The organism is Pseudarthrobacter sp. C4D7 (assembly GCF_013359725.1).
Taxonomy (GTDB): domain Bacteria; phylum Actinomycetota; class Actinomycetes; order Actinomycetales; family Micrococcaceae; genus Arthrobacter.
This window is the reverse complement of record NZ_JABFMW010000005.1, coordinates 1-57671: the sequence shown is the minus strand read 5'-3', so window position 1 is coordinate 57671 and position 57671 is coordinate 1. Positions and strand designations below refer to the sequence as shown.

Genomic DNA, 57671 nt, shown 5'->3' with positions numbered 1-57671 from the left:
CCGCCGGCCACCTCAGGGAGGAAGGGCTGGTAGGTCATGTAGGGCAGGGGATCAACGACGGTGACGATGCCACCGGCATTCGCGATCTTCTTCTGCAGTTTGAGTGCTACGTAGAGGCCGACGTACCCGCCGCCGACGACGAGTACCCTGGGACGGTCCTGGAGCTGTGGGGTGGTTGCCATTCTTCAAGGGTACAGGAGTTTGTGAAAATCTTCACTAGCCGTCGGCGGGCCCCGTAACCTTGGAACCGGGGCGCTCCTTGACGCTTTCCATGACCCCCGTGTCGGGTTCCTCCACCGCCGGCGAAGGGTTGCGGGCCGCGCGGCGGAGCTGGATGGCAGCAGCGGCAATAATCGCCACGAACAGGGCAGCAAAACCGATCACGACGGCGGCGCCGATGGCACTGTCGCGCTGGGACGGCGCCTTGGCGGCCGGCACGGTGGCTTCGGGCAGGGTGGGTGCCGCGCTGGGCGCCGGGGCTGCGGTGGGAAGCGGCGTTGCCGGGGCGGCATTGCCGCGCCGGTGGACGCGGATCCACTCGGCGATGGTGCCCAGCGGATTGACTTTTGTCTCAGGAACGTCGGCCTTCAGCGCAGCCTCGGCGTTGAGGATGCCGTAGCCGTACAGCGGGTCCTTGCCCGGTGCACCGGCATCCTTGGCCGTGGAGACGATTCTGTTGATGACCTGTTCGGCGCTCATGTCCGGCCACTTGGACCGGATCAGGGCAGCAACGCCGGCCACGATGGGCGTGGACCCGGAGGTTCCCGCCCATTCCGCATAGCCGCCGCCGGGAAGGCCGCCCAGGAGGTTTTCGGCGGGTGCGGCCACGCCGATGCTGATGCCCTGCGACGACGCGTCCACGCTGGCCACATTCCTGCGGTCCAGGCCGGCAACGGTGAGGACGCCCGGGATGGTGGCGGGTGCGCCCACCTGGGTGTTGCCGCCCACCCGGTTTCCGGCGGCGGCCACGATGACCACGTCTTTTTGTTCGGCATACAGGAAGGCGGCGTCCCAGCTTTGCGGCCACTGCGGCGTGGTGCTGCCGAGCGAGATGTTGATGACCTTGGCGCCGTTGTCCACGGCCCAGCGGACTGCTTCCGGGATCTGGTCCTGGTCGCTCTTGCCGGAGGGGTTTGCGGAGCCCAGCCAGGTGGAAACTGAGAGGAGCTGCGCTTCCGGGGCCACGCCCATGATGCCGTCCGGCGGAACTGTCGGCGCTGGGCTGGGGCTGGGGCTGGCAGCGGCGGGCTGGTGTCCGCGCCCTGCGAGCATGGTGGCGACCAGGGTGCCGTGTTCAGGCTTGGACCCGACGCTCTTCAGGCCGTCCGGCTGGCCTGAGCCTGAGGCGTCGTAGCCACCGACGACGGCGCCCTTGAGGTCCGGGTGTTGCGCATCGATGCCGCTGTCGATGATGGCCACCTTCACGCCGGCGCCCTTGGACACTTCCCAGGCCTTGGTGATGCCCGAGTCTGCCAGCCAGTATTCCTTGTCACGCCACTCGTCGGCACGGGCGGCGGGGGCGGTGAACAGCCCGGCGCACAGGCAGCAGGCGGCCAGCAGGACGGCCATGAGGGCGGCCGCGGTCCGGGATGCGAACGGGGTTGGAGCTGGGGTGGAATGCATGGACTACCCGATGCTCAGGGCGATGCCATCGAGGATGTCGTGCTCGCTGGCGGTGGCCGCGGTGATCCTGCCGCCGGTCAACTCCCCCATCCGCTCCAGGATGCGCCGCCACACCAGTCCCCCGGCGCCGATGACGTCGACCCGTCCGGGGTGCATGTACGGCAGGGCTGCCCGGCCGGCGCGGGTCATGTTCAGCAGGTCGGTGGCGGCGTCGCGGATGTCCGCGATGGGCAGTTCCGCCCCGTGGATGGCGCTGGGTGAGTATTCCGGCAGGTGGAGTGCGTGCGCGGTGATGGTGGTGACGGACCCGGCAACGCCGACGACGGCGGTGGCGTGTTCCAGGGGCACATCGCGGCCGGCAGTGGCCATGGCTGCGTCCACGTCGGCTTCTGCGGCGGCGATTTGTTCGGCAGTGGGCGGATCGTTGCGCAGGTGCCGTTCGGTCAGCCTGACGCAGCCGATATTCACGGACCTGGCAGCGGTGACGCCCGCTGCGGTGCCGAGGACGAACTCGGTGCTTCCCCCGCCGAGGTCCACCACGAGAACCTGCTGGCCGTCCAGGACGGGCAGGACGCTGCTGGCTCCGGCAAAGGACAGTGCAGCTTCCTCGTCCCCGGAGATGACCTCAGGTTCCACGCCCAGCAGTTCCCTGACGCCGTCCACGAAGACGTCCCGGTTGCGGGCATCGCGGCTGGCGGAGGTGGCGACGAAGCGGATCCGCTCTGCGCCGTGCTCCTTGATCAGGCGGGCGTAGTCGGCTGTTGCGGCGAGCGTGCGCTCCAAGGCCTCCGGAGCCAGCTCGCCGGTGGCGTCCACTCCATGGCCCAGCCGGACCACGCGCATCTCGCGGTGGACGTCGGTGAGCGTTGTGCCGCCGTTGCTGCGGTCGATGGCGGCGATCAGGAGCCGGATGGAGTTGGTGCCGCAGTCGATGGCGGCCACGCGGGTCACTCGGGCACTCCCGTGGTTCCGGCGGATTTCCGGACCGGGGCGGGCCGGCCCACGATGTCCGGGAGCCCCTGGGGCCCGTGGCGGCTCAGGTCGCGGGACGGTGCCTCACCGGCGGTGTCCCAGGCGCCGTCGCAGTAGCACTTGTCAGCAGTCCACCATTCGCTGATCATGCCGATCGCCTGGTCGCCCAGGGGGTTGACGCCGCTGCCCGCTGCCAGGGAGTGGCCCACCAGGACGTGCAGGCATTTGACGCGGGTGGGCATCCCGCCGGCGGAGACGCCGTCGATCTCCGGCACCGGGCCGATGCCTGACCGCTGCCCGATGGCTTCGCGGGCGGCCAGGTACTCTTCGTGGGCTGCCCGGTAGGCGGCGGCGAGTCCGTCGTCGCCGGCCAGCTGGTCGTTCATGGCGTTCATGACGCCGGCCGCTTCAAGCCTGGAAACCGCGGACGTGATCACCGGGTGCGTCAGGTAGAAGGTGGTGGGGAACGGGGTGCCGTTGCTGAGCCGGGGCGCGGTGGCGGCCACCAGCGGGTTGCCGCAGACGCAGCGCGCCGGAATCTCCACGACGTCGCGGACGGGGCGTCCCAGCTGCCTGCTCAGTACTTCAAGGTCGTGTGCTGTTGGTTGGCGGGATTCGTCCCGGGCGGCTGCCGTGTTGTGTTCCACTGTCGCGGGCCGTCCTTCCTGTGCGGTTCAGTCTGTGGCCGCGCGCCTGATGGACTCCCACAGGGAATCCACCCACGGCAGATCGGCGGGGTCTTGTGCTGCTGTGCCGGCGGGGCTACTGCTTTCTCCGGCCGGCTCATCGCTGCCAAAAACCCAGTAGCCGGTTTCGCCCGGCATAACCATGTTAATGCGGTCGCGGGCCTGCTGCTTGACGTAGTTGGGGTCCTGCCAGCGGGAAACCTGCTGCCGGAGGGCGTCGCCTTCGGCCTGGCGTGCGGCGATATCAGCGTTGAGGGCGTCGATCTCGGCCTTCTTGTCGAAGAAAATCTTGACCGTGGGCGCCAGCATGATGGTAATGGCGATCATCACCACGGCCAGTGCCAGCATGCGGCCGGAGAACGCCTTCGCGGGCACAGGGTGCTGGTCCACGTCGTGGCCGTGGGCCCCGTCCCCATCCGCCTGGCTGCTGCCCTTGTGTCCGGCGCGTGGCCCGGCCCCGTGGGCCTCCCCCGGCTTCCCGGAGCCCTTGCCCGGGGTTGCCCGGCCGTTGTCCTTTGATGGTGCGGAGGCTGCCGACCCCCCGCCCTTGGCCGGGCGGAAATCTGCCCGGATCACGTCTGCACCGGTGGAGGAGGCGTCGTGGTCCGCCGTCTTCGCCGGACGGGCGGGGGCAACCTTGGGGACTTTGGGGCGGCGGGTAGCCATGACACTCCTGAAACGCAGCCTGCCTGGGCCGCCACTATCTGTGCTGGACATTGACTGCTGCCGGAAACAACAGCGGTGGCTATGGTCTTTCAACCATAGCCACCGCGGATGGGTTTAGGCGGTTACTAGCCCTTGAAACGCGGGAACGCGCTGCGTCCGGCGTAGCGTGCGGCGTCGTCCAGTTCCTCTTCGATGCGCAGCAGCTGGTTGTACTTCGCTACGCGCTCGGAGCGGGCCGGGGCGCCGGTCTTGATCTGGCCGGCGTTGGTGGCCACCGCGATGTCGGCGATGGTGGTGTCCTCAGTTTCGCCGGAGCGGTGCGAGGTGATGGTGGTGTAGCCGGCGCGCTGGGCCAGGCTGACGGCGTCCAGGGTCTCGGTCAGTGAACCGATCTGGTTGACCTTGACCAGCAGGGAGTTGGCGGTCCGGGTGTCGATGCCGCGCTGCAGGATGGAGGGGTTGGTGACGAAGAGGTCGTCACCCACCAGCTGGACCTTGTCGCCGATGGCGTCGGTAAGGGTCTTCCAGCCGTCCCAGTCGTTCTCGTCCAGCGGGTCCTCGATGGAAACCAGCGGGTAATCCGCAACGAGCTCGGCGTAGTAGGCGCTCATGTCGCTGGCGGACAGTGCCTTGCCCTCGAACTGGTAGGCGCCGTCCTTGTAGAACTCGGAGGAGGCAACGTCCAGGGCCAGGGCGATGTCCTTGCCCGGGGTGTAGCCGGCGTTCTTGATGGCTTCCTGGATCAGGTCCAAGGCTGCGCGGTTGGACGGCAGGTTGGGCGCGAAGCCGCCTTCGTCGCCGAGGCCGGTGGACAGGCCCTTCTGCTGCAGCACGGACTTGAGGTTGTGGTAGACCTCAACGCCCCAGCGCAGGCCCTCGGAGAAGGTCTCGGCGCCGATGGGGGCGATCATGAATTCCTGGATGTCGACGTCGGAGTCGGCGTGGGAGCCACCGTTGAGGATGTTCATCAGCGGCACGGGGAGGACGTGGGCGTTGGGGCCGCCCAGGTACTTGTACAGCGGCAGGTCGGCGGACGCTGCCGCGGCGTTGGCGACGGCCAGGGAGACACCCAGGATGGCGTTGGCGCCGAGCTTGCCCTTGTTGGGGGTCCCGTCCAGGTCCAGCATGGCCTGGTCGATGCTGCGCTGGTCGGTGGCGTCGAAGCCGGTCAGGGCGGGGGCGATCTGGTCGATCACGGCGTCGACGGCCTTCTGCACGCCCTTGCCGAGGTAACGGCCCTTGTCGCCGTCACGCAGCTCGACTGCTTCGTGCTCGCCGGTGGAGGCACCGGAGGGAACGGCCGCGCGGCCGATCTGGCCGTCCGAAAGCAGGACTTCAACTTCGACGGTGGGGTTGCCGCGGGAATCGAGGATCTCGCGGGCGTGGATGGCATCGATAAGCGCCATGAATTTGCTCCTTATGGGCGATTAACGGGGGGAATCAGGCAGAAAACTCGACGTACTCGTCAGGGTCCAGCCTAGTCGAGAGTGCTCGCGGTTACTCAAACCGGTCATGGCCTGGACGTCATGATGGCGTGTGGCCACTTTGGTCCCTCTGGCCACGCTGGTAGCGGCGGACGGCACTGCGCAGGGCACGCTCTGCGTCCATGCCGTTGTCCCGGGCAGAACGGACGACGGCGAGAAGCTGGTTTCCGAGCTCCTCCTCGTTGTCGGGGACGGGAATCCCCGCGGGCAGCCCCAGGCCGGCGCGGGCGGCGCGGTCCAATGACTTTTGCGCCCTGGCCAGTGCCGGGAGTGCCTGCGGAATTCCTTCGAAGGGATCCTGCCGTTCAGGCTTTTCGGCACGTTTGACGGCGTCCCACTTCTGCTCGATCTCCGCCACGGTGGCCGGGAAGCTGTCCTGCAGGGAGCCATCGGGCCGGAAAACATGGGGGTTCCGGCGGACCATCTTGGCACCCAGGCCGCGCGCCACGTCGTCGAACGCGAAGGCACCGCGCTCCTCCGCGAGGCGGGCATGGAGCACCACCTGGAGCAGCACGTCGCCCAGCTCGCCCTGCAGTTCGGCCTCGGGGTGGCCGTCCTCGATGGTTTCGGCCGCTTCGTAGGCCTCCTCCAGGAGGTATTCCACCAGGGAGGCGTGCGTCAAGGCACCCATCCAGGGGCAGTGTTCGCGCAGCTGGGCGATGCGGCCCAGCAGTTCCTCGGTGGCGGAACTGCCGGGCCGGGATTCGGGATCAGCCAAGGTTGGCGTAGGCGTCGTTGATGTACTCCACCAGCGCTTCCTTTTCCTCCAGGGGCAGGAAGGATGCCTCGGCAGCGTTGAGAGTGAGCTCCAGCAGGTCGTCGAGGTCGTAGTCGAAGGTTTCCACCAGCAGGTTGAATTCGTCCGTCAGGGTGACGCCGCTCATCAGGCGGTTGTCGGTGTTGATGGTGACGTTGAAGCCCAGCTGGTAGAGCATGTCCAGGGGGTGGCTTTCGATGCCTTCACCGAACTCCGCGATGGCGCCGGTCTGCAGGTTGGAGGATGGGCAGATTTCCAGGGCGATGCCGCGGTCGCGGATCCAGCTGGAGAGGTCGCCCAGGGTGACCAGGCCTACGGTGTCACCGGCTTCCTCGTCGTCGTCGAATTCCACCATGATGTCCTCGGCGATGCGGACGCCGTGCCCCAGCCGCAGCGCGCGGCCGTCCACCAGTGCAGACTGGATGCTCTCCAGCCCGGCAGCCTCACCGGCGTGCACGGTGGCCGGGAAATTGTGCTGGGCGAGGTAGGTGAAGGCGTCCCGGAAGCGGCTGGGCAGGAACCCGTCCTCAGCGCCGGCAATGTCGAAGCCCACGGCCCCCTGGTTGCGGTGGCGGACCGCCAGTTCGGCGATCTCCTGGCCGCGGTCGGCGTGGCGCATGGCGGTGATCAGCTGGCCTACCTGGATCTCGCGTCCGGTCTCGGAGACGGCTTCGACGCCGGCTTCCAGGCCGTCCTGGACAGCCTCCACGGCCTCGTCGAGGCTGAGGCCCTTCTGGAGGTGCTGCTCGGGCGCCCAGCGCACTTCGCCGTACACCACGCCGTCGTCCGCGAGGTCTTCGACAAATTCCTTGGCGACGCGGAACAGTCCGTCGTAGGTCTGCATGACGGCCACGGTGTGGTCGAACGTCTCCAGGTAGCGGACCAGGGATCCGGAGTCGGCCGAATCGCGGAACCACTGGCCCAGGGCCACGGGGTCCGTGGAGGGAAGCGTGTGGCCAACGGCCTCGGCCAGTTCGATGATGGTGGCCGGACGGAGTCCTCCGTCCAGGTGGTCGTGAAGGGAAACCTTGGGCAGGTCCTTCAGGTCAAAATCGATGGCAGGGGCAGCGTCAAGAATGGGCTCAGTCACGTTCCCACCTTAGGGTGGGCGGCAGTTCAAAGCCAGCCGCCCGGAACCGGCCCGCATAGGCCGCCGTCCAGCTCCGGGGAGCTACTTGCCGGCGGGACCGGCTTCTGCTGACCGGGACACGAGGGCCTGGGTGCCCGGCCTGTCCTCCTGACCGGAACCGGAGGACTCACCGGCCCACTCATCGGGCTGGTTGGCGTCCTGCCGGCCCAGCCGCTTGTGCCACCAGCGGAGCAGGTGGTCGATGAGGATGCCCAGGACAATGGCGAAGACGACGGCGATGCCCGCGCTCAGCAGCGGGTTGTGGTGCAGCCAGGGGAACGAACTGGCCAGCAAGCCGATGCCAAGGGAGTAGCCCACCCAGGTCAGGCAGGCAAAGGCGTCGAAGACGAAGAAGCGGCGGTGCGAGAATCCGGTGCTTCCGGCCACGTAGTTGACGGCCACCCGGCCCCAGGGAATGTAGCGGGCAGTGAAGATCAGGACCGCTCCGCGTTTCTCCAGCTCATAGCGGGCCCAGGCGAAGACTTTCCGGACCTTGGGCCGGCGCATCCAGCCCCACCGGTCCAGGCCGATCCTGCGGCCGAGCATGTACGCCATGTTGTCACCGGCTATGGCGCCGACCAGTGCCGTGAGGCCGAGGATCCAGAGGTTGGGTTCGCCGCTGTGCCGTGAGAAGGCGGCGAGCGCCACGATGAGGGTCTCGCTGGGGACCACCATGGCGAAACCGTCCACGAAGAAGAACACCAGCAGCACGGGATAGATCCACCACTGGCCCGCTGCATGGAGCACGGCCTCATTAATAAACTCCACGCGGTGTTGCTCCTGTAGAAAAATGACACAGCCAAAGTGCCGCAGCCAAAGCGGAAATCGTTCCTAAGTGTCCCACGCCCCGGGCCCTGTCCGCTACGCCCCAATGCCCGGAATTACCCGTTAAACGCGCAGGTCAGGCCCCGGGTTCCCGGATCCGTTCCACCACGTTGGGTTTACCCCGGAATTTGTTGATCACCAGGTCAACCACGATGCCCAATGCCACGGCGCAGACAATGGCAATGGCCGCGCCCAGCAGATGGTTGTTTTCAAACCACTGGCCGAAGAAGAGCCCGATCGCCACCGAGTAGCCGGCCCACAGGCTGGCCGAAAGGATGGTGAGGCCCACGAAGCGCAGGTGCGGGTAGTGCGTGACGCCGGCGGTCAGGTTCACGGCCACCCGGCCGATGGGGACGAACCGGGCTACGAGGATCAGCGATGCCGGGCGTTTGTGAAGCTCCCGGCCCGCCCAGCGGAAGGCGGCCTGCATGCGGGGGCCGCGCATCCACGCCCAGCGACTTGTGCCCACCCGGCGGCCCAGCAGGTAGGCGATGTTGTCTCCCAGGAAGGCCCCCGCTGCCGCCACCAGCACCAGGAGGATCGGGTTGGGAACATCAGCGGTGGCGGCCACGGCGGCGAGGCCCACCACCACGGACTCGCTGGGGACGGGCGGGAAGAAGCCATCGATGATGCAGCAGGCCAGCACCAGGACCAGCACCCACGGCTGGCCGGCTGCGGTGAGGATGAAGTCATTGATGGCTTGCATGGGTCCTACGCTATGCGGTCGATGATGAGCTGCTGGGCAGGCCGCGAACCTTCCGGAGCGATAACGACGGCGTGTTCCAGGGCTTCCCGGGCGCGGGCGAACCGCTCCGGGGTGTCGGTGAGCAGTGTCATCAGGGGTTCCCCGGCGCGCACGGTGGCTCCGGGCTTGGCGTGCATGCACACTCCCGCGCCGGCCTGCACCGCGTCTTCCTTGCGCGCGCGGCCGGCACCCAGCCGCCACGCGGCCACGCCGACGGCGAGTGCGTCCAGTTCCACCAGCACACCGTCGGCGGGGGCGTAAACAACGTCGGATTCCCTGGCCACGGGGAGCACCGCGCGGGGGTCGCCACCCTGGGCGGTGATCATGCGGTTCCATACGTCCATGGCACGGCCGTCCTTGAGGGCGGCGGCCGGGTCGGCGTCCTGCACGCCTGCGCAGGCGAGCATCTCTTCGGCGAGCCGGACGGTCAACTCCACGACGTCCTCCGGGCCGCCGCCGGCCAGGACCTCCACGGACTCCTCCACCTCGATCGCGTTGCCGGCGGTCAAACCCAGGGGGGTGTTCATGTTGGTCAGCAGCGCAACCGTGTTGACCCCTGCATCCTTGCCGAGCGCCACCATGGTCTCCGCCAGTTCGCGCGCTGTGGCTTCGTCCTTCATGAAGGCACCGCTGCCCACCTTGACGTCCAGCACCAGTGAGCCGGTGCCCTCAGCGATCTTCTTGCTCATGATGGACGAGGCGATCAGCGGAATGGCCTCCACCGTTCCCGTGACGTCGCGCAGGGCGTAGAGCTTCTTGTCCGCCGGGGCCAGGCCTGCACCGGCGGCACAGATCACCGCACCCACATCCTGGAGCTGGGCAAGGATCTCGTCGTTGGCCAGGTTGGCCCGCCAGCCGGGAATGGACTCGAGCTTGTCCAGGGTGCCCCCGGTGTGGCCCAGGCCGCGGCCGGACAACTGCGGGACAGCCACGCCGAAAACCGCCACCAGCGGGGCCAGCGGGAGGGTGATCTTGTCCCCCACCCCACCGGTGGAATGCTTGTCCGTGGTGTACTTCAGGCCGCCGTCAGGGCGCCGCAGGCTGGAGAAGTCCATCCGCTCTCCGGAGGCGATCATGGCTGCCGTCCAGCGGGCGATCTCGGCCCGGTCCATACCGTTGAGCAGGATGGCCATGTTCAGGGCCGCCATCTGTTCATCCGCGATGGCGCCCCGGGTGTAGGCGTCGATGGTCCAGTCGATCTGTTCGGGGCTCAGCGTCCCTTTGTCGCGCTTGGTGCGGATGATGTCTACGGCGTCGAACGCCTCTGCTTTATTGCCGGTCAACGGGTCTCCTCCAGGTGTTCGGGACCGAAGGCATCGGGCAGCACCTGGTCCATGGTCTTGATTCCGCGGCTGGTCATGAGCTGCATGCCGGGGGCGCTGAATTCGTACAGTAGCTGTCGGCAGCGGCCGCAGGGCATGAGGACGGTGCCTTCACCGTCCACGCAGTAGAACGCCCGCAGCAGTCCCCCGCCGGTCATCTGCAGTTCCCCCACCAGGACGCACTCGGCGCAGAGGGTCAGGCCGTAGGAGGCATTTTCCACGTTGCAGCCGCTGACAATCCGGCCGTCCCCGGTCAGGGCCGCGGCTCCCACCGGGAACTTCGAGTACGGGGCGTAGGCATTCTTCATGGCGGCCGCTGCAGCCTCTTCAAGGGCTGCCCAGTCAACAGGCTGCGCGCCGCTGTCATGCCGGCTTCCCGCCAGGGAACCGCCACGGTGCACGTCAGCCTTCTCCGCTTTATCCACGTCAAGCTCCTCCATGCCGGTCATCCCTTGACGTACGGGATGCCGCTGGCTGCCGGCCCCCTGGACTTGCCCACCAGCCCGGCGACGGCGAGGACGGTCACCAGGTATGGCAGCATGGCCATGAACTGGCTGGGCACCGGCGTTCCGATGATGGTCACGATGCTTTGCAGGTTGTCCGCGAAGCCGAACAGGAGCGCCGCGAAGAACGCACCCACCGGGTTCCAGCGGCCAAAGATCAGCGCAGCCAGCGCGATGAAGCCGCGGCCGCCGGAGATTTCCTTGGTGAAGCTGTCAATGGCCACCAGGGTGAAGAACGAACCGCCGATGCCGGCGACGGCGCCGCCCAGGGTGACGTTCCAGAACCGGGTGGCGTTGACGTTGATGCCCAGGGTGTCTGCCGCCTGCGGGTGCTCCCCCACGGCGCGGACGCGCAGTCCCCACCGGGTCTTGAAAAGGCCCACCCACACCACTGCGACGGCCACGTACATGAGATAGCCAACCAGGGACTGCCGGAACAGGATGGGCCCGATGATCGGGATGCTGGAGAGGACGGGGATATCGATGACGTCCAGGCCGGGCGGAGAGTTGAATTGCGCCTTGTTGGCCTGCATCACGGTGCTGAACAGGAAGCCTGTCACGCCGGACACCAGGACGTTGAGGACGACGCCGACGATGATCTGGTTGACCAGGTACTTGATGCTGAACAGTGCGAGCACCATGGATACCACTGCACCGGCTATGGCGGCCGCGAGCAGTCCAATGAAGGCGTTCTTCGTCATGCTGGCAACGATGGCTGCGGTGAACGCCCCGCCGAGCAGCTGCCCTTCGATGGCGATGTTGACGACGCCCACCCGCTCGCACAGGACGCCGGACAGCGAGCCGAACACGAGCGGAACCGCGAGGGTCACGGACCCGGCGATGAGGCCGGCCAGTGAGATGGCGGGTGTGCGGGCTCCGCCCACCACCCAGATGAGGAAGGCCGCCACGAAGATCACAATGAAGGTGACCGGCAGCCAGCCGGGAGCCGGCTGGCCCTTGGTCTTGAGGAACACCGCGTATCCGGCGAGCGCCACCAGCAGCACCGACAGGACGATGCCGCCGGCGAAGGCATTGATTTCCAAGGCCGGGAGCTGGAAGAAGTCGCCCCCGGTGGAGATGCCGAAGCTGGCGGTCTGCCTGGGTGCCAGGAAGCCGAAGAACACCAGCGACACCAGGGCGAACACGGCCAGCAGCACGGGGGTCTTCCAGCTGACCGGCTTCGCCGCGAGCACTGTGGCAGGTGCGGCTGCCCCGGCGCCCCCGGGCTTCGGGCTGCCCGGCCTGGGCGAGGAAACTGTTGTGCTCATGCGGCACCTCCGGTAGTGGCTGCCTGCCCGGACTTGGCTGCGCGTGCGGGCTTCCTGCGCCGCGGGTTGAGGCCGAAGACGGCCCGGACCAGTGGCGGTGCGGCGATGAAAAGGACAATCAGGGACTGCACCACCAGGACGATGTCGATGGGGGTGCCGGTCTGGATCTGCATCTGGACCGCCCCGGCGCGGAAGGCGCCAAAGAGCAGGCCGGCCGCGAAGGTGCCCCACGGCGTCGAACGCCCCAGGAGCGCCACCGTGATGGCGTCAAAGCCGTACGTGGCGGCGACGCCGTCGGTCAGCACCTTTTCGGTTCCGGCCACCTGGGCCACGCCGGACATGCCGGCAAGGCCACCGGCGATGGCCATGACCAGGATGGTGGACCGTGAGACGTTGATGCCGGCGGTCTGCGCTGCTTTGGGGTTGGCGCCCACGGCACGGAATTCGAAGCCCACCGTGGACCGGTTGAGGAGCCACCACACCAGGACGGTGGCACCGATGGCCAGGATGAAGCCCAGGTGCAGCCTGTACTGGCTGCCCAGGATCTGCGGATACACGGCGCTGGGATCCAGGATGGGCGAAATCGGGTTGGACTCCCCCGGCCGCTGGAAGGCCGGCGTGTTCAGCAGGTAGCGCAGGAAATACAGGGCGATGTAGTTGAACATGATGGTCAGGATGACCTCATGCGCACCGGTCCGGGCTTTGAGCAGGCCGGCGAGGCCGCCCCAGAGGGCACCGCCCACAATGCCGGCCACGAGGACCAGCAGCAGGTGTAGTCCCACCGGAAGGTGGAGAGCGAAACCCACCCAGGCGGCCAGGATGCCGGCCACGATGATCTGGCCCTGGGCGCCGATATTGAAGAGCCCCGCCCGGAAGGCCAGCGCCACGCCCAGGCCCGCCGTGATCAGCGGTGTGGCGATGGTCAGGGTCTCCATGAGCGGCGCAAACTGCGCGGCGAGTCCGTTGCCGCGGGGGTTGAAGACCGAGCCCTGGAACAGGGCAATGTAGGAGCGGGTGGCGGCATTCCATACCGCTGCCAGCATGTCGGTGGGCCGGGCGAAGAAGTAGCCCGCGGTGCTGGCAACCTGCTTGTCAGTGCTGGCGATGAGAAGTCCGCCGAGAATGAGGGCGAGCAGCACCGCGAGCACCGACACCATGCCGCTTCCGGTGAAGATCCGGCGCAGGACGGTCCCAGAGTCCCCGGGCAGCTGTCCACTCTGCGCCGTGCCCGGAACCGCCGAGGGCTGCATGGCTCCGCCGGCGGTATCGACGGCCACGGCCGCAGCGGTTTGTTCCCCGGCCGCGGTCTCCTGGCTGTCGTGGGGCGGCGGCGCGGGCTGCGCGTCCGGGGTGTGTTCTGGGGATTGCTGGTCAGGCATGATCGGCTCCCTCGGCGTTGGAGGCAGGGGCCGGGGTGCCGGCCTGCGGGGTCTGTGCATGGTGTACCGGGGAATGTCCGTCCGGCGTCTGTTCTTCCGGTGTGTGTTCTTCCGGCGGGATGCCGGCCATCATGAGGCCCAGCACGTCCCGGCTGGTTCCGGCGGGCACGGTGCCCACCAGCTTGCCCTTGTAGAGAACGGCGATGCGGTCCGCCAGTTCCATTACTTCGTCAAGCTCGGTGGAAATGATCATGACCGGGGTGCCCTGGTCGCGCTCGGCGACGATGCGCCGGTGCAGGAACTCGATGGAACCGACGTCGACACCGCGGGTGGGCTGGGATGCGATGAAGAGCCGCAGGGGGCGCGAAAGTTCACGGGCCATCACCAGCTTTTGCTGGTTGCCGCCGGACAGGGTGCCGGCGGCCGCCGCGGCCGACGGCGTGCGGACGTCGAACTCACCGATGCGCTGTTTGGCGTTCTCCATGACTTTCGCCGGGCTCATGCTGATCCCCTTGGCGAAGGGTGGCTTGTCGTACAGGTCAAGGACCAGGTTTTCGGCCACGGAGAAGGTGCCCACGAGTCCGTCCACCTTGCGGTCTTCGGGGACGAACCCGACGCCGGCTTCCAGCACTTCCTTGACGGACCGGCCCACGAGTTCCTTGCCGTCAAGGACGATGGAGCCGGTGACCCTCTCCTGGAGGCCCAGGATGGCTTCGGTGAGTTCGGTCTGCCCGTTGCCCTGGACGCCGGCGATGGCCAGGATTTCGCCGCGCCTGATGTGGAAGCTGAGGTGGTCCACCACGTGCTGGCCGTTAGGTGCGACGACGGTGAGGTCGCGGACTTCGAACGTGGTTTCCTTGGGCTGGGCGGGGGCTTTGTCCAGGGTGAGGCTGACGGCGCGGCCCACCATCATCGAGGCCAGCTCGGTGGTGGAGGCGGCAGGATCGGCGGTGCCCACCACCTTGCCGCGGCGGATCACGGTGATGGTGTCCGAGACTGCTTTGACCTCGCGCAGCTTGTGCGAGATGAAGACGATGGAAGTCCCGCGCGACTTGAGCTGGCGCATGATGTCCAGGAGTTCGTCCGTTTCCTGCGGGGTGAGCACGGCGGTGGGTTCATCAAGGATCAGGACCCGGGCATCCCGGACCAGGGCCTTGATGATTTCCACGCGCTGCTGGACGCCCACCGGCAGGTCCTCAACCAGGGCGTCCGGGTCCACGTTGAAACCGTATTGGTCGGAGATTTCCTTGATGCGCTGCCGGGTCTGGTCCAGGTTCAGGAAACCTGCGGCCTTAGTGGGCTCGGCGCCCAGGGCTACGTTCTCCGCCACGGTGAAGACGGGCACCAGCATGAAGTGCTGGTGCACCATGCCGATTCCCGCCGCCATGGCATCGCCGGGGCCGCGGAAGGCGACGGGCTTGTCGTCGATGAGGATGTCGCCTTCGGTGGGCTCATAGAGCCCGTAGAGCACGTTCATCAGGGTGGATTTGCCCGCCCCGTTCTCGCCCAGGAGGCAATGGATCTGTCCGGGCTCAACCACCACGTCAATGTGGTCGTTGGCCAGCAGCGTGCCAAATCGCTTGGTGATCCCTCGAAGCTCAAGTTTCAAAACTCTGACCAATCTCGAAGCGTCCGGTGATCAGACCGGACGGGATATATGGCTGCAGCACCAGCCTAGTGGCTGCAGCACCGGGAGTGGCCGGCCGTGCGCGGTAAACGTTCGGCCAGCAAAAAGCGCCACCTGCCGGCCAGTGGGTGGTGGACCGGCGGTGGCGCTTCCTGTGGTGGATCAGGCCTTGGGGCTTGCTGCGGACTCGACCTTCAGCTTTCCGTCGATGATGTCCTTCTTGATCTTCTCGAGATCGGACTTCAGCTCCGCGGGGACCTGGGAATCAAGGTCGTGGAACGGTGCCAGCTGCACGCCGTCGTTGGCCAGGGTGCCAACGTACGGAGTGCTGTTGAACTTGCCGTCCTTGTCCTCGGTCACCACGGTCTCCACGGCTTCGCCCATCTGCTTCATGACGGAGGAGAGCATGATGCCCTTGTAGTCCGGGGCGGTGAGGTAGCCGTCGGAGTCAACCCAGATGAGCTTGACGTCCTTGCCGGCCGCCTTGGCCTCGTTGAGGGCGGCGCCCGCACCCTTGCCCACGGGACCGGCCACCGGCATGACGATGTCGGCGCCCTGGTCCAGGAAGTTCTTGGTCAGCTGTTTGCCTACGTCCTGCTTTTCGAAGTCGCCGGTGAAGCTGCCGTCCTGGGCATCCTTGTTCCAGCCGAGCAGCTTGACGTTCTTGCCCTTCTGCTCGTTGTAATACTTCACGCCGTCCGCGTAGCCGTCCATGAAGATGGTGACGGTGGGGATCTTGATGCCGCCGAAGGTGGCCACGGTTCCGGTCTTGGTGGTGCCGGCGGCCAGATAGCCGGCCAGGAACGCTGCCTGGGCGGTGTCGTAGATGATGGGCTTGACGTTGCTGATGGGCTGGTCGTAGCCGAAGTCGATGATGGCGAAGTGCTTGTCCGGGTTGGCGGTGGCCTGTGCCTTGGTGGCGTCGCCCAGCAGGAAGCCGACCGTGATGGTCAGGTTGCAGCCGGCGGTGACCATGGCGCGCAGGTTGGGCTCGAAGTCGTTGTTGGTCTTGGACTCGATCTGGTTGACCTTGATGCCAAGGTCCTTCTCGGTCTTCTTCAGTCCCTCGTAGGAGGACTGGTTGAACGACTGGTCATCGAATCCGCCGGAGTCCGAGACGATGCAGCCCGTGTAGTCGCTGGCACCTGCGGATGCGGTGCTTCCTGCTTCCGGTGCTGCACCGCAGCCGGTCAGCACAAGTGCGGACGCACCGAGGGTGGCCACGCCGGCCATTGAACCGCGCTTGAAGCTGGCACGCAGTGATTTCTTCAATTTTCCTCCAGGGATGATGCGAGTGGCGCTACGGGCTGGAATTCAATGAGTGTCCGTTTCGGCGCTGAAATTCTGTTTTCACTGAAGGCACGCAGCACTGCGCCGGAGCGCACTGATGGCACTCACTTTAGTGGCCTGCGCCACGTCCCCATAGCACGGCGGGAGTTCATCCGGGAGATTGTTTACAAGTTGTTACCAAGCAGTAGGGGCACCGCGGAAGGCGGTGCCCCTACTGCTTGCGGGTTGCTGCGGTGGTTAGAGCCGGACCAGCATCTTGCCGGTGTTAGCCCCGTCCAGGAGGTCCATGAAGGCCTGCGGCGCATTTTCCAGCCCGTCAACGATCGTCTCGTCATAGCTGATGGTTCCGTCGGCCAGCCAGCCGGCCATCTTCTCCGCGAACTCGGCGGCGTGCTGGCGCTGCCCGCCCACCAGGAAGCCGCGCAGCGTCAGCTGCTTGCCGATTGCCTGCATCAGGTTGTGGGGCGCCGGCGTGGGTTCGGTGGAGTTGTACTGTGCGATGGCGCCGCACATGGCTACCCGCCCGCCCACGTTGAGGACGGCCAGTGCGGCTTCCAGGTGCTCGCCACCCACGTTGTCGAAGTAGACGTCGATGCCGGCGGGGCCCGCGGCCTTCTCCAGCTGCTCCAGCACGGGGCCGTCGTGGTAGTCGAAGGCGGCGTCGAAGCCGAGTTCCAGGAGGCGCGCCACCTTGGCGGGCGAGCCGGCGGAGCCGATGACCCGTGAGGCACCCATGGCCTTGGCGATCTGGCCCACCAGTGAGCCCACGGCACCGGCGGCGCCCGAGACGAAGACGGCGTCGCCGGGCTTGAATTCGGCAACCTTGAGCAGGCCGGTGTAAGCCGTCAGCCCGGTCATGCCCAGGGCACCGAGGAAGGCCTGCGCCGGCGCCAGGTCCGTGCGGGCGGGGGTGGCGGCGTTGCCGTCCACTACGGCGTACTCGCGCCAGCCCAGGGCATGGACGACGACGTCGCCCTCCTGGTGTGCCGACGAACGGGACGCGATCACTTCACCCACGGCGCCGCCGTCGAGCGCCTTGCCCACGGCGAAGGGTGCGGAGTAGGACTTGACGTCGTTCATGCGGCCCCGCATGTAGGGGTCCACGGACATGAAGAGGTTGCGCACCAGGATCTGGCCGTCTTCGAGGGCGGGAAGCGGTGACTCTGCCAGCTCGAAGTTGTCGCCGGAGGGGCGCCCGACGGGGCGGGAGGCAAGCCGGATTTCACGGGTGGTGGTTGCGAGTGCTGTGCTCATGCTGCGTACTCCAGGATCTTGAGGTCGACGGTGATGTTGCCGCGGGTAGCGTTTGAGTAGGGGCAGACCTGGTGCGCCTTGGCCACGAGGTCCTCCGCGGTGGCCAGGTCCAGGGCGGGAAGGGCGATTTCCAGCTCGGCTGCCAGCCCGAAGCCGGCGCCGCCGTCCAGTTGACCCAGATGGATTTTGGCTGCGACGGCGGAGTCCGTGAGGTCCGCGCCGGCCTTGCGTCCCACCAGGCGCAGTGCGGAGTGGAAGCAGGCCGCATAGCCGGCAGCGAAAAGCTGTTCGGGGTTGGTGCCCTGGCCGCTGCCGCCCAGTTCGGCCGGGCTGGCCAAGTCCACGGCCAGCCGGCCGTCGTTGCTGCGTGCGGTACCGTCACGGCCTTCGCCCGAAGCCAGCGCCTCGGCGGTATAGAGGGTTTTCATGGAGAAATTCCGTCCTGTAGATGGGATGGTGCCGGAGCCGGCAGTCACAGTGATTCGTGCAGTGCGGACGTGAGCTTGCCCAGGGTGGTCCGAAGCTGTTCAAGTTCGTCCAGGGTGAGGCCCGCAGCATCGGCCAGCCGCTGCGGGATGGCGCTGGCCGGGCCGCTGAGGCTCCGGCCGGCCGGCGTGAGGTGGACCGCGACGCGGCGCTCATCCTCGCCGGAGCGGCGGCGCTCAACGAACCCCAGTGCTTCCAGCCGCTTAAGGAGGGGCGACAAAGTGCCCGAGTCCAGACCGAGCTCGCCGCCAAGTTCCTTGACACCCCGCGGCTCGCTTTCCCACAGCACCAGCATGACCAGGTACTGCGGGTAGGTGAGGCCCAGTTCTTCAAGGACCGGCCGGTAAACAGCGGTGGCGGCCCGGGAGGCCGAGTACAGCGCAAAACATACTTGCCGGTCCAGGCGGGGTGCTTCGGTCATGACTTAAATATAGCGCACAACTTAGTTGTGCACAACTTACCTGCGGAAAGAACGCGACGATGGAACCGTCGTCGTACTTTTTGCCTGCCGGGCGGCACCTTCCGCCCGGTACGCTGACCGCGCAGGGGTCAGGAAAGGGGGGCCTGCTCCAGATCGCGGATGGTGCGAAGGGCCGCCGCGGTGAGCACCCGGATGCCCAGGCCCAGGGACCGTTCGTCCAGGATGTAGTCGCCGCGGTGCAGGTCGTAGTCCTCCCCGCCGGGGGTCTTTGTACCCAGCCGCATCATGGCGCCGGGGAGTTCGGCCAGGAACCAAGCAAAATCCTCGCCACCCATGGACTGGGGTGTCAGCACCACGGCGCTCTCGCCGATCTCAGCGCGGGCGGCGGCCTCAATGATCGCCGTCTCGTGTTCGGAGTTCACCACCGGCGGCACTCCCCTGGTGTGCTCCAGGTGCACATCGACGCCGTAGGGTGCGGCCACCTGGTGCACCACCTCGTCCAGCAGTTCGCCGGCGGCGTGCCATGCGTCCCGGTCCAGGCAGCGCATGGTCCCTGCCATGTAGCCGGTGCCCGGGATGGCGTTGGGCGCCGAGCCTGCGGTGATCTGTCCCCACACCACCGAGACGCCGCTCCGGACGTCCACCCGGCGGGACAGGACGGCCGGGACATTGATGGCGATCTGCGCCAGCGCGAACACGAGGTCCTCGGTGAGGTGCGGGCGGGAGGTGTGGCCGCCGCGTCCGGACAGTTCGATCCGGATGGTGTCCGACGCGGAGGTGATGGCGCCGATCCGGGTACCCACCTTGCCCACCTCGATCCGCGGGTCGCAGTGCAGCGCCAGGATCCGGGGAACGCCTTCCAGGACTCCCTGTTCGATGCAGGAGTGCGCGCCGCCGGGCATGGTTTCCTCGGCGGGCTGGAAGATGATCCGGACGGTGGCCCCGAGGGGCGTGTCCTGGTGCATGCGGTGCAGGACCAGGGCGATGCCCAGCATGGTGGTGGTGTGCACATCGTGGCCGCAGGCATGCGTGACACCGTGGTTCTTCGAGGCGAAGGGCAGCCCGGTCTCTTCGATGATGGGCAATGCATCGATGTCACCGCGCAGCGCCGTGGCGATGGGCCCTTCGCCCACGTCCACCGTGAGGCCGGTGCCTTCCAGGCGGCGGGGGCTCAGCCCTGCGGCTTCGAGCCGCTCGGCGAGCTTGTCGGTGGTGCGGAACTCCTTGAAGGACAGTTCCGGGTGCGCGTGCAGGTCCCGGCGGAATTCGATCAGTTCCGGCAGGAGCGGTTCGAGCCAGGGAGCCACCAGTGCGGTGGGCTCGGCTTCAGTAGTGTAGTTGCGCACTGTTTCACTCTAGCGATGGTGGCGGCGTTGGCGTCCATTCACTGAGCCGCATTACATCCCGGTCCTGCCGGCGCCCGGGGCGCCGGCAGGTTTCCGGTCAGAGGACGTCCGTGTCGCCGCTGGCCTTGAGTGCGTCCACGGCAGCCTTGACGCGCTGGGAATTGGCCATGGTGGTCACCAGGAGGGCGTCCGGGGTATCCACGATGACGACGTCCTGGATCCCGATCAGGGCAATGACACGTTTGGTGTCGGTGACCACGACGCCGCTTGAGTTTTCGGTGAACACGCGGGCGCCTTCGCCGAGGACCGTGACATCGTCCACTTCCTTGGCGCTGTTAAGGCGGCCCACAGAGGCGAAGTCCCCAACGTCGTCCCAGCGGAAGGTCCCGGGCACGACGGCGACGTCCCCGGCTTCGGCGGCGGGCTCGGCCACTGCGTAGTCGATGGCGATCTTGGGCAGGGTGGGCCAGATCCGGGCGGTGACTTCGTCGCGCTGCGGGGTGTCCCAGGCACGGGCAATTTCCTGCAGGCCCTGGAACAGGTTGGGCTGGTTGGCCTCGAGGTGCTTGAGCATCAGCGACACGGGCGCCACGAACATGCCGGCGTTCCAGACGTAGTCGCCGCTGTCCACATACTGCTGGGCCACGGTCTCGTCCGGCTTTTCGACGAACTCCACCACGTCGTGGGCACTGGGTGCCCCCTCGATGTTCAGCGCCTTTCCCGAACGGATATAGCCGAATCCGGTGGACGGGTGGGTGGGCTTAATGCCGATCGTCACGATCTTGCCCGCGGCAGCGGTGTGGATGGCCTCCCGGACCGCCTGCTGGAACAGGTCGTCGGGGCTGATCACCTGGTCCGCGGCGAAGGAACCCATGATGGTGTCGGGATCGCGTTCATGCAGGATCGCCGCCGCAAGGCCGATCGCGGCACCGGAGTCCTTGGGCTCCGATTCCAGGACCAGGTCTGAGTCACGGACCTCGGGAAGCTGGCGGCACACGGCTTCGCGGTGCGCCTGGCCGGTCACCACCAGCATCCGGTTGCCCGCGAGGGGGTGCAGCCGGTCATAGGTGGCGCGCAGCAGGGTGCTGCCCGATCCGGTGAGGTCATGAAGGAACTTGGGAGCTGCTGCGCGTGACAGGGGCCAGAGGCGGGTCCCCACGCCGCCTGCCGGAATCACCGCGATGAAGCGGTCCAGGGGTGAAGCCGGGCTTGTCACTTTGTCTGTACTCATCACGGCTACTTTAGCTGAAGGGCTGCGGGCGGCTCCCCTGCCCAGCGATGGCCCGCGTTTTGGACTGCAATGTGTCCCGCACACGTCCGGATGTGTGGCGTTCGTCTCATTTCGCCGGAAAATCCGCTCCAGCACTGGGCACCATCAATCGACTAAATTGAATAAGCTGTTAGCGAAGCCTAGATTTAGGCCTGAGCTACGAGTGCTCTCGCAGCAGGCGTTCCCCCCGCATGGATCTCATGCCAGCGCCGCTGTGTTGCAGGGAGGTTTATCAGTGCCGACAAAACCAGCTGGCACCTTGTACCGCGGCCGTGAAGGCATGTGGTCCTGGGTAGGACACCGTATTACCGGTGTAGTGATCTTTTTCTTCTTGTTGGTCCACGTCCTGGACACCTCCTTGGTGCGTGTGTCACCGGAGGCCTACACCGCCGTCATCGGCGCCTACAAGAATCCGCTGATGGCGCTGGGTGAAACCGGCCTTGTGGCTGCCATCGTTTTCCACGCCTTCAACGGCCTGCGGATCATTGCGGTCGACTTCTGGAAGAAGGGCGCCAAGTACCAGCGCCAGATGCTGTGGGCCGTCCTGGCCCTCTGGCTCGTGACCATGGTTGCCTTCTCCATCCGCCACCTGTCCCTCGCCCTCGGAGGTCACTAAGCCATGACTGCAACGATCGAGAGCCCACGCAGCGGGCGCATTGCTCCCCAGTACCGCCGCAGCGGCGGATCCAAGGGCAACTTCGAGATGATCGCCTGGCTGTTCATGCGCCTGTCCGGTGTGGTGCTGGTGGTCCTCATCTTCGGCCACCTGTTCGTGAACCTGATGGTCGGCGAAGGCATCCACGCGATTGACTTCGGCTTCGTGGCCGGCAAATGGGCAGATCCGTTCTGGCAGTTCTGGGACCTGGCCATGCTGTGGCTGGCGATGCTGCACGGCACCAACGGCGTCCGGACCATCATCAACGACTACGCCGAGAAGACCTCCACCCGCCGCTGGCTGAAGACGGTTCTCTACGCGGCCGCCGTCGTCATCATCCTCCTGGGCACCCTGGTCATCTTCACCTTCGACCCGTGCCCCGTCGTGAACGGCGTTGCCCTGCCGGGCGGCTTCTGCCCGGCCTAGTACCGGCACATCCCTGGGCCCGCGGGCTTGTCCGCGGGCCCTGTTTTGCGGAGCAGGCAAAGCCGCCCCGTTGTTTTATAGCGAATTTTGAGAGAAAGAGCGTCTGGTATGCAGGTCCATAAGTACGACGTCGTCATCGTCGGTGCCGGTGGCGCTGGCATGCGCGCCGCGATCGAGTCCGGTCAGCGCGCGCGCACAGCAGTACTGACCAAGCTCTACCCCACCCGTTCGCACACGGGTGCGGCACAGGGTGGCATGTGTGCAGCCCTTGCCAACGTCGAGGAAGACAACTGGGAATGGCACACGTTCGACACCGTCAAGGGCGGCGACTACCTGGTTGACCAGGACGCCGCCGAAGTCATGGCCAAGGAAGCCATTGACGCCGTGCTGGACCTGGAAAAGATGGGTCTGCCGTTCAACCGCACACCCGAGGGCCGCATCGACCAGCGCCGCTTCGGCGGCCACACCCGCGACCACGGCAAGGCTCCGGTCCGCCGCGCATGCTACGCCGCGGACCGCACCGGACACATGATCCTGCAGACCCTGTACCAAAACTGCGTCAAGCACAACGTTGAGTTCTACAACGAGTACTACGTCCTGGACCTGCTGACGGTCGAAGAGGATGCTGTCCGCGAGGACGGTACTCCCTACAAGCAGAAGCGCGTAGCCGGCGTCGTCTCCTACGACCTCGCCTCCGGAGAACTGCACGTCTTCCAGGCCAAGTCCGTGGTGTTCGCCTCCGGCGGTGCCGGCAAGGTCTTCAAGACCACCTCCAACGCCCACACCCTGACCGGTGACGGCATGGGCATCGCCTTCCGCCGCGGCATCCCGCTGGAAGACATGGAGTTCTTCCAGTTCCATCCCACCGGCCTGGCCGGCCTGGGCATCCTGCTGTCCGAGGCCGCCCGCGGTGAAGGCGCGATCCTCCGCAACTCCGAGGGTGAGCGCTTCATGGAGCGTTACGCCCCCACCATCAAGGACCTGGCTCCGCGTGACATCGTGGCCCGTTCCATGGCCAACGAGGTCCGCGAAGGCCGCGGCTGCGGCCCCAACAAGGATTACGTCCTCCTGGACCTGACCCACCTGGAGCCGGCGCACATCGACGCCAAGCTCCCGGACATCACCGAGTTCGCCCGCACCTACCTGGGCGTGGAACCGTACACCGAGCCTGTCCCCGTGTTCCCCACGGCGCACTACGCCATGGGCGGAATACCGACGAACATCACCACCGAGGTCCTGCAGGACAACGACACCGTCATCCCGGGCCTGTACGCCGCCGGTGAGGTCGCCTGTGTGTCTGTCCACGGCTCCAACCGTTTGGGCACCAACTCACTGCTGGACATCAACGTCTTCGGCAAGCGCGCCGGCATCGCCGCCGCAGAGTACGCCAAGACCGCGGACTACGTGGAGCTGCCGGAGAACCCGCTGGACTACACCACCGAGCTGCTGGACATTGCCCGCAACGGCACCGGCAACGAGAAGGTGGCCCAGATCCGCAAGGAACTGCAGGACACCATGGATGCCAACATGCAGGTGTTCCGTACGGCGGACACCCTGAACCAGGTGCTGCGCGACATCGAGTCCTTCGAGGAGCGCTACAAGCACATCAACGTCCAGGACAAGGGCAAGCGCTTCAACCTGGACCTGCTCGAGGCCGTTGAACTCGGCTTCCTGCTGGAACTGGCCAAGGTCATGACCGTGGCCGCCCTGCACCGTGAGGAATCCCGCGGCGGACACTTCCGCGAGGACTTCCCCGAGCGTGACGACGAGAAATTCATGAAGCACTCCATGGCGTACAAGGATGACCATGCGCCGGCTGACGGATCGGCGGAATCAATCGCCGGCATCCGGCTGGCCACCAAGCCGGTTGTCTTTACCCGCTACGAGCCGATGGTGAGGAAGTACTAAGATGACCGCTGAAATCGCTGAGCCAGCCTCAAAGGTTGAACTTCCTGCCGGCGTTGGCGGGGGCGGGGAAATCCCCACGTTCGACGTCCACCTGCGGGTCCGCCGGTATAACCCGGAGGTCTCCGGTGAAGCCACCTGGGACGACTTCCACCTGACCATGTACGGCACGGACCGAGTCCTGGACGCCCTGCACAAGGTGAAGTGGGAGATGGACGGCACCCTGTCGTTCCGCCGCTCCTGCGCCCACGGCGTGTGCGGCTCGGACGCCATGCGCATCAACGGCCGCAACCGCCTGGCCTGCAAGACCCTGCTGAAGGACCTGGACACGTCCAAGCCCATCACGGTGGAACCCATCAAGGGCCTGCCGGTGGAAAAGGACCTGATCGTGGACATGGAACCCTTCTTCCAGTCGTACCGCGAAGTCATGCCCTTCCTCATCAACAAGGGCCACGAGCCCACCCGGGAACGCCTGCAGTCCGCTGAGGACCGTGAGCGGTTCGACGACACCACCAAGTGCATCCTGTGTGCCGCCTGCACGTCGTCCTGCCCGGTGTTCTGGACGGATGGACAGTACTTCGGCCCGGCAGCGATCGTGAACGCCCACCGCTTCATCTTCGACTCCCGTGACGATGCCGGTGACATGCGCCTGGAGATCCTCAACGACAAGGAAGGCGTGTGGCGCTGCCGCACCACCTTCAACTGCTCGGAAGCATGCCCCCGCGGCATCCAGGTCACGCAGGCCATCGCCGAGGTCAAGCAGGCCATCCTGGCCCGCAGGATCTAGGCAGTTCCCGCACCCAGTTGTAACGGCCGACGGCGCCGCTCACCATTCGTGGTGGCGGCGCCGTCGTCGTCGTTTGAGCACGTAGTCATCCCGGATGCCCTATCAGTTCTGGTCCCCAAGCCGGGGGTTTAGGGACCACAACTAATAGGGCAAGCCAGCCGCAGAAAGGGCCCTCTCTTGTCCCGTACCGAAAAAGTGTCTTTCGCCGGTTCCACCGGCGAGTTGCTGTCCGGCATCATCGACGTCCCGGAAGGGCCCGTCAAAGGTTGGGGCGTCTTCTCCCACGGCTTCACCCTGGGCAAGGACAGCCCCTCCGCGGCCCGCATGTGCAAGGCCCTTGCGGACAGCGGGATCGGCATGCTGCGCTTCGACAACCTGGGCCTGGGCGGCTCCGCCGGGGAATGGTCTGCCGGTTCGTTCAGCCACAAGGTGGCGGACACGGTGAAGGCCGCGGAGTTCATGCGCAGCCAGGGGAAGGAGATTTCCCTGCTGGTGGGCCACTCGTTCGGCGGCGCCGCGGTCCTCGCCGCTGCACGGGAGATCCCGGAGCTCGACGCCGTTGCCACCGTGGGTGCGCCCTTCTCCCCCAAACACGTGGCACACGTTTTTGACGCCGCCCTGGACCGGATCCTCAGCGAGGGCAGTGCAGAGGTTGACTTGGGCGGGAAGCGGGTGGAGATCCGCCGGCACTTCGTGGAGGACCTGGAGAATGCGGACCTCACGGACTGCATCAAGCAGCTGCACAAGCCTTTGATGGTCCTGCACTCCCCCACCGACAACACGGTGGGAATTGAGAACGCCAGCACCATCTTCCAGACTGCAAGGCACCCGCGGAACTTCGTGTCCCTGGAGGGCAGTGACCACCTGCTGACGGGAAAGGGACAGGCTGCCCGGGCCGCGCGCATCATCGCCGCATGGGCCGACCAGTACCTGGACGCACCCCCGGCCTGATCCCTGCCAAGGATGGGCCCGAGGCCGGCCGCAGGTCCGGCCGGCCGGCAGCCTACTTGCCGATCGCTGCCTTGCTCTCGCTGATCCATTGTTCGGCCGCCTTATCCGGTGTGACCCGTTTGAACAGGACGTCCGTGTTGATGCGGGCGGTGATCTCGGAGACGGCGGTGGAACCGGTGGGGCCGATGTACGTGGGGGCGAAGTCCATCTTGCCGATCTGGTCGATGTAGTCGGCTTCCACTTTGCCTTGCGGGGTGAGCAGGCCCTGGACGGCGGCCCGCATGTCGGCATTGCCGGGGATGCCCCGGTCGCTCTGGATGATCTTGGCGGCGGCCGGGTTGTTGACCAGGAAGTTCACGAGCTTGGCCGCAGCGTCCGTGTGCTTGCTGCGGGCCGAGATGGTGTAGAACTGCGAGGACTGCAGCCAGATTCCCGGCGTGGGCTTTTCGCCCGGGAGCTTGAACAGCTTGAGGTCTGCGCCGGAGGCCTTGCTGAGGGCGGTCAGCGAGTTGCTCCAGGTCAGCATCATGCCCGCTTTCCCCATGCCCATAAGGGTCTGCTCGGTGCTGACGTTGAGCTTCTCCACTGTCTCGGATGCACTGGGAGCAGCACCGGATTCGCTGAGCTTCAGTGAGTAATCGAAGTAGTCCTGCACGGTCTGCTTCCCCAGGCCCAGCTGGCCATCCTGGGTGTAGAGCGATTCGCCGCGCTGGCGGGCGAAGGCGTCAAGGGAGTCATGCGTGAGCACCGTAGCGGTTCCGTAGGTGCCCTGCGGGCTCTTGGCCGTCACCTCTGCGGCGATCCTGGCAAAATCGTCCCAGCTCCAGGTGCCATCATCGGGAAGGGGAACCCCGGCCGCGGCGAAGACGGCCGGGTTCACCACCACTGCAAGCGCGTTGGCTCCGGTGGAGACGCCATACTGAGTGCCTTTGACCTGGCCGTTTTCCCGCGCCCCCTGGTCCAGCTTGGACAGATCAAGCGTGCCCTGCACCTTTGAGAGGTCCAGCAGCGCACCGCGGTTGGCATATTCCGCCGGATAGGCACCGCCCATGGTGATGACGTCCGGTGCGTCGTTGGCGGCCATCTGGGTGGCCAGCTTGTCGAAGTAGCCGCCGATGTCACCGTATTCCGGCTTGACCTTGATGTTGGGATTGGCAGCCTCGAATTCCGCGATGGCCTTGTTGGTCAGGTCTGCCCGGCCGGCATTGCCCCACCAGGAAAAGCGGATTTCCACCGGGCCATTTTCGGCCTGGTTGGACGACGGACCGGAGCAGCCGGCCGTTACAGCCAGGAGGGCTGTGGCCGACAGGACGGCGACGGTTTTGCGGAGGGTTCCTAAAGCAGGGCGCGTCATTGGGCAGGCTTCTTCCTTGGAGGATGGGACAGGGTTCGGAGAAAGCGGTTTCGTGAAACGTATCAATTGCTGGCAAAGCCCGTCAATTGCCTCGGCGGAGGATTCCCCACGGGTGAAAGTCCGAACGGTTTCGTCGCGGGTCACGGGGGCAGGAGCCCTTGACAGCGCTGTGGAACCGGCCAAGGATGGAATCTCCAGAAACCGCTTTCCCCCTTCGTCACACGGAGGGTTGGTGGCGTGCCGTGGACGAACGGCGGCTTCAGCCAGATAAGAGATCCTTCAGGAGGGCGTGCACCGTGCACAGCCACGTCAGCACCGCACGGCGGCAGGCCGTGACCGCATCAGACCCGAAGCAGGCCATCGACAGAGTGCAAGCCATCGACAGAGTGCAGCCCATCGACAGAGAGCAGCTGGTCCGGCGGCACAACGTCCGCCAGGACCGTTGCGATCCGCGCAGTCCCGTGTCCGTGGGCAACGGGGAGTTCGCCTTCACCGTGGACCTCACCGGGCTCCAGACGTTTCCCGCGGAGTACCCGGTGGGTCCGCGGGACGACCAGCTTCCCCCGGGTACCCTGCTGGGGACCCAGTCCACCTGGGGCTGGCACACCACCCCTGGCGGGGAGCACTACACGCTGGCAGGATCCATCGTCCGCTACGATTCCCCGCGCGGCCCGGTGCCTTACGTGGATATGGTGGGTGACATCGTCAACGACCAGGAAACGGGCACCTCCGCCGCGGAGACGTGGCTGCGCGCCAATCCGCACCGCCTGGACCTGGGACGCATCGGATTCCTGCTGGAGCAGGACGGCGCCGGCCGGCCCATCAGCAGCAGGGACATCTCCGGCAGCGTCCAGACTCTCGACCTGTGGACCGGCACCATCACCAGCGCCTTCACTATCGCCGGCCACCAGGCCACTGTCACCACCGCCTGCCATCCGGACCGGGACGAGCTGGGAGTCCGCGTGGAGTCGGGCGCTCTCCGGGAAGGGCTGGTGATCGGCGTCGGCTTCCCTTACGGTTCCGAGGCGTGGCACAGCGCGGCCGCCTGGGACCAGCCCGGGCTGCACACCACCAGCCTTGGCCGCCCCTTCCCGTCTGAGCTTCACGCCGGTGCCACCAGCTGGACGGTGCATCGTGTACTGGACGATTCCCGGTACCAGGTAGTGGTTTCCGGCCGGGGCCTGGCCGTCGAACTGGCGGGCCCGCACCAGGTGCGGATACGTCCCGCCCCGGATTCGGATCCTGCCGTCCTGGACCTGGCCATTGCCTTCCAGGCCACCGGTGAGGGCGACTGTATTCCGCGCGGCGGCGGAGGGCTCTCCGGGGTGGCAGCGAAGGAGGACGCAGGCGGACCTCCGCCTCCCGCCGTCGGGCCGGTTGCCGGGACACCGCCGCTGCCCGGCAGCAGCGTCGCGGCAGCCTCTGCCTCGCGCTGGCCCCGCTTCTGGGCCACCGGCGGGGCCGTGGAACTGGCTGCGACGGCCGATCCCCGGGCTGCCGAGCTGGAACGGCGCATTGTGCTCTCCCAATACCTCACCGCCGTCAACTGTTCCGGGTCCCTGCCGCCCCAGGAAACCGGCCTGGTCTGCAACTCCTGGCGCGGACGCTTCCACCTGGAAATGCACTGGTGGCATGCCGCCCACTTTGCCCACTGGAACCGGCCGAACCTCCTGTTGCCGTCCCTGCGCTGGTACGCCACGGTCCTGGAAAGTGCCCGGCAGACGGCCCGGGACCAAGGGTTCGACGGCGTCCGCTGGCCCAAGCAAACAGGCCCTGATGGCAGGGAAAGCCCCAGTCCGATTGGCACCTTCCTCATTTGGCAGCAGCCCCATCCCATCCATCTGGCCGAACTGTTGTACCGGGCCAACCCCGGCCGGGAAGTACTGGAGGAGTTTGCGGACATCGTCTTCGAATCCGCCGCCTTCATGGCCGGCTTCGCCAACCCCACCGCCAGGGGCTTCGAACTTGGGCCACCCCTCATCCCGGCCCAGGAAAGCTACGGGTCCATGCGCGCGGCCGTCACCAACCCGACGTTCGAACTCGCCTACTGGCAATGGGGCCTCCGGACCGCGGCAGCCTGGCGGGAGCGGCTGGGCCTGGACCCGGTGGCCTCCTGGCGGGAGGTGGCGGACGGCCTGGTGTCCCCGCGCATCACCAACGGCGTCTACGCAGCCATGGATGTGGAACCCTTCACCATCAGGACAGACCACCCCTCCATGCTGTGCGCGCTGGGGGTCCTTCCGTTGACGGACCTGATCGACGAGGACATCATGAGCGCCACGCTGGAGGATGTGCTGGCGGACTGGGACTGGGACAGCACCTGGGGCTGGGATTACCCGGTCATGGCCATGACCGCCGCGCGCCTGGGCCGCCCCGAGGCCGCAGTGAAAGCGCTCCTGCAGGAGGCAGGAAAAAATACTGTGCTGCCCAACGGGCACAACCGCCAGACCGCCTCGTTGCCGCTGTACCTGCCGGGCAACGGCGGCCTGCTTGCCGCCGTCGCCCTGATGGCAGCCGGCTGGGACAACGGCCCGGAGCGGCACGCGCCGGGCTTTCCAGCGGACTGGACGGTGAAGTGGGAAGGGCTGGTGCCGGCCCCGTAAACAGCCGGCCCGTCACCCGCGCTGCCATGGGCCCAGGTCAGGTTTGGGGCGCAGCCCTGCGGGCACCGAGAATCGTTTTCCGCGGAGCTCCGCCCGACTCCAGGTCAGCCTCGCGGACGGCCGACCATCCGGCGGAGACCAAGTAGGCCTGGCTGACCAGGTTGAACCAGATCAGCAGGCCGATGATGATGGCGAACGAGGCCAGTATGGGGTTCCGGCCGGCGCCGGCCAGCAGTTCGGTGCTGAAAATCTGCAGGACGGTGGTGCCCGCCGCGGCGATGATGGTGCCCTCAAGCAGCGCTCGGCGGGACAGCTTCAGCCCGGCCGCCAACCGGAACATGATCAGCGCCGTGACCCAGTTCAGGACCAGCGGCACCACGATCTTGATGGACGTGGTGAGGGGCCCGGCTACCGCATCGCTGAGATGCAGGAAGCCCACCACCCATCCCGCCGCCGTGCCAAAGACAAGGGAGGCGCCGGCGCTGATCACCAGGGCCAGTCCCAGCAGCAGGAGCGTTCCGGCGTCACGCAGTTTCATCAGGATGGGATTGACGACCAGCGGCGGAAGCTCCATGACCCCGCGCAGGCCATCCCTGATCCCGTTGATCCAGCCCAGCGAGGTGATGACGGTGACAACCGCCGCAATGACAGCCGTCCAGCCGAGGTTGCCCGGGTTCAGGAGGTCTTTCGGCTCCACCAGCCCGTCCCCGTTGCCCACCTTCAGCAGTCCGGGGGCGCTTTGGGCCACCGTGGCAACAATGGTGTCAAGGAGTGCCGGCTGCCCGCTGAGGACAAGCCCGGCAATGGAAAACCCGGTGGTAAGGAGGCCGGTGATGGAGAAGAACATCCGGAACCCGATGCCGGCGCTCAGCAGCGGCCCGTGCTGGAGGTTGTAATGCTGGAACGCCCGCATGGGGCGAAGGGTGTTGAGCTTGGCCAGCAGCCACTGGATCAGGGCCATCACGGCCGGCACCAGGCCGCCGCCCGCCCTCCTGGCCTTTCCCCACTCCATCCGTTTCTGGATGACGGCCAGCTTCAGCTGGGCGTGGTCGGTGGGCAGCGGCTGCCGGTCAGGCGCCTTCGGTGGTGTCCGGGTCAGCGTCCGTGAAGCTGGTGCCGGCGCGGTTGTCAGTTTCGGTCCCAAAGTCCAGCTCTTCCCGTAGCTGCCAGATGCCGTCGGCATCATGCTCATAGAGTCCCATGCTAACCACCGGGAAGGTCGCCCTGTAGTTCTGCAACACCGTTTCGGCCTCATCAAGGCTTTCCGGGGCAACATCGTGGGCGATGGTGACGTGGGGATGGTAGGCAAAGGGCAGGTCGCGGTGGAGGGGACCCTGCTGCAGCTTCCGGTGCAGGTCCACGCATTCCTCGAAGCCGTCCTCCACGTTGATGAAGACCACGGGCGAGACTGGCCGGAATGTTCCGGTTCCGGCAATGGTCACCATGAAGGGGTTCTGGCCCCGGGCGACCTCACGGACATGCCGGAGGGTGGCTTCCCAGTCCCGGGTGGGGGTGGTGGTGACCAGGGTGATGTGCGCGGGTACCACCCCTGCCAGCGGATCGCCGAAAGACGCCCGCCAGCGCTGCAGTTCGTCAGCTATGCCGGCTGGAAAGCCAAGGATGACGCCCACGCTGATTTCTTCGCTGCGGGCCACCGCATGGTCCGCAGCCGCGTCCTGGCCGGACTGGTCTTCGAAGCGGCCGGCCAGGGGCCGCTCCGCCTGGCCGGCGGAGAAGGCACCTCCCCTGGCGGTGACGTTTCCCGAAGACATGGCGCTAGCGGACTCCTGCGAGGCTGAGGGACGGCAGGAAACCCATGCGCTGGTACACCTGGCCCAGGGTGACCGAGGCGATCACCCGGGCCCGTTCGGCACCCAGGGCCAGCAGCCGGTCAAGCTCGGCGGGATCGGCCATCAGTTCGTTGGTACGGTTCCGCAGCGGGGTGATGAAGTCCACCACCACCTCGGCGAGGTCCACCTTGAGGTGGCCGTACATTTTGCCCTGGTACTCGGCTTCGAGTTCGGCCACCGACTTGCCGGTCAGGGAAGAGTAGATGGTCAGCAGGTTGGAGACCCCGGGCTTCTGCTCGGCGTCGAAGCGGATGTCCGTACCGGCGTCCGTCACGGCCGATTTGATGCGCTTGGCGGCGATCTTGGGATCCTCCAGCAGCTGGATGGCACCGTTGGGGGACTCCCCCGTCTTGGACATCTTGGCGCTGGGGTTCTGGAGGTCGTAGATCTTGGCGCTTTCCTTGACGATCGTGGCCTCCGGGACCGTGAACGTATGGCCGAACCGGGTGTTGAACCGCTGCGCGAGGTTCCGGGTCAGTTCCAGGTGCTGCCGCTGGTCCTCGCCCACCGGAACCAGGTCGCTCTGGTAGAGCAGGATGTCAGCGGCCATCAGCGTGGGGTAGGCGAAAAGGCCCAGGGTGGCGGCGTCGGCACCCGACTTCTGGGTCTTGTCCTTGAACTGGGTCATCCGCGATGCCTCGCCGAAACCGGTAATGCAGTTCAGTGCCCAGGCAAGCTGCGCGTGCTCGGGGACGTGGGACTGGACAAAAAAGATGCTCTTGTCCGGGTCGATGCCCGCGGCGATGTACTGGGCTGCCACAATGCGCGTGCGGTTGGCCAGTTCGGCGGGGTCGAAATCAACGGTGATCGCGTGCAGGTCCGGAATGAAGAAAACGGCATCGTATTCCGCCTGCATGTCCACCCAGTTGCGCACGGCGCCGATGTAGTTGCCCAGGTGCAGGGAGTCGGCAGTGGGCTTGGCACCGGAAAGGATGCGCTTCTTGGCAGTGGGGGAAGTCTGGGTGGTCATGGAAGAACTTTCGGGCTTAGAGCTGGTAGTCCACTACCAGCGGGGCATGGTCGGAGAAGCGGGTATCCCAGGAGGCGGCACGGTCCACGACGGCGCAGACGGCGGACGCCGCAAGTCCGGGGGTGGCCATGTGGTAGTCGATGCGCCAGCCGGTGTCGTTGTCGAATGCCTTGCCGCGCCAGGACCACCAGGTGTACGGCCCGTCGACGTCGCCGGCGAGGTTCCGGTGGACGTCGTGCCAGCCGATTTCCTCACCGAAGAACCGGTCGAAGTAGGCTCGTTCCTCCGGCAGGTGGCCGGCCTTCTTGAGGTTGCCCTTGGAGTTCCTGATGTCCTTGGGTGTGTGGGCGACGTTCAGGTCCCCCACCACCAGTGCGTGGTCGCTGTGCTTGGCCAGTTCCGGAAGACGGGTGCTCATCACGTCAAGGAAGCGGTACTTGTCGTCCTGCTTGGGAGTTCCCACCTCGCCGGAGTGCACATAAGCACTGGCGACGGTCAGCTGCACGGGTTTCCCTGCGGCGTCCGGCACCCGGAAGTCGGCCTCCACCCAGCGCCCGGCCGTGGCAAAGTAGTCATCGCCGATGCCGTTCCTGGTTTCCAGTGGCTCCATGCGGGAGGCGATGGCCACGCCTGCGCGGCCCTTTGCCTCCGCCTCGGCGTGCAGGATATGCCAGCCATCCCCCAGCAGCTCACGGACGACCACGTCAGGGGCGCGCACTTCCTGCAGGCACAGGATGTCCACTTCGCGCGGCTCCAGCCAGGCCGCCATGCCGTTTTTGAAGGCAGCCCGGAGGCCGTTGACGTTGACGGATGCGATGCGAAGGTGGTCCTTGTTCAATGCCGAGCTCACCCGCTCCACTCTAGTCGATGATGGTTCCGGTCACCGGTTCCCCGCTGCCGCCGGAAGACTTGATCATGTCCCGGGCGTTGGTGGCCGTGATCTCGATGGTTTCGAGGGCGCGGTTGATGGTGTCCTGGTTGGCGGCAGTGCCCTTGGCCCGTTCCTCTTCCACCACCCGGATCTGCACCTGGACGATCTTGAAGGAGTGGTCCAGCTTCAGGTCGCGCACTTCGTCGGCTTCGGTGCGCTCGTAGACAACCCGGGTGCCACCGTGGTCTGCGGATGACTGCGCCGGTGCGCGGCCGGTTGCGGTGTTGAAGGCGCTCTGGGCCTCAGACAGCTTGGCGCCGGCCTTCTTTGCGGCACGCTGGATGCTAAAAACCACGAACGCGGCCAGCGCCAGCCAGAAGGCGGCGATGACGGCCACAACCCAGCCCACCACGTCATTTTGGTTGGCGGCAAAAATGACGGCCACGATGAAGGCTGTCACCAGGACCATCAGGCCCGGGCCGCTGATCCGGAACATCGAAAAACCGGCCCTGGCGGGCTTGGAGGATGACGAGGGGCTGCCCAAAGTTCGCATGCAGCTATTCTCTCAAACGGCACGCCGTGCTTCCGCCGCCTTCCACCCCCGGCGAACACGGGGCCCGGTTCACCGTCTGCCGGTTACTTCAGGAACAGGCTCCGCAGCCGCAGGGTGGTCAGGAGCATGCCGGCGGCGGTCATCACCAGGTAGTAGCCGATATGCACGGGTGTGGCCGCAGTGAAGCTGCCTACGCTGATCTGCCGCAGCAGTTCAACGCCGTGCCACAGCGGCATGGCCTGGATGAACCACTGGATGGGTTCCGGATAAACGCTGAGCGGATAGAACGTGGCGCTGAAGAGGAACATGGGCAGCAGGATGAAGTTGATCCAGTCCATCTGCTGGAAGGTCTTCAGGAAGCTGGTGATGCCCATGCCCAGGCTTGCGAACCCGAAGGCAATCAGCACCGACGCCGGGATCATCAACAGCGCCCAGGGCGTGGTGATCAGCCCCATCACGCCCATGACCGCGGTGAACCCTGTGGCGTACAGCATGCCGCGGAGCAGGGCCAGGAAGATTTCCCCCAACGCTACGTCCAGCGGCCCCAGCGAGGTGTAGAGCATGCCCTGGTAAAGCTTGGCGAAGTTCATCTTGAAGAACACGTTCCAGGTGGAGTCGTACACGGCGCCGTTCATGGCGGAGACGGCAAGCAGCGCGGGGGCGATGTAGGCCGCGTAGCTGATCCGGGTTCCATCGGGCCCCTGGACGTCGCCCACGATCGACCCCAGGCCCACCCCCATGGAGATCAGGAACAGGACCGGCTCGAAGAAGCCGGACACCATCACCAGCCAGTTGGTGCTGCGCGTGGCCATCAGGCCCCGCGCGATCACGGCCCTGGCGTTGCGCGAATAGAGCGGGCCGAACGTGCGGGAACGGGCCTGCGCCGGGGCGCTCATTGGCCCAGCCTCAGGGTAAAGCGCCGCCGCGTCAGGACCCAGCCCAGGACCGCCAGCGCCGCCAGGAAGGCAACGTGGAGAACGGTGAGGAGCAGCGGTTCGCGGTAACCAAAGCTGAACACGCGGCCCAGCTCCGTTCCGTGCCAGATGGGTGATATCCAGCCAACCCAGCGCACGGCCACCGGAAGGTTATCAAGGGGGAAGAACGTCCCGGAGAACAGGAACAGCGGCATCACGATGAAGCGCATCACCAGCGCAAACTGGCCTTTGTCCTCGGTGATGGAGGCCGAATACGCCATCAGGGGCAAGCCAAACGCCAGTCCAGTCAGCGTTGCCACCAGGATGCCCGCCCAGCCCCAGCCCGACGTTGACGCGCCAAACAACGCCACGGCGGCGAAGTAGATGGCCGACTGCAGCAGCAGGCGGAGCGTCACGGCAATGATCTGGCCCGCGGCGATCTGCTGCGGCGTCAACGGCGAGGCGTGCGGACCGTAGTAGATCCGGCGCCACTTGAAGCCGTCCATGATGGGGAACGTGAATTCGTTGGCGGCCGTCATCACGGCGGCGGACACCAGCAGCGCCGGCGCAATGAAGGCCAGGTAGGACACACCCCCGAAGGCAGCGTTTCCGGTGTCCACCAGGGTTGCCAGGCCCACGCCCATGGCGAACAGGTACGCCACAGGCTGGCCCACGCTGTACATCACGATGGACCAGCTGTACCCCTTCATGACCCGGAGCACCTGCTCGGCATAGTAGAACGCACCCCAGCGGCGGGCCCTGGCCGCGGAAACTTCCGGCGGATGCGCCCGCAGGCCGGTACGGCCAGCTACCCCCGTCCTCGGCGCCGCATCAGTCAATGAGGCTCCGCCCGGTGAGCCGGAGGAACACGTCCTCCAGCGAGGACCGCCGCACCAGCGATGTCAGCGGCCTCAGGCCGCGGGCTGATACCTGCTCAAGGGCTGACTCGCCGTCGTGCGCGTACATCAGCACCCGGTCCGGCAGCACCTCCAGGCGTTCGCCAATGCCCTCCAGCCGCGACCCGATGGTGGCGTTGCGTTCGGAACCGAACCGCAGTTCCACCACCTCCCGCGTGGAATGCTCGCGGATGAGCTGCGCGGGCGAGCCCTCAGCCATGATGCGGCCCTTGTCCACCACGATCAGCCGGTCGCAGAGCTGCTCGGCCTCGTCCATGTAGTGCGTGGTGAGGATCAGGGTAACGCCCTGTTCCTTGAGCCGGAACAGGCGGTCCCAGAGGATGTGCCGGGCCTGCGGGTCCAGCCCGGTGGTGGGTTCGTCCAGCAGCAGGATCCGTGGTTCGTTGATCAGGGACCGGGCGATGGTGAGCCGGCGCTTCATGCCGCCGGAGAGGGCATCCACCTTGGATTTTGCCTTGTCCGTCAGCTGGGCGAACTCCAGCAGTTCATCTGCCTTGGGCCTGAGGTAGCTCATGGGCAGCCCGAAGTAGCGGCCGTAGACCAGGAGGTTGTCGCGGACGCGCAGTTCCTCGTCGAGGTTGTCCTGCTGCGGGACCACGCCGAGGTGCGCGCGCACCTCGGGCCCGTGCGTGTCCGGGTCCAGGCCCATGATGCTCAGCTGTCCTGCGGTGCGCCGCGTGACGCCGCCGATCATTTTCATGGTGGTGGATTTGCCGGCGCCATTGGGGCCCAGCAGGCCAAACGACTCCCCCGCGGGAACGGCGAACGAGATGCCGTCCACTGCGGCAACGTCGCCATAGGTCTTGGTGAGGTTTTCAGCGGAAATGACAGTGCCGTTCGGCGGTCCCCCGGTCAGGGTGCCGGTGGGCGTCAGGGCGTGGTTGTGCACCTGTGCAGACTAGTGGAGGCGGAGCGTATGTGGAAGGGCGCTTGCAGTTCCATTGTTAAACGGCCGACGGCGGTGCGGCACCTTCCGTGTGAAAGGTGCCGCACCGCCGTCGTGCGTTGTGGGGACCGGTCTACGCCCCGGCGCCTGCTGCGCGTTCCGCGGCCTCAACCACGTTGGTCATCAGCAGCGCCACGGTCATGGGGCCCACTCCACCAGGGTTCGGCGAGATCCAGCCGGCCACCTCGGCGGCGGCAGGATCGATGTCCCCGTAGACGCGGCTCTTGCCGGTCTCGGGATCGGTCTCGCGGGTGACGCCCACGTCCAGCAGGGCAGCGCCCGGCTTCACGTCCGCGGCCTTGACGATGTGCTTCACGCCCGCCGCGCCCACAATGACGTCCGCCTGCTTCAGCAGCTCCGACAGGTTGGTGGTGCCGGTGTGGGTCAGGGTCACGGTGGCGTTGACGTCCCGCCGCGTGAGCAGCAGTCCGATCGACCGTCCGATGGTGACGCCGCGGCCCACCACCACCACGTGCTTGCCGGCCAGGCTGTACCCGTTGCGCTCCAGCAGCTCGATGACTCCCCGCGGCGTGCACGGCAGCGGAGTGGTGATCTTGTTGTTGACGTTCAGCACCAGCCGGCCAAGGTTGGTGGGGTGCAGCCCGTCGGCGTCCTTGGCGGGGTCGATCCGCTCCAGGATGGCGTCCGTGTCCAGGTGCTTGGGCAGCGGCAGCTGCACAATGTACCCGTGGCAGGCAGGGTCCGCATTGAGTTCGTCAATGAGGGCCTCCACCTGTTCCTGGGTGGCGTCGGCCGGCAGCTCGCGCTGGATGGAGTTCATCCCGATCTGCACGGACTGCTTGTGCTTCATGGAGACGTACAGCTGCGAGGCGGGGTCGGCTCCCACCAGCACAGTGGCGATGCCGGGGGTGACGCCCTTGGCCTTGAGTGCGGCCACGCGTTCGGTCAGCTCGGCCTTGATGGCGGCGGCGGTGGCCTTGCCGTCAAGGATCTGTGCGGTTGTGGTTTCAGTCATGGGTTACCACTGCTCGTGCTGCGGGTAGAGCGGGAAGTCTGCGGCCAGCTTGTCCACGCGGGACTGGAGGGCTTCGACGTCGGCGCTGGTGCCTGCCTTGAGGGCGGTGGCGATGATCTCGGCCACCTCGGTGAACTCGTTGGCGCCGAAGCCGCGGGTAGCCAGGGCCGGGGTGCCGATGCGCAGGCCGGAGGTGACCATCGGCGGGCGGGGGTCGAACGGCACGGCGTTGCGGTTGACGGTGATGCCCACGGAGTGCAGGAGGTCCTCGGCCTGCTGGCCGTCCAGCTGCGAGTTGCGAAGGTCCACAAGCACCAGGTGCACGTCAGTGCCGCCGGTGAGGACGGAGACGCCGGCTTCGGCGACGTCGGCCTGGTTCAGGCGGTCGGCGATGATCCGGGCGCCTTCGAGGACACGCTCCTGGCGCTCCTTGAATTCCTGGGTGCCGGCGATCTTGAAGGCAACGGCCTTGGCGGCGATGACGTGCATGAGCGGACCGCCCTGCTGGCCCGGGAAGACGCTGGAGTTCAGCTTCTTGGCCCACTGTTCCTTGGCAAGGATCACACCGGAGCGGGGACCGGCGAGGGTCTTGTGCACGGTGGAGGTGACGACGTCGGAGTGCGGCACCGGGCTGGGGTGCAGTCCGGCGGCCACCAGGCCGGCGAAGTGCGCCATGTCGGTCCAAAGCAGGGCACCCACTTCATCGGCAATGGAGCGGAACGCCGCGAAGTCGAGGTGGCGCGGGTAGGCGGACCAGCCGGCGATGATGACCTGCGGCTTTTCGGCGATGGCCTGCTCGCGGAGCTTGTCCATGTCGATCCGGAAGTTGTCTTCCTCCACCTGGTAGGCAGCCACGTTGTACAGCTTGCCGGAGAAGTTCAGCTTCATGCCGTGGGTCAGGTGGCCGCCGTGGGCCAGGGACAGGCCCAGGATCTTGTCGCCGGGGGTGATCATGGCGGAAAGGGCGGCGGCATTGGCCTGCGCGCCGGAGTGCGGCTGGACGTTGGCGAACTCGGCACCAAACAGGGCCTTCACCCGGTCGATGGCCAGCTGCTCGGCAACGTCAACGTATTCGCAGCCGCCGTAATAGCGGCGGCCCGGGTAGCCCTCGGCGTACTTGTTGGTGAGAACCGAGCCCTGGGCTTCCATGACGGCGCGGGGAGCGAAGTTCTCGGAGGCAATCATTTCCAGGGTGCCGCGCTGGCGGCCGAGCTCCTGGTCAAGGACTGCGGCGATTTCGGGGTCAAGCTCAGCCAGCGGCTGGTTGCTGACGGCTGTGGTGGAGGTGGCTGTAGTAGACACGAAGAACTCCTGGCTAGGGATACGGGCACTGCTATAGGTCAGGCTACCGGCTGGCGCGCTTCCGCACCGCGTTGTGACAGGGCGTGAAAGCCCGGCACGGTGCTGCTGCGCTGGCGCAGGGGCAGCCCCATTTCCGGCAAAACATGACCCTCGGCCCAGGCGTACGATCCGTGGTCTTCGTGATTGCCGCTCCCTGGTGGTTAGCCACCCAACGCCAGTTGCGACGTTCCCAGCGTACCAAAACCGGCACCGGGAGCGCGGGTAGGCTATTACGCGTGAATCAAGAGCAGCTGAACCAAGCGTACGTCGTCACCCTGTCCTGCCCGGACCGCCCCGGAATCGTCCACGCCGTGGCCGGAGCCCTGCTGGTGGCGGGGTGCAACATCATGGACTCGCAGCAGTACGGCAGCCCTTCCACCGGAAACTTCTTCATGCGCGTGGAGGTGACCACGGCGGCCGCCAAGTCCGAACTGCGGGCTGCCCTCGAGCCCGTGGCGGAGGCATTCTCCATGCAGTGGAACCTCAACACCGTTGGCGACAAGGTGCGCACCCTGGTGATGGCCAGCACCTCCGCCCACTGCCTCAACGACCTGCTGTTCCAGCAGCGCTCCGGAACCCTTCCCATCGAAATCCCGGCGATCGTTTCCAACCACCAGGACCTGGCCGGGCTCGCCGAGTTCTATGGCATCCCCTTCCACTACATCCCCGTGACCAAGGACACCAAGGTCCAGGCCGAGGACAAGCTCCGCGCCCTGATCGCCGAACACGACATCCAGCTGACCGTCCTGGCCCGCTACATGCAGATCCTCTCCGACGAGCTCTGCACCGACCTGACCGGCAAGGCCATCAACATCCACCATTCCTTCCTGCCGTCCTTCAAGGGCGCCAAGCCCTACCACCAGGCGCACGCCCGCGGCGTAAAGCTCATCGGGGCCACCGCGCACTACGTGACCGCCGCCCTGGACGAGGGCCCGATCATCGAACAGGAAGTCATCCGCGTGGACCACGCCCGCACGCCCGAACAGTTCGTGCAGATGGGCCGCGACGTGGAAGGCCGCACGCTGGTCCAGGCCGTGCAGTGGCACGCCGAGCACCGGGTGCTGCTGGACGGCAACCGCACGGTGGTCTTTAACTAGGTCGCAGCGGTGGGGTGGAAGGGTGGCTTATGGTGAAGCCATGGCTCCTCTTTACCCTTTTGCCGGCAACTCCCCGGCCATCCATGAATCAGCGTTCGTGGCCCCCTCGGCCTCGATCATCGGCCAGGCCACCCTGGGCCCGGACGCCAGCGCCTTCTACGGTGTCTCCGTCCGGGCCGACACCGCTGCCATCACCGTAGGCGCCGGCAGCAACCTGCAGGACAATGTGGTGCTGCACGCCGACCCCGGCTTCCCCTGCACGGTGGGCGAACGCGTCAGCGTGGGGCATGCCGCCGTCGTGCATGGCTGCACGGTGGAGGACGACTGCCTGATCGGCATGGGCGCCACCGTCCTCAACGGCGCAGTGATCGGCGCCGGCTCGCTGGTGGCCGCCGGCGCCGTCGTGCTCGAAGGAACCGTGGTTCCGCCCCGGTCACTGGTGGCGGGGGTTCCCGCCAAGGTGCGCCGCGAACTCACGGATGAAGAGTTCGACGGAGTCCGCGCCAACGCGGCGCGCTACGTGGAGCTCGCGGCGAAACACCGCGAGCTCTCCCCACCCGCCCCCTAACCTCACAAGTCCACCCCGGCTCCCTACCCTCGCAAGCTCGGGCCGGGGCCCTCGCCGGGGCGGCTCCACGGCCAGGGAACCCGGCGGGCGTGGGCCCACGGTTAGTCGAGGCTGATCGGACCGAACTCCTCCAGTAGGTCGCCCGGACCGGGATTGCCCGGGGCCGACGATCCGCCCAGGTGCTTCACCACGCCCCACACCGCGTTCAGCCCGGTGGTGACGGCGCCTTCTGCCCAGCCGGCGGTGAAGGATACGTCGTCGCCGGCCAGGAAGATGCCGCGCTGGGATTCCGGCAGCCTGTCCTGCTTGAAGTGCGTGAACAGCCGCTGCTGGTAGCGGTAGTGTCCGGGCAGGTTGGCCTTGAAGGCGCCCATGAAGTTGGGGTCCGCTTCCCATGACACGGTGATGGGCTGGCCAACGATGTGCCCGGCAATGTCCACGCCGGGATAGATCTGCTCAAGCGAGTGCAGCATCAGTTCCACGCGCTCGTCCGCGTCCAGGGCCAGCCACTTCAGGGCGTCGTCGTTCCACGTGTAGGACAGCAGGATGACCGCCGGCTGGTCCGGGCCGTTGTCCAGCAGGTACGTGGCGCGGTTCAGCCTGTCCGTCAGCGTCATGGACAGGACTTCGTTGCCGGTTTCCGGGTCGGTGTCCTTCCAGAAGGGCCGGTCCACCATCACGAAGGTCTTGGACGACTGCATGTAATGGGATTTCTCCATGGCCGTCCACAGTTCGGCCGGGAACAGGGCTTCTTCCGTATGGATGCGGGTGGACAGCAGCCATGACTGGCAGGTGGTCACCACGGCCGGGTAGCTGGCCTCGCGGCCCCAGCGCTCCCGGACCCGCAGGTTGCCGTCTGTGTCCCGGCTGATCTTCCCCACGGCGCCGCGGGGCGAGCCGGAGTGCAGCGAGGCCAGGGAGGTTCCGGCCGGCCAGTACACCAGGTCCGACGGCGCGTGCTGCCAGAGTGCCTCGGGCAGACGCTGCGCTCCCCCGCGGATGAGCCGGTGCTGGTCGTCTGCGTCGGTGTAGACAACGCGCAGGATTTCCAGGATGGAGTTGGGGAAGTCCGTGTCCCAGCCGCCGGTGCCGAAGCCCACCTGCCCGAAGGCTTCCCGGTGGGCGAACCCCGCCTTCCTGAAGGAATCGCTGGCGGCGATGAAGCCGTAGAAGGTCTGCTCGTCCATCAGCGGGAGCAGCTCGTTCCACAGTTCCTTGATCCGGGCCATGTCCCGGGCCTTGATGGCGTCCTGCATCTGCACGAACTTCGCTCCGTCATTGACCGCGGCCTTCCAGGCATCCGCCACTTCGCGGAAGAACGGCGGCAGGTCACCGGGTTTTTCGGCGTAGTACTTCTTGCCTGCCAGTTCGATCACGGTGCTGGACGTCGCTTCGGCGAGGGGGTTGGGGAACTCCTGGGTCTCCAGCCCGAGCAGGTCCACGTAGTGGTAGAACGCCTTGCCCGAGACCGGGAACCGCATTCCACCCAGGTCCGCCACCACGCCTGGTGCTGCCGGGAAAGCGGCAGTGCGGAGCCGCCCGCCCATCTGGTCCGCCTCATAGACCACCGGGCGCAGTCCAAGCTTCATCAGCTCGTAGGCGGTCACCAGGCCGGAGAGCCCGGCGCCGATGACGGCCACCTCGGTGCCATACAGCTCCGGCGGAACGGCGCCCAGTCCGTCGGGGTGGGCCAGGTAGTGGTCGTAGCTGAACGGGAAATCGGGGTTAAGCATGGTGATGGGCGCTGCCTGCCCACCGGCGCCGCGCCCGGCCGCACCGGCCGGGGGCGTGGAGGTGCTGGAGGGATCGAAGGCAGGAAGTTCGGTGGCGGTGGTCATGAGAGTTCTGCTTTCACAGGTTCCTGGCTGGGGGCCTTGGCGGTCAGTTCACGGTAGTCGAGCTCACTCAGCGCCGCTACCTTGGAGTTCCGGCGTCCATAGCCGAAGTAGATGGCGATGCCTACGAGCATCCAGGCGCCGAAGACCATCCAGGTATCGGCACCCAGGTTCGCCATCAGGTAGGCACACATCAGCGTGCCCAGCACGGGCGTCATGGGGTACAGCGGCACCCGGAAGCTCCGCTTCAGGTCCGGGCGGTTGCGGCGAAGGTAGATCACGGCGACATTGACCAGCGCGAACGCGAACAGGGTCCCGATGCTGGTGGCATCAGCCAGTGCGCCAAGGGGCACCAGGCCTGCAGTGAGGGCGACGGCGGTGCCCACAATGAGGGTTCCGGCGGCCGGTGTGCCGGTGCGCGGCGAGACGCGGCCAAAGACCTTGGGGACCAGCCCGTCCCGGGACATGGACAGGAGGATCCTGGTCTGCCCGTACAGGACCGTCAGCACGATGCTGGCAATGGCCAGGACAGCGCCGACGGAGAAAACCAGGGCAATCCACGGCTGGTGGGTGGTTTCCTCAAGGATCTGGACCAGCGCAGCCTCGGTGCCGTCGAACCAGCCCCAGGGGCGGGCGCCGATCGCGGCCACGGCCACCAGGACGTAGATGCCGGTGACGATCACCATGGACAGCAGGATGGCGCGGGGCAGGTCGCGCTTGGGGTTCCGGGCTTCCTCGCCGGCAGTGGAGGCGGCATCGAAGCCGATGTATGAAAAGAACACCCTTGAGGCTGCGGCGGAGACACCGGCCGCGCCCATGGGCAGGAGCGGCTGGAAGTTCCCGGCGTCGAAGGCAGTGAAGGCAACGGCGCAGAAGAACAGCAGGATGCCCACTTTGACGATGACGATGGCCGTGTTGATCCGGGCGCTCTCGCGGGCTCCGCGGACCAGCAGGATCATGGCCAGCACCACGATGGCCACCGCCGGAACGTTGACCAGTCCCCCGTCGCCGGGCGGCTGGGCTACTGCGTCGGGCAGGACCTGCCCGAACGCCGCCAGTGTCTCGTTGACGTACTGGCCGGCGCCCACCGCCACGGCGGCTACGGATACCGCGTATTCCAGGACGAGGCACCAGCCGCAGATCCACGCCATGCCCTCGCCGAGGGTGGCGTAGGAGTAGGAATAGCTGGAGCCGGCCACCGGCACCAGGCCGGCCATCTCGGCGTAGGACACTGCGGACAGCAGTGCGGCCAGTCCGGCGATCACGAAGGAGATCCAGATGGCGGGTCCGGCCAGCGGAACCGATTCGCCAAGGATCACCAGGATGCCGGTGCCCAGGGTGGCTCCCACGCTGATCATGGTCAGGTGGAGGACCCCAAAGCTGCGTACGAGCCCCGGGGCGTCCCCGGCGCCTGCGCCTTCGCCCACCAGCTGGACGATCGGTTTGCGGCGCAGGAGCTGGGCCCCGAGGCCGGGCCGTCCGCCGTCGCGGGCCAGAGGTTTTTCAGTGGTCACAGGCACAGTCACCGTTGACGTCCCTTCAGAGTAGTTTTCGGTTTCCCCTCACCAAGGTTGGCATGTGAGCCAACTCTCAGGGCGGTGCAAAATGACTTATAGTGATCCACCATGAGACTTTATGCACAAGGGCGGCCGATCGGGAAAACCGGCTTCCGACGCCGGAACCCAGGGTTGCCGGCGGCAGGGACGCCCGGCGTCCAGCCATGACGACGGCGCCTGCGGAGGCCGGCCGGCTGAGCTTCGTCACGCTGCAGCAGTTCCTGAACCAGCTGCCGCCGCTGCTGCGGATGCTCCACGACGGCGGCAGCGGCGGCCGGCTCCTGCGGTGGGTCGAACCCAGTGAACTGGAAGACCCCACCCCGTATCTTCCGGAGGGTGAATTCCTGCTCACCGCCGGGCTTCCCTTCCTTGGCGACGGCGGGACCCCGGCCAGGGTGGACGCCTACGTCCGGCGTCTGGTGGCGGCCAAGGTGGCGGCCCTCGGTTTCGGGATCAGGCCATATTTCGACGCCGTGCCGGACGTGGTGGTGGATGCCTGCCGGCAGCACAACCTCACCCTGTTCGAGGTGCCGGAGTCACTGCCTTTCGCCGCGATTGGCCTGGAGTTCTCACAGCTCCTGGAAACCGACAATGCGAGGGTCTTCCGGCAGCTGGCAGAGACCAACCGGCAGCTCATGCGCGCCGTCCTCTCCCCCAGGCCGGAGCACGAACTGCTGGCTGCCCTGGTCCAGCGGGTGCCCGTATGGGCGGTACTGGTGGGGGCGGACGGCCGGATCAGGGCCCGCGGCACCAATGCCGGCGGCAGGACCGCCGTCGACCTTCCCTTGCTGGCACCCATGCTGGAGCGTCTGCTGTCCGGCCGGGGCCCCCGCGTGGAAACGGACAGCTTTGACCTGCCGGGCTCGGCACTGGTGGTGGGCCATCCGCTGCGCAGCACCAAGGATGCCAACCTCGGAGCCCTGGTCCTCGGTTCCGACGTTCCCCTCACGCCCGCCCAGAACAACGTGGTCCAGTCCGCCGTCGGGCTGCTTGAGCTGCTGGTGCGGCAGCGCACCAGCGGGTCGCTGGCCCCAAGCCAGCTGGCCACCGCCGTCCTGCTGCACCCCGAAAGCCTCACCACGGGTGGCACCAGGCAGGTAAACGGACTCAAGGACCTGCTGGCGCAGAGCCTTTCCTCCACCCGGTCCGCGCCCATGCGGGTGGTGCAGGGCATTAACGTGGAAGCGCGCGACTGGCCGGCCGGTGATGGCCCGGTCCGGGAGCTGCTGCAGTGGCGCCGAATGCTCGACACAAAGCTGGTGGAGATCACGGACTACGGCTTCGCCGCGGTGACCCGGCTCAAAGTGGATGACGCCCTGCTTGCCGACGTGGAGAAGCTCGGTTGGCGCCTGGTGGTCGGGGAACCCACAGAACTCGCGGGACTGTCCGCCGCCTACCAGCGGGCCACCTCCCTGCGCAGCCAGGTCCAAAGGAGCGGGCGGAGCATCCGGGCCGACGACGTGCCCTGGTCCGTCACCGGACTGCTGGGCCGCGAGGCGGGCATCCTCCTGGCCGAACGCCTCCTGCAGCCGGTCCTTGCGCTGGAAGCGGACCGGCGCCACCAGCTGCTGGAAGTCCTCCGCGGCTGGCTCGGAGAAAACGGCAGCTGGGATGCTTCCGCCAAACTGCTGGGCCTGCACCGGAACAGCGTCCGGCGGCAGGTCGGCGTCCTCGGTGATCTGCTCCAGCTGGACCTCAACCAGGCGCAGGTGCGGGCTGAGCTGTGGATCGCACTGCAGTACGCCGACGGCGCTGCGGCGCAGGCGGACTGACCAGCGGGCTAGGCCCGGCGCCCGCCGGGATTTTCCGGCTCCGGTGGCAGGGCCGCCTCCCACTCCCGGTACAGCCCGGGCCGGCGTTCCCGGAGGTAAGGGATATGGTTGCGTGCTGCGCGGACCGCCGCTGCGCCCACCTCGGCAAACAGCAGCGCGGGGCCCTCCCCTGCCTCGGCGAGGAGCGTCCCGTCCGGTCCGGCCACCACGCTTCCGCCGCCGAAGGTGCAGGCGTCCTCAGGTCCGCAGTGATTGGCGTAGGCCACATTGAGTTGGCTTTCCAGTGCCCGGGCGCGGACAAGTACCTGGGGCACGGCCTCGTAGCCGGCGGACAGCGCGGTGGGCACCAGGAGCAGCTCGGCGCCGCGGGCGGCAGCGGCGCGTGCGGCCTCTGGAAACTCGATGTCGTAGCAAATCAGCAGCGACGTGCGGATGCCGTTGAAATCCACCACAGCCGGAGGTTCGGTGGCTGCGGCAAAGGCCTCGCGTTCCTCGCTGCCGAAGAGATGGACCTTGGCGTAGGTGAGGATCTCCACGCCGTGGGCATCCAGCAGGGTGGCTGAGATGTGCCATGGGCGCCCGTCGCCGGGCACTGATCCGGAGCCCGCCGGGGCCGGCAGGCTGTACACCATCCCGATCCGGTTCCTCCGGGCAATTCCGGCCAGGCGTTCACGGATGGCGGGCAGGGCCGCCGGGTCAAGTCCGCTGCGCAGCCGCAGCGGGGCGTAGCCCACGGGGAAGAGTTCCGGTGTGAGCAGCAGGTCGGCACCGGACTGCGCGGCCCGGCGGGCGGCATCGTCCATGGTCCGCAGATTGGCCTCAATGTCCAGGACCACGGCATTTGCCTGCAGGACGGACAGCAGCATCGTTACCACCTTCTTCACGCCCGTCCATGGGGATGGCCCGGGCCGGACTGTTTCCGCCTCCCAGCCTAGCCAGCCGAACATGGGATGCGGGGGGACGTTTGGACCCGCCAGCGGGTCCAGCGGGACGGAATGCACGGACCTTAAGACGGGGCCGCGGGATCTGCACCCGCTCCTGCTAGGGCATGGCATGCGTTAACTTCTTGACTACAAGAGCGGCAGTAGGGCAATGTTCTTAGCATGTCCGCACCTACGCGCTCAACGAGGAGCAAACCGAAGAACCCCGGCTCGCAGTCAGCGCTGCGGCAGCTGAACCAGCAGCGGATCATAGAGACCCTGATGGTGGGCCCATCCACCCAGGCGGAGCTGGCCCGGCAGACGGGATTGTCCACTGCCACGGTCTCCAACATCGTCAAGATCATGCTCGACTCCGGACTGGCCTCCACCGAACCCATCACCAGCTCCGGGCGGCGGGCCCTGAACGTCCGGCTGAACAGCAACGGCGCCGTGGCCGTCGGGATCGACTTCGGCAGGCGGCACCTGCGGGTGGTCCTTGCCTCGCTCAGCTACCACGTCATCGCCGAGGAATCGGTCATGCTCCCCCTGGGCCACCAGGCGGATGACGGTATCCAGGCCGCCGTGGCCCTGCTGGAGAAACTCCTCCGCGAAAGCGGCGTGGAACGGTCCTCGGTGGTGGGTGCCGGCGTCGGCATTCCGGGCCCGATCGACCGCCGGACGGGGACGGTGGCACAGGGGGCAATCCTGCCCGAATGGGTGGGCATCAACATCCTGCAGCATCTTGAGGAAACCTTGAGAATCCCCGTATTTGTTGACAATGACGCAAACCTGGGCGCCTGGTCGGAGGTGACGTGGGGGCAGCATTCCGGGGTCAGCAACCTGCTGTTCTTGAAGATCGGTTCAGGCATCGGCGCCGGGCTGATCCTCAATGGAGCGCCCTACTACGGCAACGTAGGGATCACCGGCGAGATAGGCCACGCCACTATCCACGAACAGGGCCTGGTGTGCCGCTGCGGCAACCGCGGCTGCCTGGAAACCATCGCTTCAACCACCACCATGATTGAGCTCCTCAGCCGCGGTGAGGATCCGCCCATGACACCGGCTGACATTGTCCGCAAGGCCCTGAACCGGGACTCGGCCACCCTGCGCGTCGTGGACGATGCAGGGCTGGCGGTGGGCCGCGCACTGGGCAATGTAGCCAACCTGATCAACCCCGAAGTCATTGTGGTGGGGGGTCCCCTGGCCGGCCTGGGGGACATCCTCCTGGACCCCATCCGACGGGGCCTGATCCGCCATGCAGTGCCCGTGATCGGCGAGACCACCACCCTGACCATGTCCTCCCTCGGTGACCGCGCCGAGGCCCTTGGCGCGGCCGCGCTGGTGTTCCAAAACGCCGGGATCCGCAAGGCCTAGACCATTTCGTTATCCAGCAATTGCGTTAAAGACTTGACGACAACAGCTGTGATCCAGTTTACTTTTGGTTCAGACGGCCCTGCGCTTTGCCGGCCGGACAAAGAAGTCATTGCATTGGAGGGTTAGGGCTCATGACGTCCCAGACCACGCAAACGGATCCGGTCATCCTCGAGATGCGGTCCATCACCAAGGAATTCCCGGGCGTTAAAGCCTTGTCGAACGTGAACCTGCGGGTTAAGGCCGGCGAGATCCACGCCATCTGCGGCGAAAACGGCGCCGGCAAGTCCACCCTCATGAAGGTCCTGTCCGGCGTGTACCCGTACGGAAGCTACGACGGCGACATCGTCTACCAGGGGCAGGTCCAGCAGTTCCGGGACATCCGTGCCAGCGAGCACGCCGGCATCGTGATCATCCACCAGGAACTCGCGCTGATCCCTGAGCTGTCCATCATGGAGAACATCTTCCTGGGCAACGAACCCACCAAGCGGGGCATCATCGACTGGGCCGAAGCCCGGCTGCGGTCCCTGGACCTCCTGGCCCGGGTCGGCCTGCGGGACGACCCTGACACCCCCATCAAGGAAATCGGTGTCGGCAAGCAGCAGCTGGTGGAGATCGCCAAGGCCTTGAACAAGTCCGTGAAGATCCTCATCCTGGACGAGCCCACCGCCGCCCTGAACGAGTCCGATTCACAGCACCTGCTGGACCTGATGCTGGGCCTGAAGGCCAAGGGCATCACGTCGATCATCATTTCCCACAAGCTCAACGAGATCGAGCAGATCGCCGACTCGATCACCATCATCCGCGACGGCAAATCCATCGAGACGCTCGACGTCAAGAAGGACGGCGTGGACGAGGACCGCATCATCAAGGGCATGGTGGGCCGTACGCTGGAATCCCGTTTCCCGGACCACACCCCCAAGATCGGCGAGGTGTTCTTCGAGGTCAAGAACTGGACCGTGGGCCACCCCACCGTCCAGGACCGGCTGATCTGCAAGGACTCGAGCTTCTACGTCCGCCGCGGGGAAATCGTGGGTTTCGCCGGCCTCATGGGTGCCGGCCGCACCGAACTGGCCCGCTCCGTGTTCGGCCGGTCCTATGGACGCTTCATTGACGGCCACATCTACAAGGACGGCAAGGAGGTGGTCCTCAAGAATGTCCGCCAGGCCATCGACGCCGGCCTCGGATATGTCACGGAGGACCGCAAGACCCTGGGCCTGAACCTCCTCGATGACATCAAGACCACCACCGTCTCAGCCGCCCTGAAGAAGATCAGCCATAACTCTGTGGTCGACCCCAACCAGGAGTTCACGGTTGCAGAGCAGTACCGCAAATCGCTGCGCACCAAGACGCCGTCCGTGGAGGAGGGCGTGGCCAAGCTGTCCGGCGGCAACCAGCAGAAGGTGGTGCTGGCCAAGTGGATGTTCACGGACCCGGACCTCCTGATCCTGGATGAACCCACCCGCGGTATCGATGTTGGCGCCAAGTACGAGATTTACGGGATCATCCAGCAGCTGGCCAACCAGGGCAAGGGGGTCATCGTGATCTCCTCCGAACTGCCCGAACTGCTGGGCCTGTCCGACCGCATCTACACCATCTTTGAAGGCGCCATCACCGGTGTCCTGAACAAAGACGAGGCCAGCCAGGAAAACCTGATGAAGCTGATGACCTCCGCCACCCGAAAAGCCGCCTGACCCTCTGGCCCATCCAGAACCTTCCGGACGCAAGGACTGACACCATGAACGCCCTCAAAAAGCTGTTTGGCGGCAATACCCGCCAATTCGGCATGATCTTTGCCCTCGTGGCCCTGATCATTTTCTTCCAGTTCGCCACTGAAGGCCGGACGTTGACCCCCGGCAACGTCATCAACCTCTTCAACGGCAACTCCTACATCCTGATCCTGGCCATCGGCATGGTGCTGGTGATCATCGCCGGCCATATCGACCTTTCCGTCGGCTCCGTCGCCGCGTTCGTCGGCGTGACGGTTGCCCTGGCCATCCGCGACTGGCACCTGCCCTGGTACGCCGGCGTACTGCTGGGCCTGCTCCTCGGAGCCGCCATCGGCGCCTGGCAGGGCTGGTGGACCGCGTATGTGGGCATCCCGGCCTTCATCGTGACCCTGGCCGGCATGCTCCTGTTCCGTGGCTTCAACCAGTTCGTGGGCAAGTCCAACACCATCCCCGTGCCCAGCGACTTCCAGTATCTGGGCTCCGGTTACCTTCCGGAGGTGGGACCGGACACGGGCTACAACAACCTCACGCTCCTGATGGGCGTCGCCGTTGCTGTCTTCGTCATCGTCGGCGAACTGCGCTCCCGGGGCCGCGCCAAGGCGTTGGGCGCCGAAGTACCCGAAATGTGGGTCACCGTCCTGAAGCTGGTGCTCATCTGCGCCGCCATCCTGTACGCCACGTACCTGTTCGCCACCGGCCGCCCCGGCACGTCCTTCCCCATCCCCGGCCTGATCCTGGCCATCCTGGTGCTGATTTACGGCTTCATTTCCTCCCGCACCATCCTGGGCCGCCACGTCTACGCCGTCGGCGGCAACCGCCACGCGGCCGAACTCTCCGGCGTCCAGTCCAAGAAGGTCAACTTCCTGGTCATGATGAACATGTCCATCCTGGCCGGCCTGGCCGGCATGATCTTCGTGGGCCGTTCCACCGCTTCGGGCCCCTTCGACGGCGTGGGCTGGGAACTGGACGCCATCGCAGCCGTGTTTATCGGCGGCGCGGCAGTGACCGGCGGTGTGGGCACCGTCGTCGGCTCCATCATCGGTGGCCTGGTCATGGCAGTTCTCAACAACGGCCTGCAGCTCCTCGGCGTCGGCGCCGACCTCACCCAGATCATCAAGGGCCTGGTGCTCCTGATCGCCGTCGCCTTCGACGTCTACAACAAGTCCCAGGGCAAACGCTCCATCATCGGCATGCTGACCCGGAACATGAACCGTCCTTCCGGCGGACCCAGCAACCCCATCCAGCCCGACGAAACCACCTCCACCAAGGAAGCGATCGCCAGGGAAGCCTGAAGTTTGCAGCCTGAATACCGTTCCATCACACAAAGAAAGAGAACCAACAATGCGAATGTTTGGTAAAGCAGGAAAGGCCGCAGCGGTTGCTGCCATCGCAGCACTGGCGCTGACGGGCTGCGGCCGCTCGGAGCCCTCCGGCGGTTCCAGCAGCGGTGCCGCTGGATTCGACCAGAGCTCCTCCATCGGCGTTGCACTTCCCCAGAAGACCAGTGAAAACTGGGTCCTCGCGGAGAAGCTGTTCAACGACGGCCTCAACGGCGCCGGGTTCAAGGCTGACGTCCAGTTCGCCAATGGCGGCGTCTCCGAGCAGCAGAACCAGATCAGCGCCATGGTCACCAAGGGTGCAAAGGTCATCATCGTGGGCGCCATCGACGGCTCCCAGCTGGGTACCCAGCTCAAGCAGGCCAAGGACGCCGGAGCCACGGTCATCGCGTACGACCGCCTCCTGCTGAACACCGAGAACGTGGATTACTACGTGGCCTACGACAACTTCAAGGTCGGCGTCCTCCAGGGCCAGGCCCTGCTGGATGGCCTTAAGGCCAAGAAGCCCTCCGGCCCGTACAACGTCGAACTGTTCGCAGGCTCCCCTGATGATGCCAACGCCAAGGTCTTCTTCGACGGCGCCATGAGCGTCCTGAAGCCGAAGATCGACGACGGCACCCTCAAGGTTGTCTCCGGCCAGAACACCTTCGAGCAGGCTGTTACCCAGGGCTGGAAGGCTGAGAACGCCCAGCGCCGCATGGACACCCTGCTTAGCGGCAGCTACACCAGCGCCAACCTGGACGGAGTCCTCTCCCCCAACGACACCCTGGCCCGCGCAATCCTGACCTCGGTCAAGGCTGCAGGCAAGCCGATCCCGGTTGTCACCGGCCAGGACTCCGAGGTTGAGTCGGTCAAGTCGATCATTGCCGGCGAGCAGTACTCCACCATCAACAAGGACACCCGCAAGCTGGTGGAGCACGCCATCACCATGGTCAAGGACCTGCAGGCCGGTAAGAAGCCTGAGGTTAACGACGACAAGTCCTACAACAACGGCAACAAGGTGGTTCCCGCCTACCTGCTGGAGCCGGTCATCGTGACCTCCGCCAACGTCAAGACGGCCTACACGGACGATCCCGTACTCGGCCCGCTCACCAAGTAATACGTCATCAACGGAAACAGCCCGGCCCTCACGGGGGCCGGGCTGTTTTTCTTTGTCCCGCTTCCTTGGTTGTTCCGGCCGGGGCTCCGCTACTGCTTAACCGTGAGCACGCCGGGGCCGGTGAACTGGAGGGCGTGGTTGCGGACCGCCTGCGGTGTGCTGAAGGCCTTGTAGCTGTAGACATCGGCGGGGTCCCAGCCGACGTCCGTGGTGAAGTCCCAGCCAGTCCAGGCCGGCGCGGCGGTGCCGGCGGCTTCCGCCTCGGCGATGGCCTCGGCCCGGTTCTCCTCAAAGGACGCTTCGGCGATGGCGTTGAGGTCCGCGGGCTGTCCGTTGTACCAGGAGCCGGTGTCGCTGAAGCGGTTGCCGTTGTAGCTGCTGACCATGACGGACGGATCGGCGCCAGGTCCGGTGAATTCAAAGGCATTGCGCTCGGAGAAGATCCGGGACTCGTACCCGGCGCCCAGGAAGTAGCTGCTGCCGCCCTGGGCTTCGGTGACCAGCGGGTAGTGGGGATCGTCCGTGCTTCCGGTGAAGTAGTTGTTGACCACGTGGACCTGGCCGAAACGCACCCGTGGTGCCCGCTGCTGCAGGTTCTCGAAGTAGTTGCCTATGTAGCTGACGCGCAGCTTGCCGCCGTCCTTGTCCACGTGTTCGTCTCCGGAGCCCAGCAGCATGGTCTTGTCGTGGTTGGAGAGCCTGCTGTTGGAAATGGTCACGTAATCCGTACCGTCCTTGAGGTCCAGCAGGCCGTCGTGCCGGTTCGCCGGCTTGCCGTTGGGTCCACGCGGCGCTTCATTGTCGGGGAAGCGGCCGTCGGACAGCCGCACGTGGTCGATCCAGATATGGTCGGATGTGACCGAGGAAACGGCATCGAACCGTGCGTTCCAGGCACCGTTTCCGTCATCGGGTGACCAGGTGGTGAAGTAATCGACCGGGGCCTCCACGCTCACGTTCCGCAGCACCACGTTGGTGGCACTCAGGATCACGATGTTGGTTCCCACGAAGCCGGCGTCCGTGCCCAGCCCGACCACCGTGGTGTTACTGGGGATGCTGACCTCGATCTGGCGTTTCATGTTGTTGCTTCCGGTCTGCCGCAGCTGGCGCTGCTTCCTGCAGTACTCGAAGGTCTGGTCGCTCCACACTTTGCCGTCAGGGCCGAAGCACGTGATGTACTTGGCGATGTCGTAGCCCGACGCGTAGTCCTGCTCGCCGAGGATGCGTCCATCCGGCGCCTGGTTGCCGTCGATCGTTCCCTTGATGAAAATGACCTTGGGCGCCGTGGGCTGACCGTTGTTGGCCAGGGCAGCTTTCAGCTCGCTGAGCGTGCCCACCTCGTACCGGCTTTGGGCCGGTGCACCGGCACCGCCGTTGGTTCCGCGTCCGACGGCGGCCCAGCCGGTGGTTTGTGCGTGCCGCGGACACCGGGACGCAGCCCTTTTCGGCGCTTAGACACGACGCATGGGGGCCCGTCCGGTCGCTGGGCGACCTTCCTGACCCGATGCGCCGCGATGCGCGCCTACAAAAAGGGCAGCGACCCGGCGGGTGCAGGGCACAAGGAGGACTGCGGTTCTTCGCGTAGGAGCGCATCGCCGACCAGAGCAGCGCGCAGGTCGCCCAGCGACCGAAACGGTGCGCCGGGAGGTGTCTAAGCGACGGCGAAGGGCCGCAGTCCTCCGTCCGTTGCGGCACCGGACTCGGCGGCTCTGAACGCTTTGCACAGGCCCGGCACAGGTTCGGCCGGATATCCGCACAGGATCCACGGCAAGGGTGGATGCGAAGCCGGCCTTCCGCGCCGGCCACTGAGTCCTAGGAGTAACGTGAGCGTCCTTGCCCGAAGCGTAGGCAATGCCTTCAGAAACAAGGTCCGCACCGCAGCTGTCGTTGCGGTACTGGCCGTCGCCATTGGGCTGGCCCTGGCCATGCTGGCGGCCAACCAGGCCGTCGGGGCGAAAGTGCAGGAGCTCAATGCCTCCGTGGGCACCGTGCTGACCGTCAATCCGGCCGGCGGCCAGGGCTTCGAAGGCGGCGGCGAGCCGCTCACCACCGGCCAGGAAGCAACCGCAGCCGGCGTCGCCTACGTCAGCGCCGTCGTCGGAACCTCTTCGCTTCGGCTCCGGAACGCCGCGGAGGCTGCAGCCCAATCCGCAGCCGGCCAGACCGGAGCCGGCAGCCAGGGCGGACAGGGCGGACAGGGCGGCCCAGGTGGCCAGTCGGCCGCCACCCTGACCACCAACCTCACCGCCGCGGTGGACGCAGGCACCCTGGGCAACCGCAACCAGCAGGCCAACGGAACCACTGGGACCTCGGGCAGCACCCAGCGAACGGTCCGGTCGCTGCCCATCACCGCCACCGGCATCGGCGCCCAGGTGGACACCACAGGCAAGGCCCTGAACATCACGGAGGGTACTGGGCTCGGCGACTACACGGCGGCCTCCACCGGCGCCCTGCTGGGCACCACCCTCGCGCAAAAGAACAACCTGGGGGTTGGTTCCACGTTCACCATCAATGACCAGGCCTACACGGTGTCCGGATTGTTCGACGCCGGCACGGAGTTCGGGAACAACGCCGTCTACCTCACGCTCCCCACCGCCCAGACGCTTGCCGGGACCCCGGACGAGCTGTCCAGCATGATCGTCACGGTCAACTCCATGGAGAACGTGGCCTCCGCCAAAACAGCCCTGCAGGCCGCCCTGGGCTCCGACAAGGCCGACGTCACACAGGGGCAGAACCTGCAGACCGCCGTCAGCTCCCTGGACAGCGTCAAGAACATCTCCTTCATCGCCTTCATCGCCGCCCTGGGCACGGCAGGGCTGATCATCCTGCTCATCATGGTGATGCTGGTCCGCGAGCGCCGGCGCGAAATCGGCGTCCTGAAAGCCATCGGTGCGCCCAACCGCACCATCGGCCTGCAGTTCGTCCTCGAAGCCCTGGTCCTGGCAGCCCTGGGCAGTGCGGTGGGCGCGGTCATCGCATCCTTCGCCAGCGGGAGCATCGCATCCGCCCTGGTCAGCAGCAACACCACCACCACTGCACCCACCGGCCGGGGCTTCCAGGGCGGGGCGGGCGGCTTCCCCGGCGGCCAGGGCGGCCCCTTCGGCGGCGCCTCACAACTGCTGAACTCAGTGACTGCGAGCGCATCGCCGGGAGTGATTGCCGGTGGCATTGCAGCCGTCTTCGGCGTCGCCATTATCGGCGCCCTGGTACCCGCGCTGCTCACGGCGCGTATCCGTCCCATCGAAGTCCTGCGAGGAGAATAGCCATGATTGAAGTCAAGAACCTGGTCCGCACCTTTAACTCCGGCGACCGAACCATCAAGCCGGTCAACAATGTCAGCTTTGTCCTGGAACAGGGAACGCTGGCCTCGATCGTGGGCAAGAGCGGCAGCGGCAAGAGCACCCTGCTGTCCCTCCTGGGCGCCCTGGACAAGCCCACCAGCGGGGACGTTGTAGTGGACGGCGTCAGCCTGGCGGGCCTGCCGGACGGCAAGCTGACGGAATACCGCCGCCGGGACATCGGCTTCGTATTCCAGCAGTTCAACCTGATCCCCAACCTCTCCGCCGTGGACAACGTCATGCTGCCCATGGAATTCGCCGGCATGAAGAAGTCCGCACGGCTGCAGCGCGCCAAAGAGTTGCTGGAACAGGTGCAGTTGGACCCGTCCAAACACGAACGGCGGATCAACAGGCTCTCCGGCGGTGAACAGCAGCGCGTGGCCATCGCCCGGGCCCTGGCCAACGAACCGAAGCTGATCCTGGCCGACGAGCCCACGGGCAACCTGGATGAGCAGACCGGCGACCACATCATCGGGCTCCTCAGCTCGCTGAGCCGCGACCACAACACCACCATCCTGGTGGTCACCCACGACAGGGCCTTGGCGAACAAGACTGACCGCCGGTTCCGCCTGCAGCAGGGCAACCTCACGGAAGAGCCGGTCCGGGGACGGACCGCCGCCGCCGCCAACGCCTGACGCGGCCGGGGCCGGCGGTGTGGGATGCATCCACAGTATCCACCCGCCGTCGGCGTGGCCCGGCTCCATGACTGGAGATGGAATTCCGGCAGCAGCCGGCAGCCCTGTGACAGGATTGCAGCTATGACTGCTCCCATCGCCAAACCGTGGCTTTCCACCCAGCCCAACCAGGATCCCCGGTCCGCCACCGGGGCTCCCCTGCGCTGGGGAATCATCGCAACGGGCGGGATCGCCCGCGCCGTCTCCCAGGATCTCGCGCTTCTTGAAGACGCGCAGCTGTACGCAGTCAGTTCCCGGGCGCAGGACACCGCGGACGCGTTCGCCGTGGCCTACGACTTCGCGAAGGCGTACGGGGACGACGGCGGGGTGCCCGGCTACCAGCGGCTGCTCGCCGATGACGCCGTGGATGTTGTCTACGTGGCCACCCCGCACGCACAGCACCACGAGATTGTTCTCGCGGCCCTCAACGCCGGAAAGCACGTGCTCTGCGAGAAGGCCTTCACCATCAATGCCCGGGAAGCGGCAGAACTCATCGAGGTTGCGCGCAGCAGGAAGCTTTTCCTGATGGAGGCGGTCTGGAGCCGGTTCCTGCCCTCCATGCAGCGCGCTTTCGAAATCGCGGCGTCCGGTGAACTGGGCGATATCCATTGGGTCACCGCAGACCTGGGCTTCCCTGCGCCGTACTCCCCCACGGCAAGGTTGTGGGCGAAGAAGGACGGCGGAGGCGCACTGCTGGACCTGTCCGTCTACCCGCTCTTGTGGGCTCTCGGCACCCTGGGCTTCCCGCAGACCGTCAGCGCCACGGGCTTCGTCAACGACGACGGCGTGGATGCCCAGAACGCCCTGAGCCTTGGCTACAGCCACGCCGCCCAGGTCCAGCTCACCTCATCGCTGCTGGCCCACGGCCCCCGCACCGCCACCGTGGCCGGAAGCCAGGGCTTCCTGCAAAGCGTAGGTTCCATCAACAATCCCCTGGAACTCGTCATCGCCAAGGGGTGGGATGAGCGCCGTACGGAGACCTTCGAAGTTGTTGGCAAGGGGTACGCCTACGAGCTGCGCGAGGTGATGCGGTGCGTCCAGCAGGGGCTGACCGAGAGTCCGGTCATGCCGCTTGAGGACACGCTGAACACCATGCGCCTTTTCGACGGTGTGCGCGCGCAGCTCGGGGTGACGTACCCCAACGACAGCCACTAGCTGTAATTCCCATGGAGGTTGTGAACAGCGTGGCGTGATGTAAAAAGCGAGGGCCTCCGGTATCGATTTGGGTTACCACACTCATCTCGACGCCAGGAGGCCCTCGTGTCCTACGTTACCCATGCCAACGCCGACCTGACACCCAAGGCC

At 66.3% G+C, this 57671-nt stretch carries 52 protein-coding genes (1 of these 52 running past the window's edge); 16 read left to right on the top strand and 36 right to left on the bottom strand.

Annotated elements, in window-relative coordinates:
- The 21 genes from HNO81_RS05860 to HNO81_RS05760 form a co-directional block, all read right to left on the bottom strand.
- Window positions 1-182 carry the 5' end (the start) of an NAD(P)/FAD-dependent oxidoreductase gene (locus HNO81_RS05860; RefSeq protein ID WP_175317200.1) on the bottom strand. The gene continues 1282 nt to the left of window position 1, outside the view, so the window shows 182 of its 1464 coding nt (coding positions 1-182); its start codon is at window positions 180-182; its stop codon lies beyond the left edge, outside the window.
- A 34-nt stretch (window positions 183-216) separates the two neighbouring features.
- Entirely contained in the window at window positions 217-1623 is a 1407-nt protein-coding gene (locus HNO81_RS05855) for a S8 family serine peptidase (RefSeq protein ID WP_175317199.1), read from the bottom strand.
- A 3-nt stretch (window positions 1624-1626) separates the two neighbouring features.
- Window positions 1627-2574, bottom strand: a complete 948-nt coding sequence (locus HNO81_RS05850) for a Ppx/GppA phosphatase family protein (protein ID WP_175317198.1) — start codon at window positions 2572-2574, stop codon at window positions 1627-1629.
- Entirely contained in the window at window positions 2571-3242 is a 672-nt protein-coding gene (locus HNO81_RS05845) for a DUF501 domain-containing protein (RefSeq protein WP_175317197.1), read from the bottom strand. The genes HNO81_RS05850 and HNO81_RS05845 overlap by 4 nt, the downstream gene beginning before the upstream one ends.
- A gap of 27 nt (window positions 3243-3269) precedes the next feature.
- Window positions 3270-3947 carry a septum formation initiator family protein gene (locus tag HNO81_RS05840; RefSeq protein WP_175317196.1) on the bottom strand — a complete coding sequence of 226 codons (678 nt, stop codon included), beginning with the start codon at window positions 3945-3947 and terminating at the stop codon, window positions 3270-3272.
- A gap of 125 nt (window positions 3948-4072) precedes the next feature.
- A complete protein-coding gene (gene eno, locus HNO81_RS05835) occupies window positions 4073-5353 on the bottom strand; it encodes a phosphopyruvate hydratase (protein ID WP_175317195.1) in 1281 nt (426 codons plus the stop codon).
- A gap of 118 nt (window positions 5354-5471) precedes the next feature.
- Window positions 5472-6062, bottom strand: coding sequence for a MazG nucleotide pyrophosphohydrolase domain-containing protein (locus HNO81_RS05830; protein WP_175317302.1), 591 nt, complete (start codon window positions 6060-6062; stop codon window positions 5472-5474).
- 79 nt (window positions 6063-6141) lie between these two features.
- On the bottom strand, window positions 6142-7278 hold the full coding sequence (locus tag HNO81_RS05825; RefSeq protein ID WP_175317194.1) for an adenosine deaminase: 1137 nt from the start codon (window positions 7276-7278) through the stop codon (window positions 6142-6144).
- A gap of 81 nt (window positions 7279-7359) precedes the next feature.
- The gene (locus HNO81_RS05820) at window positions 7360-8085 is read right to left on the bottom strand and encodes a DedA family protein (protein ID WP_175317193.1); all 726 of its coding nucleotides are present in this window, start codon (window positions 8083-8085) and stop codon (window positions 7360-7362) included.
- Window positions 8086-8218: 133 nt separating this feature from the next.
- Complete coding sequence (locus tag HNO81_RS05815; protein ID WP_175317192.1) at window positions 8219-8848, bottom strand: DedA family protein; 630 nt, start codon at window positions 8846-8848, stop codon at window positions 8219-8221.
- Window positions 8849-8853: 5 nt separating this feature from the next.
- Window positions 8854-10170, bottom strand: coding sequence for a thymidine phosphorylase (locus HNO81_RS05810; RefSeq protein ID WP_175317191.1), 1317 nt, complete (start codon window positions 10168-10170; stop codon window positions 8854-8856).
- Window positions 10167-10649, bottom strand: a complete 483-nt coding sequence (locus tag HNO81_RS05805) for a cytidine deaminase (protein WP_175317190.1) — start codon at window positions 10647-10649, stop codon at window positions 10167-10169. The genes HNO81_RS05810 and HNO81_RS05805 overlap by 4 nt, the downstream gene beginning before the upstream one ends.
- 5 nt (window positions 10650-10654) lie before the next feature.
- Window positions 10655-11980, bottom strand: a complete 1326-nt coding sequence (locus HNO81_RS05800; RefSeq protein ID WP_175317189.1) for an ABC transporter permease — start codon at window positions 11978-11980, stop codon at window positions 10655-10657.
- Window positions 11977-13359: an ABC transporter permease gene (locus tag HNO81_RS05795; RefSeq protein WP_175317188.1), complete on the bottom strand. Its 1383-nt coding sequence runs from the start codon at window positions 13357-13359 to the stop codon at window positions 11977-11979. The genes HNO81_RS05800 and HNO81_RS05795 overlap by 4 nt, the downstream gene beginning before the upstream one ends.
- Window positions 13352-14968, bottom strand: coding sequence for an ABC transporter ATP-binding protein (locus HNO81_RS05790; RefSeq protein WP_175317187.1), 1617 nt, complete (start codon window positions 14966-14968; stop codon window positions 13352-13354). The genes HNO81_RS05795 and HNO81_RS05790 overlap by 8 nt, the downstream gene beginning before the upstream one ends.
- A gap of 180 nt (window positions 14969-15148) precedes the next feature.
- On the bottom strand, window positions 15149-16219 hold the full coding sequence (locus HNO81_RS05785) for a BMP family protein (RefSeq protein ID WP_175317301.1): 1071 nt from the start codon (window positions 16217-16219) through the stop codon (window positions 15149-15151).
- Between the two features lie 294 nt (window positions 16220-16513).
- Window positions 16514-17530, bottom strand: a complete 1017-nt coding sequence (locus tag HNO81_RS05780) for an NADP-dependent oxidoreductase (protein ID WP_175317186.1) — start codon at window positions 17528-17530, stop codon at window positions 16514-16516.
- Window positions 17527-17958 carry an organic hydroperoxide resistance protein gene (locus HNO81_RS05775; RefSeq protein WP_175317185.1) on the bottom strand — a complete coding sequence of 144 codons (432 nt, stop codon included), beginning with the start codon at window positions 17956-17958 and terminating at the stop codon, window positions 17527-17529. The genes HNO81_RS05780 and HNO81_RS05775 overlap by 4 nt, the downstream gene beginning before the upstream one ends.
- A 44-nt stretch (window positions 17959-18002) precedes the next feature.
- Window positions 18003-18437 (bottom strand): MarR family winged helix-turn-helix transcriptional regulator, encoded by a 435-nt coding sequence (locus HNO81_RS05770; RefSeq protein ID WP_175317184.1) that lies wholly within the window; start codon window positions 18435-18437, stop codon window positions 18003-18005.
- 128 nt (window positions 18438-18565) lie between these two features.
- On the bottom strand, window positions 18566-19783 hold the full coding sequence (locus HNO81_RS05765; RefSeq protein WP_175317183.1) for an amidohydrolase: 1218 nt from the start codon (window positions 19781-19783) through the stop codon (window positions 18566-18568).
- A 97-nt stretch (window positions 19784-19880) separates the two neighbouring features.
- Window positions 19881-21014, bottom strand: a complete 1134-nt coding sequence (locus HNO81_RS05760; RefSeq protein ID WP_175317182.1) for a mannose-1-phosphate guanylyltransferase — start codon at window positions 21012-21014, stop codon at window positions 19881-19883.
- A 274-nt stretch (window positions 21015-21288) separates the two neighbouring features.
- Between HNO81_RS05760 and sdhC the strand changes: the two genes are divergently transcribed.
- The 5 genes from sdhC to HNO81_RS05735 all read left to right on the top strand — a co-directional run bounded on the left by sdhC (window position 21289) and on the right by HNO81_RS05735 (window position 25777).
- Window positions 21289-21669 carry a succinate dehydrogenase, cytochrome b556 subunit gene (gene sdhC / locus HNO81_RS05755; RefSeq protein ID WP_175317181.1) on the top strand — a complete coding sequence of 127 codons (381 nt, stop codon included), beginning with the start codon at window positions 21289-21291 and terminating at the stop codon, window positions 21667-21669.
- A gap of 3 nt (window positions 21670-21672) precedes the next feature.
- Window positions 21673-22134: a succinate dehydrogenase hydrophobic membrane anchor subunit gene (locus HNO81_RS05750; protein ID WP_175317180.1), complete on the top strand. Its 462-nt coding sequence runs from the start codon at window positions 21673-21675 to the stop codon at window positions 22132-22134.
- A gap of 108 nt (window positions 22135-22242) precedes the next feature.
- On the top strand, window positions 22243-24042 hold the full coding sequence (sdhA, locus tag HNO81_RS05745) for a succinate dehydrogenase flavoprotein subunit (RefSeq protein WP_175317179.1): 1800 nt from the start codon (window positions 22243-22245) through the stop codon (window positions 24040-24042).
- A gap of 1 nt (window position 24043) precedes the next feature.
- Window positions 24044-24826, top strand: coding sequence for a succinate dehydrogenase iron-sulfur subunit (locus HNO81_RS05740; protein ID WP_175317178.1), 783 nt, complete (start codon window positions 24044-24046; stop codon window positions 24824-24826).
- Between the two features lie 177 nt (window positions 24827-25003).
- Complete coding sequence (locus HNO81_RS05735; RefSeq protein WP_175317177.1) at window positions 25004-25777, top strand: S9 family peptidase; 774 nt, start codon at window positions 25004-25006, stop codon at window positions 25775-25777.
- Between the two features lie 52 nt (window positions 25778-25829).
- On the opposite strand, the gene HNO81_RS05730 is transcribed toward HNO81_RS05735, so the two are convergent.
- Window positions 25830-27131 (bottom strand): ABC transporter substrate-binding protein, encoded by a 1302-nt coding sequence (locus HNO81_RS05730; RefSeq protein ID WP_175317176.1) that lies wholly within the window; start codon window positions 27129-27131, stop codon window positions 25830-25832.
- A gap of 296 nt (window positions 27132-27427) precedes the next feature.
- Between HNO81_RS05730 and HNO81_RS05725 the strand changes: the two genes are divergently transcribed.
- Window positions 27428-29734 (top strand): hypothetical protein, encoded by a 2307-nt coding sequence (locus HNO81_RS05725; protein WP_371818171.1) that lies wholly within the window; start codon window positions 27428-27430, stop codon window positions 29732-29734.
- Between the two features lie 37 nt (window positions 29735-29771).
- Here the strand turns inward: HNO81_RS05725 and HNO81_RS05720 are convergent, their stop codons facing one another.
- The 10 genes from HNO81_RS05720 to glyA form a co-directional block, all read right to left on the bottom strand.
- Window positions 29772-30746 (bottom strand): YihY/virulence factor BrkB family protein, encoded by a 975-nt coding sequence (locus HNO81_RS05720; RefSeq protein ID WP_175317299.1) that lies wholly within the window; start codon window positions 30744-30746, stop codon window positions 29772-29774.
- Between the two features lie 58 nt (window positions 30747-30804).
- Complete coding sequence (locus HNO81_RS05715; RefSeq protein WP_175317175.1) at window positions 30805-31506, bottom strand: 2'-5' RNA ligase family protein; 702 nt, start codon at window positions 31504-31506, stop codon at window positions 30805-30807.
- Window positions 31507-31510: 4 nt separating this feature from the next.
- A complete protein-coding gene (gene trpS, locus HNO81_RS05710; protein WP_175317174.1) occupies window positions 31511-32554 on the bottom strand; it encodes a tryptophan--tRNA ligase in 1044 nt (347 codons plus the stop codon).
- 16 nt (window positions 32555-32570) lie between these two features.
- On the bottom strand, window positions 32571-33404 hold the full coding sequence (locus HNO81_RS05705) for an exodeoxyribonuclease III (RefSeq protein ID WP_175317173.1): 834 nt from the start codon (window positions 33402-33404) through the stop codon (window positions 32571-32573).
- A gap of 10 nt (window positions 33405-33414) precedes the next feature.
- Complete coding sequence (locus HNO81_RS05700) at window positions 33415-33978, bottom strand: hypothetical protein (RefSeq protein WP_175317172.1); 564 nt, start codon at window positions 33976-33978, stop codon at window positions 33415-33417.
- An 83-nt stretch (window positions 33979-34061) separates the two neighbouring features.
- Window positions 34062-34874: an ABC transporter permease gene (locus HNO81_RS05695; RefSeq protein WP_175317171.1), complete on the bottom strand. Its 813-nt coding sequence runs from the start codon at window positions 34872-34874 to the stop codon at window positions 34062-34064.
- Entirely contained in the window at window positions 34871-35731 is an 861-nt protein-coding gene (locus HNO81_RS05690) for an ABC transporter permease (protein WP_175317170.1), read from the bottom strand. Before HNO81_RS05690 ends, HNO81_RS05695 begins: the two co-directional genes overlap by 4 nt.
- Window positions 35724-36698, bottom strand: a complete 975-nt coding sequence (locus HNO81_RS05685) for an ABC transporter ATP-binding protein (RefSeq protein ID WP_175317169.1) — start codon at window positions 36696-36698, stop codon at window positions 35724-35726. The genes HNO81_RS05690 and HNO81_RS05685 overlap by 8 nt, the downstream gene beginning before the upstream one ends.
- 130 nt (window positions 36699-36828) lie before the next feature.
- On the bottom strand, window positions 36829-37731 hold the full coding sequence (locus HNO81_RS05680; protein WP_175317168.1) for a bifunctional methylenetetrahydrofolate dehydrogenase/methenyltetrahydrofolate cyclohydrolase: 903 nt from the start codon (window positions 37729-37731) through the stop codon (window positions 36829-36831).
- Between the two features lie 3 nt (window positions 37732-37734).
- Window positions 37735-39033 (bottom strand): serine hydroxymethyltransferase, encoded by a 1299-nt coding sequence (gene glyA / locus HNO81_RS05675; protein WP_175317167.1) that lies wholly within the window; start codon window positions 39031-39033, stop codon window positions 37735-37737.
- A 275-nt stretch (window positions 39034-39308) separates the two neighbouring features.
- Here glyA and purU point away from each other — a divergent pair, with 275 nt between their 5' ends.
- Window positions 39309-40169 carry a formyltetrahydrofolate deformylase gene (gene purU / locus HNO81_RS05670; RefSeq protein ID WP_175317166.1) on the top strand — a complete coding sequence of 287 codons (861 nt, stop codon included), beginning with the start codon at window positions 39309-39311 and terminating at the stop codon, window positions 40167-40169.
- Window positions 40170-40209: 40 nt separating this feature from the next.
- Window positions 40210-40737 (top strand): gamma carbonic anhydrase family protein, encoded by a 528-nt coding sequence (locus HNO81_RS05665; RefSeq protein ID WP_175317165.1) that lies wholly within the window; start codon window positions 40210-40212, stop codon window positions 40735-40737.
- Between the two features lie 101 nt (window positions 40738-40838).
- Here the strand turns inward: HNO81_RS05665 and HNO81_RS05660 are convergent, their stop codons facing one another.
- The gene (locus HNO81_RS05660; protein WP_175317164.1) at window positions 40839-42575 is read right to left on the bottom strand and encodes an NAD(P)/FAD-dependent oxidoreductase; all 1737 of its coding nucleotides are present in this window, start codon (window positions 42573-42575) and stop codon (window positions 40839-40841) included.
- On the bottom strand, window positions 42572-44098 hold the full coding sequence (locus tag HNO81_RS05655; protein ID WP_175317163.1) for an amino acid permease: 1527 nt from the start codon (window positions 44096-44098) through the stop codon (window positions 42572-42574). The genes HNO81_RS05660 and HNO81_RS05655 overlap by 4 nt, the downstream gene beginning before the upstream one ends.
- Before the next feature lie 194 nt (window positions 44099-44292).
- Between HNO81_RS05655 and HNO81_RS05650 the strand changes: the two genes are divergently transcribed.
- Window positions 44293-45900 carry a PucR family transcriptional regulator gene (locus HNO81_RS05650; protein WP_175317162.1) on the top strand — a complete coding sequence of 536 codons (1608 nt, stop codon included), beginning with the start codon at window positions 44293-44295 and terminating at the stop codon, window positions 45898-45900.
- An 8-nt stretch (window positions 45901-45908) separates the two neighbouring features.
- Here the strand turns inward: HNO81_RS05650 and HNO81_RS05645 are convergent, their stop codons facing one another.
- Window positions 45909-46766: a nitrilase-related carbon-nitrogen hydrolase gene (locus HNO81_RS05645; RefSeq protein WP_175317298.1), complete on the bottom strand. Its 858-nt coding sequence runs from the start codon at window positions 46764-46766 to the stop codon at window positions 45909-45911.
- 237 nt (window positions 46767-47003) lie between these two features.
- Between HNO81_RS05645 and HNO81_RS05640 the strand changes: the two genes are divergently transcribed.
- The 4 genes from HNO81_RS05640 (at window position 47004) to HNO81_RS05625 (ending at window position 52357) form a co-directional block, all read left to right on the top strand.
- Window positions 47004-48194, top strand: coding sequence for an ROK family transcriptional regulator (locus HNO81_RS05640; protein ID WP_175317161.1), 1191 nt, complete (start codon window positions 47004-47006; stop codon window positions 48192-48194).
- 131 nt (window positions 48195-48325) lie between these two features.
- Complete coding sequence (gene mmsA, locus HNO81_RS05635) at window positions 48326-49885, top strand: multiple monosaccharide ABC transporter ATP-binding protein (RefSeq protein WP_175317160.1); 1560 nt, start codon at window positions 48326-48328, stop codon at window positions 49883-49885.
- Window positions 49886-49929: 44 nt separating this feature from the next.
- Window positions 49930-51213 carry a multiple monosaccharide ABC transporter permease gene (gene mmsB, locus HNO81_RS05630; RefSeq protein WP_175317159.1) on the top strand — a complete coding sequence of 428 codons (1284 nt, stop codon included), beginning with the start codon at window positions 49930-49932 and terminating at the stop codon, window positions 51211-51213.
- Between the two features lie 49 nt (window positions 51214-51262).
- Entirely contained in the window at window positions 51263-52357 is a 1095-nt protein-coding gene (locus HNO81_RS05625) for a sugar-binding protein (RefSeq protein WP_175317158.1), read from the top strand.
- An 89-nt stretch (window positions 52358-52446) separates the two neighbouring features.
- On the opposite strand, the gene HNO81_RS05620 is transcribed toward HNO81_RS05625, so the two are convergent.
- On the bottom strand, window positions 52447-53691 hold the full coding sequence (locus HNO81_RS05620) for a polysaccharide lyase family 1 protein (protein WP_175317157.1): 1245 nt from the start codon (window positions 53689-53691) through the stop codon (window positions 52447-52449).
- 486 nt (window positions 53692-54177) lie between these two features.
- Here HNO81_RS05620 and HNO81_RS05615 point away from each other — a divergent pair, with 486 nt between their 5' ends.
- From HNO81_RS05615 to HNO81_RS05605, 3 genes are all read left to right on the top strand, one after another.
- Window positions 54178-55617 (top strand): FtsX-like permease family protein, encoded by a 1440-nt coding sequence (locus tag HNO81_RS05615; protein ID WP_175317156.1) that lies wholly within the window; start codon window positions 54178-54180, stop codon window positions 55615-55617.
- Window positions 55618-55619: 2 nt separating this feature from the next.
- Window positions 55620-56327: an ABC transporter ATP-binding protein gene (locus HNO81_RS05610; protein WP_175317155.1), complete on the top strand. Its 708-nt coding sequence runs from the start codon at window positions 55620-55622 to the stop codon at window positions 56325-56327.
- Window positions 56328-56450: 123 nt separating this feature from the next.
- The gene (locus HNO81_RS05605; RefSeq protein WP_175317154.1) at window positions 56451-57521 is read left to right on the top strand and encodes a Gfo/Idh/MocA family protein; all 1071 of its coding nucleotides are present in this window, start codon (window positions 56451-56453) and stop codon (window positions 57519-57521) included.
- The last annotated feature ends 150 nt before the right edge of the window (window positions 57522-57671 follow it).

What these genes read in the sequence shown, in the direction of transcription:
- HNO81_RS05855 (WP_175317199.1), bottom strand. Translation starts at nt 1,623, where the DNA reads ATGCATTCCACCCCAGCTCCAACCCCGTTCGCATCCCGGACCGCGGCC.
- HNO81_RS05840 (WP_175317196.1), bottom strand. Translation starts at nt 3,947, where the DNA reads ATGGCTACCCGCCGCCCCAAAGTCCCCAAGGTTGCCCCCGCCCGTCCG.
- eno (WP_175317195.1), bottom strand. Translation starts at nt 5,353, where the DNA reads ATGGCGCTTATCGATGCCATCCACGCCCGCGAGATCCTCGATTCCCGC.
- HNO81_RS05830 (WP_175317302.1), bottom strand. Translation starts at nt 6,062, where the DNA reads ATGGGTGCCTTGACGCACGCCTCCCTGGTGGAATACCTCCTGGAGGAG.
- HNO81_RS05815 (WP_175317192.1), bottom strand. Translation starts at nt 8,848, where the DNA reads ATGCAAGCCATCAATGACTTCATCCTCACCGCAGCCGGCCAGCCGTGG.
- HNO81_RS05805 (WP_175317190.1), bottom strand. Translation starts at nt 10,649, where the DNA reads ATGGAGGAGCTTGACGTGGATAAAGCGGAGAAGGCTGACGTGCACCGT.
- HNO81_RS05800 (WP_175317189.1), bottom strand. Translation starts at nt 11,980, where the DNA reads ATGAGCACAACAGTTTCCTCGCCCAGGCCGGGCAGCCCGAAGCCCGGG.
- HNO81_RS05795 (WP_175317188.1), bottom strand. Translation starts at nt 13,359, where the DNA reads ATGCCTGACCAGCAATCCCCAGAACACACCCCGGACGCGCAGCCCGCG.
- HNO81_RS05785 (WP_175317301.1), bottom strand. Translation starts at nt 16,219, where the DNA reads ATGGCCGGCGTGGCCACCCTCGGTGCGTCCGCACTTGTGCTGACCGGC.
- HNO81_RS05780 (WP_175317186.1), bottom strand. Translation starts at nt 17,530, where the DNA reads ATGAGCACAGCACTCGCAACCACCACCCGTGAAATCCGGCTTGCCTCC.
- HNO81_RS05775 (WP_175317185.1), bottom strand. Translation starts at nt 17,958, where the DNA reads ATGAAAACCCTCTATACCGCCGAGGCGCTGGCTTCGGGCGAAGGCCGT.
- HNO81_RS05770 (WP_175317184.1), bottom strand. Translation starts at nt 18,437, where the DNA reads ATGACCGAAGCACCCCGCCTGGACCGGCAAGTATGTTTTGCGCTGTAC.
- HNO81_RS05760 (WP_175317182.1), bottom strand. Translation starts at nt 21,014, where the DNA reads ATGAGTACAGACAAAGTGACAAGCCCGGCTTCACCCCTGGACCGCTTC.
- HNO81_RS05750 (WP_175317180.1), top strand. Translation starts at nt 21,673, where the DNA reads ATGACTGCAACGATCGAGAGCCCACGCAGCGGGCGCATTGCTCCCCAG.
- sdhA (WP_175317179.1), top strand. Translation starts at nt 22,243, where the DNA reads ATGCAGGTCCATAAGTACGACGTCGTCATCGTCGGTGCCGGTGGCGCT.
- HNO81_RS05740 (WP_175317178.1), top strand. Translation starts at nt 24,044, where the DNA reads ATGACCGCTGAAATCGCTGAGCCAGCCTCAAAGGTTGAACTTCCTGCC.
- HNO81_RS05730 (WP_175317176.1), bottom strand. Translation starts at nt 27,131, where the DNA reads ATGACGCGCCCTGCTTTAGGAACCCTCCGCAAAACCGTCGCCGTCCTG.
- HNO81_RS05720 (WP_175317299.1), bottom strand. Translation starts at nt 30,746, where the DNA reads ATGGAGTGGGGAAAGGCCAGGAGGGCGGGCGGCGGCCTGGTGCCGGCC.
- HNO81_RS05715 (WP_175317175.1), bottom strand. Translation starts at nt 31,506, where the DNA reads ATGTCTTCGGGAAACGTCACCGCCAGGGGAGGTGCCTTCTCCGCCGGC.
- trpS (WP_175317174.1), bottom strand. Translation starts at nt 32,554, where the DNA reads ATGACCACCCAGACTTCCCCCACTGCCAAGAAGCGCATCCTTTCCGGT.
- HNO81_RS05700 (WP_175317172.1), bottom strand. Translation starts at nt 33,978, where the DNA reads ATGCGAACTTTGGGCAGCCCCTCGTCATCCTCCAAGCCCGCCAGGGCC.
- HNO81_RS05695 (WP_175317171.1), bottom strand. Translation starts at nt 34,874, where the DNA reads ATGAGCGCCCCGGCGCAGGCCCGTTCCCGCACGTTCGGCCCGCTCTAT.
- HNO81_RS05680 (WP_175317168.1), bottom strand. Translation starts at nt 37,731, where the DNA reads ATGACTGAAACCACAACCGCACAGATCCTTGACGGCAAGGCCACCGCC.
- HNO81_RS05665 (WP_175317165.1), top strand. Translation starts at nt 40,210, where the DNA reads ATGGCTCCTCTTTACCCTTTTGCCGGCAACTCCCCGGCCATCCATGAA.
- HNO81_RS05660 (WP_175317164.1), bottom strand. Translation starts at nt 42,575, where the DNA reads ATGACCACCGCCACCGAACTTCCTGCCTTCGATCCCTCCAGCACCTCC.
- HNO81_RS05650 (WP_175317162.1), top strand. Translation starts at nt 44,293, where the DNA reads ATGACGACGGCGCCTGCGGAGGCCGGCCGGCTGAGCTTCGTCACGCTG.
- HNO81_RS05645 (WP_175317298.1), bottom strand. Translation starts at nt 46,766, where the DNA reads ATGCTGCTGTCCGTCCTGCAGGCAAATGCCGTGGTCCTGGACATTGAG.
- HNO81_RS05640 (WP_175317161.1), top strand. Translation starts at nt 47,004, where the DNA reads ATGTCCGCACCTACGCGCTCAACGAGGAGCAAACCGAAGAACCCCGGC.
- mmsA (WP_175317160.1), top strand. Translation starts at nt 48,326, where the DNA reads ATGACGTCCCAGACCACGCAAACGGATCCGGTCATCCTCGAGATGCGG.
- mmsB (WP_175317159.1), top strand. Translation starts at nt 49,930, where the DNA reads ATGAACGCCCTCAAAAAGCTGTTTGGCGGCAATACCCGCCAATTCGGC.
- HNO81_RS05625 (WP_175317158.1), top strand. Translation starts at nt 51,263, where the DNA reads ATGCGAATGTTTGGTAAAGCAGGAAAGGCCGCAGCGGTTGCTGCCATC.
- HNO81_RS05610 (WP_175317155.1), top strand. Translation starts at nt 55,620, where the DNA reads ATGATTGAAGTCAAGAACCTGGTCCGCACCTTTAACTCCGGCGACCGA.
- HNO81_RS05605 (WP_175317154.1), top strand. Translation starts at nt 56,451, where the DNA reads ATGACTGCTCCCATCGCCAAACCGTGGCTTTCCACCCAGCCCAACCAG.